The following is a 53,882-nucleotide window of genomic DNA, read 5'->3' as shown; positions in this document are numbered from 1 at the left end:
GTCGTCACCATCCGGGTGACGACCTCACGTGATATCGATGACTGATTCCGGCAAATAACGATGCTTTGCCGGAACCCATTTGTTTGCGTTTGCATCAATCGATATTCTGCCGCCGACGCCTGAGCGAAAGTTGCTATTGTCGCGGCGTTTGAGCCCGCGGTATCATCCTGCCCGTCGGATCGACGTGCGGCCCAGACGTCCATTCCCTTGGCAGCACAGACCCGAAACGCCGCGCAGGTCACGCACCCTTGCGCGACCCATCGGCTGGCGACTGCTGGCTTTCGTATGGATCGAACAGGAGGCCGGCCCGCTTGCCACCCCAATCCTCCGGAGAGTTGGCTGCCGGCTGGGCCCGCATCCGCGGCCGCCTGCGCGAAGAAGTCGGCGAGGTCGAATACCGCACCTGGCTGCGGCAGATGACGCTCGCTGGCGTGGAAGGCGAGGATGCCGTCATCCTCCTCCCCACCCGCTTCCTGCGCGACTGGGTGAACAGCCATTACGGCGACCGGCTGCGCGTGCTCTGGCAGGCCGAATACCCGGAGGTGCGGCGCGTCGAGATTCGCGTCTCCGCCACTCCGCCGCCCGAGGCGGTGCTGGCCGGTGCGGAGGAGCGCGCAGGCGTCGATGGGCGGGGCCTCGCCGAGCCGCTGGCGCCGCGGGCGGCGGAGCCGCGCATGGCGCCGGAGCCGCGCTCCGACTGGGTCGTGCCGCTTGAGGCGCGCTTCACCTTCGACACCTTCGTGGTCGGCAAGCCGAACGAGTTCGCCCATGCCTGCGCGCGGCGGGTCTCGGAGAAGCCAGCGAGCCCGGGCTTCAACCCGCTCTTCCTCTATGGCGGCGTGGGCCTGGGCAAGACGCATCTGATGCATGCGACGGCCTGGGCGATCCGTGCCCATGATCCGCAGCGGACCGTCGCCTACATGTCCGCGGAAAAATTCATGTACCGCTTCATCGCGGCGCTGCGCTCCCAGAATACCATGGAGTTCAAGGAGACGCTCCGCGCCGTCGACGTGCTGATGATCGACGACCTGCAATTCCTGATCGGCAAGGACAATACGCAGGAGGAATTCTTCCATACCTTCAACGCCCTGGTCGATCAGGGCAAGCAGATCATCGTCTCCTCCGACAAGTCGCCCTCCGACCTTGCGGGGATCGAGGACCGGCTGCGGACGCGGCTCGGCTGCGGCATGGTCGCCGACATCCATGCCACGACCTATGAGCTGCGCCTCTCCATCCTGCAGGCCAAGGCGGCCACGGCGCAGGTAGTGGTGCCGCCCAAGGTGCTGGAATTGCTGGCGAACAAGATCACCACCAATGTCCGCGAGCTGGAAGGCGCGCTGAACCGGTTGGTGGCGCATGCTAATCTCTTCGGCCGGCCGATCACCATCGACAGCGCCCATGAGGTGCTGCACGACGTCCTCCGCGCGCATGAGAAGCGGGTCTCCATCGAGGAGATCCAGAAGAAGGTCGCCGAGCACTACAACATCCGCCTGACCGACATGAGCAGCGCGCGGCGGGCCCGGAACGTCGCCCGGCCGCGGCAGGTGGCGATGTACCTGGCGAAGCAGCTCACCCAGCGAAGCCTGCCGGAGATTGGCCGCCGCTTCGGCAACCGGGACCACACCACGGTGATGCACGCCGTCTCCCGCATCGCCGAGCTGATGGAGGCCGATGCCGGCTTTGCCGAGGACGTGGCGCTGCTGAGGAAGATGCTCGAGACCTGAGCGAAACCCCTGCTTACCCTTGCGAATCAAGGCTGTTAGAATGATAGCCTGAGTTCGTTTCGGGTGTCGGGGGAGCCTGGGTCAAATGAAGTTCACGGTCGAACGGGCGATCCTGATCAAGGCGCTCGCCCATGTGCAGAGCGTGGTCGAACGCCGCAACACCATCCCCATCCTTGCCAATGTCCTGCTGTCCGCCCAGGACGGCCTGCTGAAGCTGACGGCGACCGATATGGAGATCGCCGTGGTCGAGGAGGTGCCGGGGGTGCAGGTCGCCCGGCCTGGGCGGACCACGGCGCCGGCGGCGACCCTCTACGAGATCGTCCGTAAGCTGCCCGAGGGCGCCAAGGTGGAGCTCGACCATGCCGGGGGCGATGCGGCACTGAAGCTCCGCGCCGGGCGCTTCAACACCGACCTGGCGGTGCTGCCGGTGGAGGACTTCCCCTCCATGACCGAGGGCAAGCTGCCGCACCAGTTCTCGCTCTCCGCCGGGCAGCTGCGGGAGCTGGTGGACCGCACCCGCTTTGCCATCAGCACGGAGGAGACGCGCTACTACCTCAACGGCATCTACCTGCATGCGACGGAGAGCGAGGGCTCACCGGTGCTGCGGGCGGTGGCGACCGACGGGCACCGGCTGGCCCGCGTCGAGGAGCCGCTGCCCGATGGCGCGGCGGGCATCCCGGGCGTCATCATCCCGCGGAAGACGGTGAACGAGCTGCGCAAGCTCGCCGAGGAAGTGCAGGACGAGATCACCATCCGCCTGTCGGATACCAAGATCCGCTTCGACATCGGCGCGGTGCAGCTCACCAGCAAGCTGATCGACGGCACCTTCCCGGAGTACGACCGCGTGATCCCGCGCGGGAACGACAAGATCCTGCGGGTGCAGAAGAAGGAGTTCGCCGAGGCCGTGGGGCGCGTCGCCGCCATCAGCTCGGAGCGCTCGCGGCCGGTGAAGCTTTCGCTCGACCGCAACCGCCTGCTGCTCTCGGCTACATCCGCCGAGCAGGGTCAGGCGCAGGAGGAGCTGGACGACGAGGTGGTGAAGTATGACAGCTCGCCGCTCGAGATCGGCTTCCAGGCGCGCTACCTCAACGACATCACCGACCAGATCGGCGACCTCGTCGAGTTCCGCTTCGCCGATGGCAGCGCGCCGACGGTGGTGACGGATGCGGCGAAGCCGGAAGCGCTCTATGTGCTGATGCCCATGCGCGTCTGAGGGGCGCCGAGGGACCTGCTCCCTGCCTTGATGCCCATGGTCTGCCCAGGCCCGGCGGCGCTGCCGGCCCCATGAGCCCGCTGGCCGCCGCCCGGCGCGGCCTTGCCTGCACCGGGATCGCCGCGCTGCTCGGCGGGCTATCGGGCCAGGTGCATGGGCTGGCGGCCGCGATCTTGGCGGCGTGCTCGGGCCTTCCGCCGACGAGGCTTCCTCGGTGACGACGGGGGCGCGGCCGCCGAGAGTGCCGCGGTCCTGGTCGCCGCGCCTCTCTTCGGCGCGCGGTGGGTGCCGCCGGCGGGTTCGCGGGACTGCTCGGCTGGCTAGGCCTGCCGCCCGAGGCGGCGCTGCTGGCGCGGCTGCTCGGCGGCTTCGCCATCGGCCTGCTACAGGTAACCATGATGGTCGGGGCCATGCGCAGCTTCCCGCCGCCGCAACGGCCGCTGCCGCTGGTGCTCTTCGCCCTCGCCCGGGCCAGGTCCCTGGCGCTCCTCGCCCTGTGGCGACGCAACAGCATCGACCTTTCCCGCCTGCGGGAGCTGCGGACGACCGGTGCCGGCACCCAGGCGCGGCTCGACGATCTGACCGCGGCCGACCAGCCGACGCGTGCCACGGTGCTGGAGGCCAAGGCCAATCTCGACCTGCAACGCCAGACATTGCAGCAGGTGGATGCGGACGCCCTGGTGGCAGGCGACGCTGGCCGCGGCGGGGCCTCGCTCGCCTCGGCCCGCATCGCGCTTGAGGATACCGAGGTCTGGGCGCCGATCGCCGGCGTCGTCGCCAACCGCTGCATGCGCGTCGGCGAGCATGTCGCGGTGAGGACGCGGATGCCCTCCATCGTCCCGCTCGAGGGGCTCTGGATCGAGGCGAACTTCTGCGAGACGCAGATGGAGCGGATGGCGGCCGTCGAGCTGCCGCTGCGTCCCGGGCTCGACCCGACGCGGGGCTCCGGCCGGTAGGGGCCGCGATTACTGCGGCGGCTCGGCGCCCACTTGGTCGACGATACGGCGGTAATGTTCCGGCCGGCGATGGGCGGCGAAGTTGAACATCTTCTCCTTGCCCTGGCGGCAGAGATCGAGGTCGCAATCGGCCACCAGCACCTCGTCGCCGAGCGTCTTCGCCTGCGCCACGACCACCCCGTTCGGATCGACGATGACGGAGCCGCCGATGAGGCCCGAGCCGTCCTCGTTCCCCGCCTTCGCCACGGCGACCGCCCAGGTGGCATTCATGTAGGCATTGGCCTGCGCGGCCAGGATCGAGTGGAAGGTGCGCAGTTCCTCGTTTTCGGTCTTGCCGCCATTCGGGTCGTAGGCTGCTGAGTTGTAGCCGAGCACCATCAGCTCCATCCCCTGCAGGGCATAGACGCGCCAGGCCTCCGGCCAGCGGCGGTCGTTGCAGATCAGCATGCCCATGACCGGCGCGCCCCAGGCGGCCGGGCCGCGGAAGGCGGGGAAGCCCATGTCGCCATACTCGAAGTAGCGCTTCTCCAACTGCTGGAAGCGGTCGCCCGGCCGCGGCTCGACCGAGCCGGGCAGGTGGACCTTGCGGTACTTGGCGAGGATCGCGCCGTCCGGCCCGGTGGTGATGGCGGCGTTGAAGCGTTGCCCGTCCGGCGTCCGCTCCGCATAGCCGACATAGAAGCCGATGCCGAGCGCGCGTGCCCGGTCGAAGAGCGGCTGCACCTGCGGGTTCGGCATCGCACTCTCGTAATGCTGGTCGAGCTCCGCGCCCTCCAGCAGCCAGCGCGGGAAGAAGGTGGTGAAGGCAAGCTCGGGGAAGACCACCAGCTTCGCCCCCTGCCCCGCTGCCTGCTCCAGCAGCGCAATCATGCGGGCGAGGATGTCCTCGCGGCTGTCGGTGCGCTGGTTGGGACCCATCTGCGCAGCAGCAAGGCGAAGGATGCGGGACATGGCGGGCCTACCTCTCAGCCGGGCGGTGCGACGCACCGCGGAACGGCCGCAGAAGGCGCCGGATCGGCGGGCATTTCAATGGCCCTGCCCACGGAAAATCGCCCCGCCGATCGCGCCGCGGCTGGAAAATGCATCCATGGCCAGCACCTCCCATCCTGGGGACCTGGCCGTAGCGCAGGCCCCGGGATGGACGTCGCGGATGGAAGGAGTTTCATCCGCCGCCAACGGGGGTCAGTTCGCGGCGGTGATCAGCCCGGCGGCGGCGGCCTCGGCCCAGCGGCGGTTGTCGCGTTCCAGGAAGGCCGCGAAGTCGGTAGGGCCCAGCGTCGCCAGGTCGGCGCCGAGTTCGGCCAGGCGCTGGCCGATGGCGGGCTTCGCCAGCGCCGCCTGCACCGCCGCGAAGACACGCGCGGCGAGCGCCGGCGGCAGGCCGGACGGGCCGTACAGGCCGTACCAGCCGTTGAATTCGTAGCCCGCGAGCCCGGCCTCCTGCATCGTCGGCACCTGCGGCAGCAGGGCGGAGCGGCGGGCCGAGGTGACGGCGAGCACCTTCACCGCGCCGCTCGCCACATGCTGAAGCACGGCGACGGTGCTGGTGACGGCGAGTGGCACGTGGCCGGCGACGAGGTCGTTCAGCTGCGGGCCGCTGCCGCGGTAGGGCACCTCGATCAGCCGGATGCCGGCCTGGCGGGCGAAGGAGTTGCCGGCATAGCTGGTCGCCGCCTCGGTGGAGCCGAAGGCGATGCTGCCGGGCCGCGCCCTGGCTGCAGCGATGAGGCCGGCGATGTCGCCGTAGGGCTGGCCACCATGCGCGGCGAGCACCAGCGGATAGCCGGACAGCATCGAGACCGGGGCGAAATCCTTCACGGGGTCGAAGGGGATGGCCGGCATGGCATAGCGGTTGATGACATGCGCGCCGGTCGCCACCATCAGCATGTGCCCGTCGGGCGGTGCGCGCTGCACGAACTCGGCGCCGACCACGCCGTTGGCGCCGGCGCGGTTCTCCACGACGACGGGCTGGCCGAGCGCCTCACGCATGCCTTCCGCCACGGCGCGAGCGAAGATGTCGGTGCCGCCCCCTGGCGAGTAAGGGACGATGATGGTGACGGGACGGCTCGGCCAGGCGGGTTGCGCATGGGCGCGGCCAGCGAACAGGGCGGCGGCGAGGGCAGCACGGCGGGTGACGGGCATCGGCCGGGCCTCAGTACGGGGTGTCGCGCATGCCGAGCGCAGCGGCGGCGCGGGCTTGCCAGGCGGCGAGGCCGGGCGGCAGGTTCTGCCCCTTGAAGCCGCCGCGGACGCTGCCGGGGGCGGTGCTCTTGTAGACCTCGCGCATGGCGTCGCAGAGCGGGCGTCCATCCGGTACCGCAAGCCAGAGACGGAGCAGATGGCGCTTGCGCTCCGGCTCCTCGAAATCCTCGTAATGGGTGCGGCTGTGGATCAGGACGTGGTTGTTGACGAGTTGCAGGTCGCCCGGCTCCAGCCACATCGAGAAGCAGAAGGCGTCGCTGCTCGCCATCTCCTGGATGGCGTCGAGCGCCTCGTGCTGCCGCTCGGAGAGGCGTGGCTCGCCTTCGATCTGCTGCGTCGCGCGGATATGGTTGCGGATGTAGCGGGCGGCGAAGTGGCCGTCCTTCAGGCTGTAGACGGGCGCCAGGTAGGTCGGCGTCTCGTCGGCGGCCTCCTCCTTCTGCCGGCTGTGGGGCAGGAGGCCGTAGAGGGTTTCGGCCAGCTCCGGGCGTTCCGCCAGCAGTGCGTCATGGATGGCGACCGAGCTGGCGAGGCGGCTGAGGCCGCCGCTCCTCGCCGTCTTGAGACAGAGTAGCGCGACGACGTCGCTGCCATCGGTGTGGAAGTCGAGCTCGGCATTGGTGTTGTAGCCACGGCCGCCATGGCCGCGATAGGTGCCGCCGGCATCGCGCACGTCGGAGATGAGTTGGCTCGCCTTGCCCTGCGGCCGCGCCACGCCAAGATGCGTGCCGATCGCCCAGAACAGCAGCCGCGCATCCTCGACCGAGTAGCGCTCCACCGGGATACCGCGGAGGGTGCGGAAGCCGATGCCGCTCTCCATCTCCCGCGCCGCCTCGGCGAGCACGGCGGCGAAGGGGCCGAGCGGGAAATCCTCCCGCGTCATCTCCAGCATGCCCTTGCCGCCCGCCTTCAGCCGGGCGAAGCCGGCGTCGAGGTCGGCGATCTCGGCCGTGGTCAGCCGGCGCAGCCAGCCGCCCGAGGCTTCGAGCTGCGTCGGACGCCAGGCGGCAGCGCCGCCGATGGGCTGGATCATCCTTGGTTCCTCCGTTGGGCGGAGGATGGCAAGGCGGAAGGAGACTGTCGAGCTATCCGCCTCGCAGCCGGTGCCAGAGCGCCAGCGCGGCGTCGTAGGGGATGGCCGGCACCTCGCGCAGGCGCCAGTACCAGCGGCGGGTGAAGCCCTCCGCGCCGGCGGAGCCGCCGATCGGCACCGGGCGGGCCGGCAGGCCCAGGATACGCAGCAGCAGGACGCAGCGCGTCAGGTGGAAGCGGCTGGTCGCGGCATAGACCGGGCCGTCGTGGCCGAGGCGCCGCAGCAGGGCGGCACAGGCGCGGGCGGAGGAGAGCGAGTCGGTCCCTGTCGGCTCCTCGGCGATGCGCCCGGCGGGCACGCCGAAGGATTGCAGCAGCTCCGACATGACATGGCTCTCGGCGGGGCCGAAGCGGCCCTGCGCACCGGTCGGGATGTAGAACGGGTCCGCGAGCCGGGCACCGAAGCGGGCGGCGGCCTCGACGCGACGGCGAAGCGTCGGGCTGGCGCTGCCGTCGGGGCGGACGGCGGCGCCGAAGATGATGATGGCCGCCCTCACGCCGGGGCGGCGATCAGCAAGCGGTTCATCGCTTCCATACTGCGGCGGAGAGCGGCGAGGTCGCGCCAGAAGGCCTCGCGGGAGACGCCGTTCGCCGCCAGCTCGTCGGCGATTGCGCCGAAGGGACGGCGGCCGTCCACGCGCTGGAGGATGGCGCCGGCGAGACGCGGCAGCGGCAGGTTCACCCGCAGCCCGTCGAAGGTGACGGGCAGCGTGCCGTCGCGGGGCAGGCCCTTCGCCAGCGCGGCGCCGTCCATCTCGCGGAGGGTGGGGACGGAATCCGGGTCCTCCCAGGGGCGCTCAGGCTCCGGCTCCTCCGCGCGGCGGCAGTAGAGGATGTGGATGCCCATGTTGCCCGTGACGGCCTCGGCCAGCGCCGCGCGCTCGACAGGCGTCATCGTGGCGGTCCGGGCGCGGAGACGGGGATCGGGGAGATAGGCATCCGGGTCGTAGCGCACCGGCTCGACCCAGCAAGCGATGCGGAGGCCGGCCTCGGCGACCAGCGCTGCAAGGTCGGAGACGGTGTAGGCGCGGTCGCGCGGGTTCAGCAGCAGGTCGTAGAGCCCGGCATCGCCACCGGAGATGTGGTCGGTCAGCCAGGGATTGCGCTTCAGCCAGGCGGTCTCCGGCACCTGGCGCCAGAGGCGGCGGGCGGTGTCGATCCGGGCGGGTGGGGCCTCGCTCTCGGGCGCGAGCAGGCGGAGGGCGTCCTGGAGCATGTAGACGCCGGTGCGACCATGCGGGGCATAGACCATCAGCCCGATGCCGCCGCCCGGCGCCAGCACGGACGTCAGGGAGCGGAGCCCGGCGAGCGGGTCCGGCAGGTGGTGCAGCACGCCGCAGCAATCGATGTAGTCGAAGGGGCCGAGGCCGTTCCCCGGCAGGTCGAGCAGCGAGCCGTTCTCGAAGCGGATGTTGCCGAGCTTGCGGGCGGCGGCGCGGCCCTCGGCGATGCGGCGGGCGGCGGCGCTGCGGTCGAGCCAGGTGACTTCGCCGGGGCGGCCGGCCCAGGCCATCTGCTGCGCCAGCATGATCGTTCCGTCGCCGGTGCCGCCGCCCGCGACGAGGGCGCGGAGGGGGGTGGAGGCGGGGCGCCGGCTGCCGAAGACCCAGTGGTCGATCTCGCGGAGGTGGCTCGGGCTGCCGACGATCAGGCGACGCGCCTCCTCCCGCGGGTCGCGGGCGGGGTAGGGAAAGGCCTCGTACTGGGCGGCCAGATGCCTGTCGGGAGCGTCGGTCATGGCCGGGTTGCATAAGGCTGAGCGCGCCGGGGCACCAGCCCGGTTGCTGCGGCGCCGCAGGGGCCTTATCTACCGGCTAAGACCGCCTCCCCCGCGGCCCCACCTTCATCCGACCTCCGCCGACCCGGCGCCGCCTCCCCCGCGGCCGTGCCGGTCCGGCCCTGACAGGTGCTCCCAGCGGCATGCGTGCGCTTCTCCGCCTTCTCCTCGCCCTCGCCATCGCCCCGGCGGTCCCACTGGCGGCCCATGCGCAGCAGGCCCGGCCGCAGAAGCTCGGCGACTACCAGTCCTGGATCGCTGCGGCCTATTCGGAGGGCGGGCAGAAGGTTTGCTACGCCTTCACCCGCACCACCCGGCAGGGGGTGCTGCTGACAGTGACCCATCGGCCGGGGCGGCGGGATACGGTGACGGTCTCGGCCGGCTACGCCTATCCGCGCAATGCCGAAGCGACGGCGGTGATCGGCGGCACGGACCTGCCCTTCTACACCGCCGGCTCCACCGCCGCGGCGCGGGACGGCAGCGCCGTGGTCCGGGCGATGCGCAACGGGCGGGAGCTGCTGCTGCGCGGCCCGGGGGCGAATGGGCGGGGCACCACCTCCGACACCTTCCCCCTCGCCGGCTTCACCGCCGCCTATGAGGCGATCTCCAAGGAATGTCCGTCGGGAGGCCGTGGATGAGCGATCTCACCAGCACCGAGCGCGAGCGCATCCTCGCCAAGTCCGCGCTCTTCAACCCGCCGGAAGCGACGCTGCCGGACGGACGGCGGGAACTGGTCGGCCTCTCGCGCGAGGAGCTGGTGGCGGAGCTGGCGGCGCTCGGCGAGAAGCCGTTCCGGGCGAAGCAGCTTTGGCACTGGATCTACCACCAGGGCGTCACCGATTTCGCCGCGATGACCAGCATCGCCGGGCCGATGCGGGCGAAGCTCGCCGAGCGCTTCACCGTCGGCCGGCCCGAGGCGGCGACGGTGCAGACCAGTTCAGACGAGACGCGCAAGTGGCTGTTCCGCTGGCGCGACGGGCAGGAGGTGGAGACGGTCTACATTCCCGACCGCCATGCCGACCGCGGCGCCGTCTGCATCAGCACGCAGGTGGGATGCACCCTCTCCTGCCGCTTCTGCCATACGGGGACGCAGAAGCTGGTCCGCAATCTCGGCGCCGCCGAGATCGTCGGCCAGTTCATGGCGGCGCGGGACAGCTACGGCGAATGGCCGAGTCCGAAGGACGATCAGCCACGCTTGCTGTCCACCATCGTCGTCATGGGCATGGGGGAGCCGCTCTACAATTACGAGAACACGGCGAAGGCGTTGCGCATCATCATGGATGGCGAGGGCATCGGCCTGTCGCGCCGGCGCATCACGCTGAGCACCAGCGGCGTCGTGCCGATGATGGACCGCTGCGGGCAGGAGCTCGGCGTCAACCTCGCCGTTTCGCTGCATGCGGTGACGGATGAGCTGCGCGACGAGATCGTGCCGCTGAACCGGAAGTATCCGATCAAGGAATTGCTCGATGCCTGCCGGCGCTACCCGGGCGCGAGCAATGCACGACGCATCACCTTCGAATACGTCATGCTGCGCGGGGTGAACGACAGCGAGGCCGAGGCGCGGGAACTGGTGCGGCTGCTCCAGGGCATCCCGGCCAAGATCAACCTGATCCCGTTCAATCCCTGGCCGGGCAGCCCCTACCAGACCAGCACCTACGAGCAGACGGCGAGTTTCGCCGCCATCCTCAACGATGCCGGCTATTCCAGCCCGATCCGCCGGCCGCGCGGGCGGGACATCCTGGCGGCCTGCGGACAGTTGAAGACGGAGAGCGAGCGGGTACGGCGCGCCGTCGCCTAGACCTGTTTGCGGAACAGCACCGCGCCGCCGACGCGCGCATAGCCCCGCGCCGCGTAGAAGGCGTGCGCCGCCTCGCGCTGCGCGCCGGAATGCAGCGAGACGGAGTTCTGGCCCTGCGCCCGCGCCCAGGCCTCGGCGGCGCGCAGGAGTCGTCCGCCGAGGCCGGAGCCGCGCAGACCCGCCTCCACCACCAGCGCCTGCACCACCACCTCGGGCGGCTTCTCGAGCGCCGGGCGCAGGAAGAGGTGCATCAGGCCGAGCACCGCCCCCTCCCGCACCGCGACCAGCACCGCATGGCCGGGCGCAGCGAGGACGGCGGTGAGGCGGCGGGCTGTCTCCTCCGCCGCCATCGGGTAGCCGAGCTGGGCCAGCAGGCCGGGGAGCGCCGGCAGGTCGGCCTCCTCCACCGGCCGGATGGCGATGCCGCCGCTCACTCCGCCGTCGCGCCGCTATCCGCCACCACCTTGGTCCAGAGGCCGATCTCCGACTGGATGTAGGCGGCATAGTCGGCCGCGCTGCCGCCGGTCGGCTTGGCGCCCTGGGCGGCGAGCCGGGCGCGGACATCCGCATCGGCGAGCGTCACGGCCATCGCCGCGTTCAGCCGGGCGACGGCGGCCGGTGGCGTCCGCGCCGGGGCGAGGATGCCCTGCCAGGCGCCGAGGTCGAAGCCGGGCGGCGTCAGCCCCGCCTCGGTCATCGTCGGCACCTCGGGCAGCAGGGGCGAGCGCTCGGCGGAGGAGACGGCGATGGCGCGCACCCGCCCCTCCTGGATCATCGGCAGCGCCGTCACCACCGTGTCGGAGGTGAATTGCACGTTGCCCGCCGCCGTGTCGGTCAGCGCTGCGGCGGTGCCGCGATAGGGGACGTGGACCGCCTCGCCGCCGATATGGTTCAGCACCAGGAAGGTGACGAGGTGCGAGATGTTGCCGACGCCGCCCGAGGAATAGCTGAGTTTCCCCGGATTGGCGCGCAGCCAGGAGACGAACTCGGCAGGCGTGCGCGGCGGCGCGGCCGGATTCACCACCAGTGCCAGCGGCGAGGCGGCGGTCAGCGAAACCGGCGCGAGATCCTTTAGCAGGTCGTAGCTGAGGCGCCGGTAGAGCGCCCGGCTGATGACGATGGAGGAGGTGTTGTAGAGCAGCGTGTAGCCATCCGGCTCCGCCTTCGCCACGACCTCCGCGGCGATGTTGCCGTTGGCGCCGCCGCGGTTCTCGACGATGATCGCCTGGCCCAGCTCGCGCGCCATGCGCTCGGCGAGGATTCGGGCGACGACATCGGTCGGGCCGCCGGGCGGGAAGGCGACGACGAGCCGCACCGGCCGGTCGGGGAAGCCAGGCTGGGCCAGGGCTGGGGTGGCGAGGCCGGCGGCGCCGAGTGCCAGCAGGTGGCGGCGGTGGATCATGCGGTCTCGTCTCCCCGGATCAGTCGCGTCGCATCGTAGTCCATCACCGGCTCGTCGCGCTGGTTCAGCACGCGGATGGCGCTGCGGACCACGGCGCGGCCGCCCTGGCTGGTGGGGCGGATCTCGGTGACCTCAATCTCGGCATGGATCGTGTCACCGACGCGCACCGGCGCCAGCGGCCGGATATGGGTCTCAAGCAGGGCGAGGCCGGTGCCATGGGCCATGCCGGTCAGCACCAGCCCCTCGATCAGCGCATGGGTCAGCGCGCCCGGCACCGGGCGGGCCCCCAGCGCCCCGGCATGGGTCGCATCGACGAAGAGCGGCTCCTGCATGCCGGTGAGCGCCACGAAGCCCATCAGGTCGTGCTCGGTGACGGTGCGGCCGAAGGTGCGGAAGCGCTGCCCCAGCCGCAATTGCTGCCAGGTGAAGCCCATGCCGAGCGGTGCCGTGCGATCCGTCATGGTCCCTCCCCTGCCGCAAGGCTCGGCGCCCGTTGCGCCGCTGTCAACGGAGGCGCCGCCGCTTGACGCGGCGCGGCAAGCGGCTCCCTATCGCCGCGCATGCCGCCCGCCATCCCCATCGCCCTGCTGGCGCTTGCCGGCTTCACCACCGGCTCCGGCATGCGGATGCTGGACCCGCTGCTGCCCGCCATCGCCCGCGCCTTCGAGGTCAATGTCTCGCAGGCAAGTGCGGTGGTGGCGGGCTTCGTCCTGCCCTACGGGCTGGTGCAGCTCGTGGCCGGGCCGCTCGGCGACCGGCTGGGCAAGGTGCGGATCGCCTGCCTGGCGGTGCTGCTCTTCGGCCTCGGCCTGGTGGCGAGCGGCTTCGCCACAGCCCTGCCCGGTCTGATCGCGCTCCGCGCCTGGAGCGGGTTCTTCGCCGGCGCCGTCATCCCGTTGCTGATGGCGCATATCGCCGACGCGGTGCCCTATGCGGAGCGGCAGGTGGCGATCAGCCGCTTCCTCACCGGCATGGTGATGGCGCAGCTCATCGCCGGCCCGGCCTGCGGCATGGTGGCGGAGGCGGCGGGCTGGCGGCTGCCTTTCCTGCTGCTGGGCGGGATGGCGCTGGCGGTGGGCGGGCTGCTCGCCTGGCGGCTCGGGCCCGCGCTCTGGCGGCGGCCGGAGGAGAACGGCGGCGGGCGCGGCATGCGGGCCTATCTGGAGCTGCTCGGCAAGCCCTCCGGTCGGTGGCTGGCCGGCCTCGCCTTCTTCGATGGGTTCCTGCTGTTCGGCGGGGCCTTTCCCTTCATCGGCTCCTTCCTGATCGAGCAATTCGGACGCAATGCGGCGGAGGCGGGGCTGATCGTCGCCGGCTTCGGCCTCGGCGCCTTCGCCTATACGCGTATGGCACGGCCCCTGCTGGCGCGCTTCGGCGAGCGGGGGCTGCTGACGCTGGGCGGGGTGGCGGTAGCCATCGCGCTCGGCCTGCTGGCGCTCACCGATCGCTGGGAGGCGGTGGCGGGGCTGCAGGTGGTGCTCGGCCTCGCCTTCTACATGTTCCATGGCGTGCTGCAGACGCGGGCGACGGAGGCGCTGCCGGAGGCGCGCGGCACGGCGGTCGGCGCCTTCGCCCTGGCGCTCTTCCTCGGGCAGAGCGCCGGCTCGCTGGCCTTCGGGCTGGGGATGGCGGTGATCGGCTACCGCGGCGCCTTCGCCGTGGCCGGCGGCGGGGCGCTGGCGCTGGCCTTCGCCGCGAGGGCAAACTCCGTCCGCAGGTGAAGGGGGCCAGGGCGATGGAGGAACGGTATCTCGAGGATTTTGCGCCGGGGCAGATCTTCCGCTCCGACCGCCTGACGGTGACGCCGGAGGCGATCATCGCCTATGCGCGCGAGTATGACCCGCAGCCCTTCCACCTCGACGACGCGGCGGCCCGCGGCACGCTGTTCGGCGGGCTGGCGGCGAGCGGCTGGCATACTGCCTCGCTCACCATGAAGCTGCTGGTCGGCAGCGAATTCCGCCCCGTGGGCGGCATCATCGGCGGCGGGATGGAGGAGCTGGCCTGGCCGCGGCCGGTACGGCCGGGGGATGAGCTGCGTCTGGAGATCGAGGTGCTGGAGGTGCGGCTGAGCCAGTCGAAGCCGCGCCAGGGCGTGCTTCGCGCGCGCTGCACCACGCTCAACCAGCGGGACGAGGTGGTACAGGTGATCGTGCCAAAGCTGGTTGTGCCGCGCCGCGGCTGACAACGAGCCATTTGTGTTGATTTGGCGGCAGGTCCCATGGTTCCATCACGAACATGGGATATCACATAGTTTTGTGGCTAGCCCTGATGCTGGCCCTTGCTGCCCCCGCCGCCGCCGAGCCGATCTCCGTGTTGGACGTGGAGGCGGTGCCGCATCTTGGCGCCGAGGGCCATGCCGACTACGCGCGCTTCCTCCGGCAATCGACGCCGCGCGCCTTTGCCCTCAGCCCAAGCGGGGCCTGGGGCTGGGCGGCGGCGCAGCCCGACCTCGCCACCACCGAGGCGAGGGCCCTCGCCCTCTGCGCCCAGTGGGTCGGCGAGGGCGGGCGGGACGAGGGCTGCCGCATCTATGCGCGCGACCTCGCCGTGGTCTGGCCGGGGCGCGAAGGGGCACCGCCGCCGGCCCCGGCCCGGCCGATGCAGGGCGGACCGGGCTGGGCGATGGTGCCGGACGGGCGCTTCCTCTGGCAGGGGCCGCGGGTGGCGCGCGGGGCCTATGTCTGGGCGCATGGAAGGGCCGCCGGCGGGCAGGACAGCCGCGGCAGCCAGCCGCAGCCGCATGTCCGGCTGTTCAACAATGCCGGCTGGGACGTGCTGCGCTTCGACCGCGACCCGCTGCTGGACGAGACCGAGAGCGCCGCTGGCTGGCTGCGCGGCGCGCTGCGGGCGCTGCGGGCACAGGGCTACCAGCGGATCATCGTCGGCGGGCAGTCGCGCGGGGCCTGGAATGCCTTGCAGGCGCTGGACGAGCCGGGGCTGGTCGATGGCGTGGTGGCCATCGCCCCGGCAGCGCATGGGCCGCGCGGCAGCCCGGCATGGGGCTGGGCGGTGGCGGAGCTGCGCGAGGTGCTGGAGCGCGCCCGCAACCGCGACGCCCGCGTCGCCGTCGCCACCTTCGAGGGCGACGAATTCGACCCGGATCCGGCGGCGCGGGCCCGGCTGTTCCACGCGCTGACGCGGCGGGTGAAGGCGCTGCTCTTCCTCGACCGGCCGGCGGGCCTGGCCGGGCATGGCGGCGGGTCGGAACCGGCCTTCACCCAGCGCTACGCGCCCTGCCTGCTCGACTTCATCGAAGGCCGCCCGGGCCAATGCGGGTAGGGAATTGCGGGTAACGCCTATTCGGCATCCGCCTGCCGGTCCGGCGCGGCCTCGGCGAAGGCCGGAAGCGCCTGGCAGGCCGCCTCGACCGCGAGCAGCCGGCCGAGCGAGGCGAGGTTGACGCCGAAGCGGCGGGCGTTGAAGAGCTGCGGCACCAGGCAAAGCTCGGCGAGGCCGGGCGCCGGGCCGAAGAGGAAGGGCCCCTCCCCCGCCGGCGCCAGCGCCTGGCAGGCGGCGAGGCCCTCGGCGATGACCTCGCGCGCCCAGCCGGTCACCGCCTCCTCCGGTAGGCCGAGGCCGCGCAGGCGGTCGAGCACCTTCAGGTTCTGCACTGGATGGATGTCGCAGGCGATGGCCTGGGCGAAGGCGCGGATGCGGGCGCGCTGCGCCGCGTCGCCCGGTAGCAGCGGCGGGGCGGGTTTCCTCCAGCCATTCGCAGATGGCGAGCGACTGGGTGAGCACCGTCGCGCCATCGCCCAGCTCCAGCGCGGGCAGCAGGCTCTGCGGGTTCAGCCGCAGAAAGGCCGGCGCGCGTTGCTCGCCGCGCCGCAGGTGGTGGAAGGCATGCCCGACGGCGAGGCCCTTCAGGTTCAGCGCGATGCGCACGCGCCAGGCGGCGGTGGAGCGGTAGTAGCCGTGCAGGCGGCTGGGCGTCGGGGGCTGGTCCATGCGTCCTCCTCAGGCGGCGTCCGGCCCGGGGCCGCCATAGAGCCAGGCCATCACCTCGTACCACTCCTCCGAGCTCCTGGCCGACATGATGGCGTTGCGCAGCAGCGCATGCGGCCCGGCGGGATGGTAGACATGCTCGCCGATCGCGCGCGACTGCAACTGGACGCGGGCGGTGCGCAGCAGGCGGCGCTGGCGATAGGCCTCGAGCGCCGCCTCGATGCGGCCGGGATGCGCCTCCACCATCCGCGCCAGGCAGACGGCATCCTCCATCGCCATGCAGGCGCCCTGGGCCATGTACTGCATCATCGGATGCGCGGCGTCGCCGAGCAGGGCAACGCGGCCATCGACCCAGCGCTCCACCGGCTCGCGGTCGCAGAGCACCCAGAGTTTCCAGTCGGTGCCGTGGCGGATGATGCTCTGCGCCAGCGGGTGGATGTGCTCGAAGCCGTGCATCACCTCCTCGAAGGCGGCGGGCTTGCCGGCGACGGGCTCCGGCGCGTCGTTGTGGTAGGTGACGACGAGGTTGAAGAGCTTCCAGCCCTGCAAGGGGTAGTGGACGATGTGGCATCTCGGCCCGGCCCAGAGCGTCGCCGCGTTCCAGCGCAGCTCTTCCGGCATCCGTTCGGTCGGGATGACGGAGCGGTAGGTGGTGTGGCCGGAGACGCGGGGCGGGCCGTCGCCGACCAGCTGGCGCCGGATGCTGGACCACAGCCCGTCCGCGCCGATCAACGCCGCGCCGGCGACGCGGCTGCCATCGGCCAGCAGCGCGGTGACGCTGCCGCCCTCCTGCTCGTAGCCCCGCACGGCGCTCGCGGTGCGCAGCGCGACATGCGGGCTCCCGCGGCAGGCCTCGAGAAAGACGCCATGCAGGTCGCCGCGATGGATCACCGCATAGGGGTTGCCGAAGCGGCGGCGGAAGCCCTCGCCGAGATCGATATGGGTGATCTCCCGGCCATCCACCGCATCCATCAGCCTGAGCCGGTCGATATGGACGGCCATGGCGCGCGCGGTGTCGCCGATGCCGAGCTCGTCGAAGGCATGGAAGGCGTTGGGGCCGAGCTGGATGCCGGCGCCGATCTCGCCGAGCTCCGGCGCCTTCTCCAGCACCAGGCTGGCGATGCCGCGGCGGGCGAGGCCGAGCGCGGTGGCGAGGCCGCCGATTCCGCCGCCGGCGATCAGGATGGGCAGGGTGCCGGGCACGGCGCGTCAGGCCCCGACACGCGGGCGTGGCATGATGGCGGAGTTCCTCCTGGCCGCGGAGCTTATGGACCGCCGGCATGCCGCGCAACGGCGGAGGCCGCGCCGTGACCGGGGCTTGTTCGGACGGCTCCGTGCGGCTTCCATGCCCCCATCGGGTGGACGGGGGAGGATGTGATGCGCCATGGATGGTGGAACCGGGTGGGCCGCCGCTGCCTCGGCTTGCTGGCCCCGCTGCTGGCGCTCGGCGCCGGCGCCATGGCCGAGGAAGCTTATCCCGCACGCCCCATCCAGCTCATCGTGCCCTACCCGCCGGGCGGCAACACGGACCTGATGGCCCGCGCCCTGCAGCAATCGCTGTCGCGCGCGCTCGGCCAGAGCATCGTGGTGGTCAACCGCGGCGGCGCCTCCGGCACGATCGGCGATGCCGAGATTGCCCGGGCCCGGCCGGACGGCTACACGATCGGCCTCTCGCCCAACACCCCGCTGACGGCGCAGACGCATCTCGTCCCGCTCAGCTACTCGCTCGACAGCTTCCGCTTCCTCTGCCTCGTCTACGACAACCCGCAGGTCCTCGTCCTGGGCCGCGACGCGCCGTTCCACGACATCGCCGGCATGGTCGCCTTCGGCCGCACCAGGCCCGAGGCCCTGGTCTACGGCTCGCCCGGCCAGGGCAGCACCCAGCACATCCTCATCGCGCGCCTCCTGCGCCTTGCCGGGGTGGACGCCCTGCACGCGCCCTTCACCGGCGCCGGGCCTATGGCCCAGGCGGCGCTCGGCGGCCAGATCATGGCCTTCGTCGAAAGCCCGTCGATCCCCGTTTCCACCGGCCTGCCGGTCGGCGGGACCTTCAGCCGGGAGCGCCTCCCCGCCCTGCCGGAGGTCCCCACCGTGACCGAGACCGGCTACCCGATCATCGGCAGCTCCGCCGGCGGGCTCGTCGCCCCGGCCGGCCTGCCGGACGCCATCGCCGCCGTCCTCCAACGCGGCTGCGCCGAGGCGGTGGCGAGCGAGGGCTTCCGCACCGCCGCAGGCCGCCTCAACGCCGTGCCCAGCTATGCCGAGGGGGCCGAGTTCCGGGCGCGCTTCGCCGCGGAAAGCGACAGCAACCGCCAGGTCCTGCGGGACCTCGGGATGGCGCGCGACTGACCGGCGGCTTTCGCTCCCGCGACAGCAAGGGGCCAAGGGCTAGGCAGCGGGCATCCGGATGGCCGTATCGAGGAAGCGGTTGGTGAAGGCCGCCTCCGGCTGCATCGCCGGGACATTCTCGAAGTAGGTCCGCAGCAGCTCGTAATCTGCGGCCACCCGCTCCGGCTTGAACGCGCCGAGGGCGACGGTTTCCGTCGTCGGGTCGCGCATCAGCTCGAGGATACGGCGCCATTGGTCGCGCTGGTTGGCCTCGTCGAGCCCCGAGACGGCGGCCAGCAGGGCGCGCAGCGCTGGGCCGACATCCTGCACGGCGGCGGCGAAGGCGCGCTGCGAGACGCGGACGAAATCCTCCACCAGCTTCGGCTTCGCCCGCAGCACCTCCTCGTTCGCAAGGATGGAATTGCCGTAGGTGTTCAGGCCGATCTCGCGCCAGGCGAGGAAGCCGAGGTCATCGCCGAACAGGCGCAGCTTGAGGTCGTGCTCGTTGTAAAAGTCGCTGGTGATGTCGATGCTGCGGCTGCGCAGCGCCTGCATCTTGGCCTGCGGGCTGACATTGACGAAGCGGACGCTGGCCGGGTCGATGCCGACGGTCTTGGCGAAGGCCGGCCACATGACGCGGGAGGCATCGCCCGGAGGGTTGCCGATGGAGCGGCCGGCGAAGTCGCGCGGCCCGCCGATGCCGCTGCTCTTCAGCCAGTAGAAGCCCTGCGGCGAGTTGGCATAGACCACCATGACGGCGACGAGCTTCGAGCCCCGGCTGCGCGCCAGCATCGCGGTCGCCATGTCGGCGATGCCGAGTTGCGCGCCGCCGGCGGCCACCCGCTGCGCGGCGGCGCCGGAGCCACGGCCGGTCTCGATCGTCAGGTCGATGCCGGCCTGCTCGTACCAGCCCTGGGCCTTGGCGTAGTAATAGGGCGCGTGGTCGGCGGTCGGCGTCCAGTTCAGCACGAGGTTCACCGGCTCGGCGGCCCGGGCGCGGCCGAGGATCGCGGCGGCGGCGAGGCCACCCAGGACGGCGCGGCGGCTTGCCGCGGCTTCGGCTTTTGCCATTGGCTCAAACCCCTTTCTTGCGTCAGCTCCGGGCGGCGATGCTATCCAACCAATCGGTTGGTTGATAGAGTGAATCATGTCCCGAGCGAGCCTGCCCGCTGCCCCCGAGCGCCCCCGCGGCCAGCGCGACCCGGAAGCGACACAGCGCGCCCTGCTCGCCGCCGCCACGGCGGAGTTCGCCGAGAAGGGCCTGGCCGGCGCCCGCGTCGACGAGATCGCCCGCCGCGCCGGGGTGAACAAGCAGCTCGTCTACCACCATTTCGGCAACAAGGAGGCGCTGTACCGGGCCTCGCTGGAGCAGGTCTATGCCGGCATCCGGGCAGCCGAGCGTGCGCTGCACCTGGCCAACCTGCCGCCCGAGGCGGCGCTGGAGCGGCTGGTCGGCTTCTCCTTCGACTACCTGCTGGAGCACCCCGAATTCGTCGCCCTGCTGAACGACGAGAACCGCCTGGGCGCGCCGCATCTCCGCGAAGCCGACGGGCTGCAGGCCATGCACTCGCCCCTGGTCGACCTGCTGCGGGAGACGCTGCGGCGGGGCGGGGAGGCCGGCATCTTCCGTGCCGATCTCGACCCGGTGCAGGTCTATATCTCCATCGCCGCCCTCTCCTACTTCTACTTCTCGAACAACAGCAGCCTCTCCGCCATCTTCGGGCGGGAGCTGGGCGCGGCGCGGGCGGTGTCGGCACGCCGGCGGCACGTCATCGACTTCACCCTGCGCGCCCTTCGCCCGTGAACTCAATTCAGTCAACTGGTTGGTTGACAAAACATGGCCGGGCCGCCTAGCCTTCCCGCCTCGCCAGGGGATGAGGTCGGGCATGGAGGCCGCAGCGCAGCAGCAGGACCCGGCGCCGAGCGACCCCGCCCTGCGCGCCACGCTGCTGCACGCGCTGGCGACCGTCGCCGTGCATGCGGCGCTGGTCCTCGCCTGGCAGTTCGGCGTCCGCGCCTCGGGGCTCCCGCCGGTGATCCTGCCAGCGCCGAGCGACATCCTCGCCACGCTCGGCGGCGCGAACTATGCGTGGATCGCGAATACCTGGGTCACGGCGCTCGAGATTCTCGGCGGCTATGCGCTCTCGGTCGTCGTCGGCGTCGCGCTGGCGCTCGCCTTCTCCTGGTCGCGGCTGCTGACGCTCGCCGTCTTCCCGCTGCTGGTCACGCTGAACATGATCCCGAAGGTGGCGCTCGGGCCGCTGGTCATCACCTGGTTCAGCTACGGCCTCGGCACCAACATGCTGATCGTCTTCTCGCTCTGCGTCTTCCCCGTGCTGCTGACCACGCTGCGCGGGCTGCGCGAGGTGGAGCCGGACCTGCTCGACCTTGTCCGCTCGCTGCGCGGCTCGCGCTGGGCGATGTTCCGCACCATCCAGCTGCCGGGCTCGCTGCCCTACATCTTCTCCGGCATGAAGGTTGCCGCCATCCTCGCCGTCGCCGGCGCGGTGGTGGGCGAGTTCATCGCCTCCGACCGGGGCCTCGCCTACCTGATGATCCAGGTGCAGGCCTCGCTCGACACCCCGGCCATGTTCATGGCCGTGCTGCTGATCACCCTGCTCGGCATCGTTCTCTACGGCGCGGTGCTGCTGCTGGAGCGGATCGCCCTCCCCCGCGATGCGAGGACAAGCGGATGACCGACTGGCTCGACGCCGCCACCCTGCCCACCGGCTTCGCCGATGCCGAGGCGCTCGATGACTTCCTCGCCCGGCCCAGCCGCGCCCTCGCCGCCGACCTCGCCGCGGTCGAGGGCGACATCATGGTGCTCGGCGTCGGCGGCAAGATGGGGCCGAGCCTCGCGCGCCTCGCCCGCAACGCCGCGCCCGGCAAGCGAGTCATCGGCGTCGCCCGCTTCAGCGAGCCCGGCCTGCGCGAGGCGCTCGGCCGCCACGGCGTCGAGACCATCGCCTGCGACCTGATGGACCGCGAGGCGGTGGGGCGGCTGCCGCGCGTGGCCAACATCGTCTTCATGGCCGGGCGGAAATTCGGCGCCGAGGGCGACCAGCCGCTGACCTGGGCGATGAACGTCCATGCGCCGAGCCTGGTGGCGGAAGCCTTCCGCGAGTCCCGGATCGTCACCTTCTCGACCGGCTGCGTCTATCCCTTCGTCCCGGTGGCGAGCGGCGGCTCCACCGAGGACAGCCCGCTGACCCCGCCGGGCGAATACGCCAATTCCTGCATCGGGCGGGAGCGGCTGGTGAGCCACTTCTCCGCCCGCCACCGCACGCCGGGCCGGATCTTCCGGCTGAACTACGCGATCGACCTGCGCTACGGCGTGCTCTTCGACATCGCCCGCGCGGTGCGGGACGGCGCGACGATCGACGTCACCATGGGACATGTGAACGTCATCTGGCAGGGCGATGCCAACAGCCAGGCGCTGCGCTGCCTCCGCCATGCCACCGTCCCCGTCTCCCCGCTGAACGTGACGGGGCCGGAGACCATCTCCGTGCGCTGGCTGGCCAAGGCCTTCGGGGAACGCCTCGGCAAGCCGCCCGTGCTGCAGGGCGAGGAGGCGCCAACCGCCTGGCTGAACAACGCCGGCCAGGCCGCGGCGCTGTTCGGCTACCCGGTGGTGCCGCTCGGGCGGATGATGGACTGGGTGGCGGATTGGGTGGCGCGGGACCAGCCGAGCTTCGGCAAGCCGACGCATTTCGAGGTGCGGGACGGTGCCTACTAGCGCCGCCTTTCACCGGCTGGAGGAGGCGGACCTGCCGGGCGCGCTCGCGCTCTCGGCGGAAGCGGGCTGGAACCAGGTGGCGGAGGATTGGCGCCTCTTCCTCCGCCATGGCGCGGTGCATGGGCTGCGCGGCGCGGATGGCGGCTGGCAGGCGACGGGGGCGGTGCTGCCCTACGGGTCCTTCGGCTGGATCAGCATGGTGCTGGTGACGGAGGCGGCGCGCGGCCGCGGCCTCGGCACCGCCGTGCTGCGGGAGGCGATGGCGGCGTTGGAGGCGGCGGGGCAGGTGGCCTTCCTCGATGCGACGCCGGCGGGCGAGCGCATCTACCGCCCGCTTGGCTTCCGCCCGGTCTTTCCGCTGATGCGCTGGCGCGGCGAGGGGCAGGGCGGCACGGACCTGCCCGGTGGGCTGCGCCTGGTGGAGCCGGCCGACCTGCCGGCCCTCGTGGCCCTGGATGCGGCGGCCTTCGGCGTGGCGCGGCCCGACATCCTCGCCGACCTCTGGCGCCGGACGCCGGAGGCGGCACTGATGCTGGCGGATGGCTCCGGCTTCATCCTCGCCCGGCCCGGCCGCCAGGCGCTGCAGCTTGGCCCGATGGTGGCGGCGAACGAGGCCGCGGCGGCCGGGCTGCTGGGGGCCGCGCTCGGCCGGGCGCGGGGTCCGGTGCTGCTCGACCTGCCGCGGCGCTGGTTCTGCCTCGCCACGCTGCTGGCGAAGGCGGGCTTCCGCGAGGAGCGGCCCTATCTGCGGATGGCGCTGGGGCGGGAGACCGGCTTCGGCGACGACGCCCGGCTCTTCCTCATTGCCGGGCCGGAATTGGGATAACGACAGGGAGTTGGGCTCGATGCACCGTTCCGCCATTCCAGGGGCCGTCCGCGACCTGCTCGCCCAGGGCACGGTCATCCCCGCCCATCCGCTGGCGCTCGATGCCGACCGGCGCTTCGACCGCCGCCGGCAACGGGCGCTGACCCGCTACTACGTCGATGCCGGCTCGGGCGGCCTCGCGGTCGGCGTCCACACCACGCAGTTCGAGATCCGCGAGGCCGGGCTCTACGAGCCGGTGCTGGCGGCGGCGATGGAGGATGCGCGCGGCTGGACCGACCGGCCGCTGGTGATGATCGCCGGGCTCTGCGGCGGCACGGACCAGGCGGTGCGGGAGGCGCGGCTGGCCGTCTCGCTCGGCTACCATGCAGGGCTGCTCAGCCTCGCCGCCCTGCGCGGTGCGACGCCGGAGGCGGTGCTCGCCCATTGCCGCCGCGTCGCCGAGGAGATCCCGCTGGTCGGCTTCTACCTCCAGCCCGCGGTCGGCGGCCTGCCGCTGGACGCGGAATTCTGGACCGGCTTCTGCGGCATCGACAATGTCGTCGCCATCAAGGCCGCGCCCTTCAACCGCTACCGCACGCTGGACGTGGTGCGCGGCCTGGTCGCCGCCGGGGCCGAGGAGCGCATCACCCTCTACACGGGCAATGACGACCATATCGTGCTCGACCTGCTGACGCCCTTCGTGGCGATGCGGGAGGGCCAGCCGGTGACGGTGCGCTTCCGCGGCGGGCTGCTCGGCCACTGGTCGGTCTGGACGCAGAAAGCGGTGCAGCTGTTGGCGCGGCTGCAGGCGGCGGGGGGCGCGGCGGTTCCGGCCGAGTTGCTCGCCCTCGATGCCCGCGTCACCGACTGCAATGCCGCCTTCTTCGACGTGGCGCACGACTTCCACGGCTGCATCGCCGGCTGCCACGAGGTGCTGCGCCGCCAGGGCCTGCTGGAAGGCATCTGGTGCCTCAACCCTGCGGAGGGGCTGAGCCCCGGCCAGGCGGCGCTGATCGACCGCGTCTGCCGCGAGCATGCCGACCTCGCTGACGACGCCTTCGTCGCCGCCAACCGGGAACGCTGGCTCGCATGAGCGCCGAGCCGCTGATCCGTCTGCGCGATGTCAGCAAGACCTATCGCCGCGGCGGCCGGGCCTTCACCGCCGTCTCCAACGTCACCATGGAGGTGGCCGAGGGCGACATGGTGGCGCTGGTCGGGCCCTCCGGCTGCGGCAAGACCACCGTGCTGAAGATCCTGGCCGGGCTGCACGACGCGGATGGCGGCGAGGTGCGGATCGGCGGCGCGGCCGGAGCCTTCACCCCCGGCCGCGATGTCGGCATGGTGTTCCAGCAGGCGCTGCTGCTGAAATGGCGCACCGTCCTGCGCAACGTCATGCTGCCGGCCGAGATCCTTGGCCTGCCACGCCGGGCGGCGGAGGTGCGGGCGCGCGAGCTGCTCGCCCTGGTCGGCCTCCGGGGTTTCGAGGACCGCTACCCCTACGAGCTTTCGGGCGGCATGCAGCAGCGGGCCGCCATCGCCCGCGCCCTGGTCCATGATCCGAAGCTGATCCTGATGGACGAGCCCTTCGGGGCGCTGGACGCGCTGACGCGGGAGAAGATGAATCTCGAGATGCGCCGCATCTGGCAGGAGAGCGGCAAGACCATCCTCTTCGTCACCCATTCCATCCAGGAGGCGGTGTTCCTCGGCGAGCGCTGCGCCGTGCTCACGGCCGGGCCGGCGCGGATGTCGGACTATTTTGCCATCGACCTGCCGCCGGAGCGCGGCCTCGACATCAAGACGAGCGAGGCCTTCGGCCAGTATGTCCGGCGCATCTACGGCCTTCTCGGCCTCCACTAGGCTTGGGCGCATGGATGGACCAACGGGACAGGCACGCGTGCCGGGCGCCGCTGTCGCGCCCGGCTGTCAGGCGCCGCTGCAGCGATGCGATGCATCCGGCCGTGTCCAGGACTGGAGGGTGCGGAGGTTTGTCACGGTGTAGACCCGGCCGCGGCTGTCGCCAGGAGGGCAGTTCGATGGCAGGGCGACGAGGCACATCAGGACGCGATCGCCGCGCCGGCTGTCCTCGATGCCGGGCACGGTATCGTAGCCGACCTGGTAGCCGCCATTGGCAAAGCGCACAGCCGAACCGCTGCCGGGAACCGGCCGGTTGTCTCCACCGACCAGCCGGGTGTCGACCGCTTCCACCCTCGTCTCGACGCATGCCCCGACGCGCTGCGGCAGTCTGGGAGGTGCGCCCGGCGAGCCCGGCTGGGCGAAGGCCGGAGAGGCCAGGAAGAGGATGCACAGGCAGATCGGCACAGCATGCATGGCGAGGAGGCTAGCAGCCCCGGCTGCCAGGTCCACCGGACGGCGCCCTCTTGAGCGGCGGCCCTCGAATACGGCACCGCGCACGACCGCGCGCTCCGCCATCGTCTGCAACCAGCCGCCGCAACTCGTGCTTTTGCACCGAGCGTTTGAGGGGGGCTAATCCACCCTGAAGCCGCTTTTCTCCACCACCGGGCGCCAGCGCTCGATATCCTCCGCCAGCACCTTTCCCAGTTCGTTGGGCGTGGAGACCTCAGGCTCCAGCCCGATCGCCAGCAGCTGGGACTTCACCTCCGGCTCCATCGTCGCTCCCGACAACTCGGCATTCAGCGCTGCGATGAGGGGCGCCGGCGTGCCGGCTGGCGCGTAGAAGGCATAGAAGCCGAAGCTCGCCTGATCCGGGTGCCCGAGATCGGCGATGGTCGGGACCTCTGGCGTGGTGATGCCGCGCCGGGGCCCCGAGGTGATGACGATCCGAAGCTTTCCGTCCTTGTGATGCGTCAGGAAGTCGGACACGCCGCCGCAACCCGCTGCGATATGCCCGGCCGCGAGATCCGAGATCAGCGGTGCCGCGCCCCGGTATCCCACGGGTTCCAGCTCGATGCCGAAGGCACCGCCGAGTTGCAGGCCGAAGAAGTGGGTGGAGGAGCCGAGCGCGGTGCTGCCGAAGCTGCCGCGGCGCCTATCGGCCTTCAGCCAGGCGACGTAGTCGGGAAAATTCTTCACCGGAAGTCCCGGCGCCAGGACGAAGCAGGTCTGAACCGTGCCGGTCATGGTCACCGGCGCGAAATCCGTGCGGGGATCCCAGGGCAGCTTTCGGAAGGTCAGGACGGGCTGGACGGTGGAGGCGCTGGGCGCGAAGAGCAACGTGGTGCCGTCCGGCGTCGCGTGCTTCAACGCCTCGCAGGCCAGCGTCCCGCTTGCGCCCGCTCGGTTCTCGATGACGACATTCTTCAGGTTGCCGCGCTTGCGCAGCGTCTCTGCAATGATGCGGCCCATCACATCGGTCCCGCCGCCGGGCGGGAACCCCACAAGGATGCGGACCAAGCCTTGCGGCAAGGCTGCCTTCGCGTCTGGCGAAAGGATGAGTGTCGCGGCGCCCGCGGCACGCAACAAGGCCCGGCGTGGCAGATGCATGTGGTCCTCCCCGATCGTTATCTTGCCTGGCCTGTCCTTGCCGGACGGCTCGCTTCCTGGACGGGGAGAGGCTGCTGCGCCGCGCGCGGCGCTGTCAACGCGGATCGTCAGGGCGGCGGGAAGCTGGCGACAGGAGGCCATCCGGAGGTATCGGGCCCGTCCGCCGGCGCCGCATAGCTGACCGGTCGGCACCTGGCGCGGCTGCCCGTCAAGGTCCCGCGCGTTCGGATACGCGGGCCCCATGCTGCCGTGGCGTCGCCCGACGCCGGCTTTCGTTCCATACCGCCAGTTGGCGTGGCTGCCTGCAGGCCGATCGTCGCGCTACCGCAGCCTTCCAGGCCGGTGCTAGCCTGACGCCAAGGAATAACGGGAGGAACATCCATTGCTGCATCGCCGCGCGCTGCTTGGGGCGCCCATGCTCGCCGCCTTGCCCGTCATGGGCCAGGCCCAGGAAAGTTGGCCGAACCGGCCGGTGCGCGTCATCGTTGGCTTCCCGCCAGGCGGCTCGCTCGACGTCATGACGCGGCTGGCCGCCGAGCAGATGACGCAGCGCCTTGGCCAGCCCTTCGTGGTGGAAACGCGCACAGGCGCCTCCGGCAACATCGGCGCGGAAGCGCTCGCCCGCGCTGCGCCGGACGGTTACACCATCGGCACCGTCAGCATGCACAACCTGCTGATCAATCCGCATCTTTTCAGAACCCTGCCCTATGATCCGGAGCGGGACTTCGCCTGGATCAGCGCGATGTGGGACCTGCCCAATGTCGCGGTCGTTGCGGCGCAGCACGTCCCGGCACAGACGCTGCAGGAATTCGCCGCCTGGGCGAAGGCACGGCCCGGCAAGATCAGCTTCGGCTCCTCCGGCGTCGGCACCACCATCCATCTGTCCGGCGCCTACCTGGCTGGCCGGGCCGGATTCGAGGCTCAACATGTAAGCTTCCGCGGCGGCGCCCAGACCATCCCCGCGCTCCTCTCGGGTGACATCCAGTACGCGGTGGACAACCTTGCCTCCTATGTGGGCGTGATCCAGGAAGGCCGGATGCGGGCCCTCGCCGTGGCGCTGCCGCAGCGCTGGCCAACACTGCCGCAAGTGCCGACCATGACGGAGGCCGGCATCCCTGGTTTCGAGGTGTCGCCCTGGCATTTGTGGGCAGCGCCGCGCGGTACTCCGCGGGCGGTCGTCGACCGCATTTCGGTCGAAGTGCGTGCCGCCTGGACTGACCCGGCACTGCAACAGCGCGCACTGACGATGGGCGCGCGGCTGACCGGCTCCACGCCCGAGGGGCTGGCGGAGCGGCTGGCACGCGAGAAGCCGATCTGGGCGGAGATGGTGAAGGTCAGCGGCGCGCAACCGGAGTAGGCCCGGCAGCGGCTCCCGCGCATCTCAGCGTGGGTAGTGCCTTTTGGTCACGACGCGGTGGGAACCTGCCCAGCCGGCCCTGTCCGCGACACCAACGGACTGCCAATGCTCGGCATCCGCAGCCATGCAGGCCAGCATCGACCTTTCAAGTTTGCTGGTGCCGGGTGAGGGATTTGAACCCCCGACCTTCTGATTACAAATCAGCTGCACTACCCCTGTGCTAACCCGGCCACCGCCGCTGTTTACCAGACGGCGGCGCGGTGGTCAGCCCACCCCGAGCAGTTCCACGTCGAAGACCAGGGTCGCGTTCGGCGGGATGACGCCGCCGGCACCGCGGGCGCCGTAGCCCAGTTCCGGCGGGATGGTGAGGGTCCGCTGGCCGCCGACCTTCATGCCCTCGACGCCCTGGTCCCAGCCGGCGATGACGTGGCCAGCGCCGAGCTCAAAGCGGAAGGGCTCGCCCCGGTCGCGCGAGCTGTCGAATTTCCGGCCCTTGTTCTCCGGCTGGGAGGCGTCGAAGAGCCAGCCGGTGTAGTGCACCTCGACGGTGTGGCCGGCCGTGGCGGTGGCGCCGGTGCCGAGCTTCTGGTCGGTCATGCGATGATCCTTGCTGTCGGGGGCGGATCATGCACCGCCCGCCCTGGCTAATCCACCCTGGCCCCGGAGGCGCGGACCAAGGGCGCCAGCCGCTCCTTCTGCGCCGTGCGATAGGTGGCGATCTCCTCGATGCCGGTCCACCAGGGGCTGGCGCCCAGCTCCTGATAGGCGCGGATCACGGCCGGGCTCTCCAGCGCCTGCTTGGTGAGCGTCGACATGCGCTGCACCACGGCGGGCGGCAGGCCGGCCGGGCCGCAGACGCAGGTCCAGGAGACGACGTCGAAGCCAGGGAGGTATTCGCTGATCGCAGGGATCTCCGGCGCCACCGCGCTGCGGTTCAGCGAGGTGACGGCAAGCGGCCGCACCTGGCCCTGGCGGGAGAGGGAGAGCGTGCCCGGGATGTTGTCGAACATCATCGAGATGCGGCCGGCGACGAGGTCGAGCTGCGCCGGCGCGCTGCCGCGGTAGGGAACGTGCACCATCTCGACGCCGGCAAGCTGCTTGAACATCTCGCCCGCCAGGTGGAGCGTGGTCCCCGAGCCCGCCGAGCCGAAGCTGTACTCGCCAGGCGCCGCCTTCAACAGGGCGATCAGCTCCGGCACGCTCCGCGCCGCGACGCCGAGATGCACCGCCAGCAGGTTCGGCAGCTGCCAAAGGCCGGCGACCAGGGTGAAGTCCCGCTCAGGGTCGAAGGGCAGGCTGCGGTAGAGCGTCGGCGCGATGGCGTGCGAGGCGACGCCGCCGAGGCCGATCGTGTAGCCGTCCGGCGCCGACTTGGCGATCGCATCGGCGCCGACATTGCCGCCGGAGCCGCTGCGGTTCTCGACGACGAATTGCTGACCGGTGAGCTCCGACATCCGGGCGCAGTAGAGGCGCGAGAGCGTGTCGGTCGGCCCGCCCGGCGGGTAGGGATTGATGTAGCGAACGGTGCGGTTCGGCCAGTCGCCGGACTGGGCGAGGGCCGGCGCCGCGAGGGCGGGGAGCAGGCCGAGGATGGCACGGCGGGACAGGGTCATGGCGCTCAATCCACCCGGGCGCCGGCGGCGCGGATGACGGGGGCGAAGGCAGCCTCGTTGGCGGCGCGGAAGGCGGCCAGCTCCTCGGGCCCGGCGATCCAGGGCATCGCGCCGTTCTCCTCGAAGCGGGCGGCGAGGTCGCGGCTCTCCAGCGCCTGGCGGGTCAGCGCGGCCATGCGCAGCACCATCGACGTGGGCAGCCCGGCGGGGGCGACGGCGGAGCCCCAGGAAGTGATCTCGAAGCCGGGGAGGAATTCCGCCATGGCGGGGATGTCGGGCGCCTGCGGGCTGCGCTTCGCGCCGGTGACGGCAAGCGCCCTCACCTTCCCCTCCTTCGCCTCCTGCAGGGCCTGGGGGATGTTGTCGAAGATCATGTGGACGCGCCCGGCGATCAGGTCGATATGCGCCGGCGCTCCGCCGCGATAGGGGACGTGGATCAGCTCCAGCCCGGCCTGCGCCGCAAACATCGCGCCCGAGAGATGCACCGTCGTGCCGGAGCCGGAGGAAGCGTAGGTGTATCTGCCCGGGTTGGCCTTCACCAGGGCGATCAGCTCCGGCACCGTGCGCGCCGGCACCTCCGGGTTGACGACGAGCAGGTTCGGCAACTGCCAGAGCCCGCCGATATAGGTGAAGTCCCTGGTCGGGTCGAAGGGCAGTCGCCGGTAGAGGGTCGGGCCGATCGCCAGCGGCGCGACGCTGCCGAGGCCGATGGTACGACCATCCGGCGCACTGCGGGCGATGGCCTCGGTGCCTATATTGCCGGCCGAGCCGCTGCGGTTCTCGACGATGAACTGCTCGCCGGTGATCTCCGACATCTTCTGGCACCAGAGGCGGGAGAGGATGTCGGTACCCCCGCCTGGCGGGAAGATGCCGATGAAGCGGATCGGCCCTGGCGGCCATTGCTGTTGCCCGAGAGCGGGCGCGGCGAGTGCCGCCGCTGCCAACCCCAACCCCGCACGCCGCGTGATCCGCGCCATACCCGGCCCTCCCCAACCTTATCGTTGCAGGGAGTGTAGGGGCAGCGCGGCGCGGGCCGCCAGCCTCAGCTGTCGAGGGTCAGGACCCGGCCATCCGCGGTGCCGACCAGGAGCTGCGGCGCGAGGCCGAGGAAGAGGCCGGTCTCGACCACGCCGGGGATGGCGTGCAGGGCGCGGTCGAGGGCGGCGGCGTCGGCGATGGGGCCGGTCGCGCAATCGGCGATCAGGTGGCCGCCATCGCTGCGGAAGGGCCGGCCGTCCTTCCCCTGGCGCAGGGTCGGGGTCAGGCCAAGCGCCGCGAGCCGGGCGAGGGTGGCGCGCTGGCCGAAATCGACCAGCTCCACCGGCAGGACGCCGCGGCCGAGGCGAGGGACCAGCTTCCCCTCGTCGATGACGATCAGCAGGCGGCGGGCGGCGGTGGCAACCATCTTCTCGCGCAGGAGGGCGCCCCCGCGGCCTTTCAGCAGGGCGAAGCTGCCCTCTTCCACCTCGTCCGCCCCGTCGATGGCGAGGTCGAGCGGCCGCTCGTCCAGCTCGGCCAGCGGCAGGCCGAGGCGGCGGGCGAGCGTGGCGGTGCCCTCGGAGGTCGGGACGCCGCCGGCGATGCGGAGGCCGGCCGCCTGGCGCGCGGCCAGCGCCTCCACCACCAGCGCGGCGGTGGAGCCGGAGCCGAGGCCGATCAGCATGCCGGGCTCGACCAGCGCCGCGGCGGCTTCGGCGGCCTGGCGCTTCTGCCGGTCCTGGCCGCTCACGCGCCGGCCGCGTCCCGGTCTGCGAAGATGGTGACCGGGCCGGCAGGGCCGAGCCCGGCCGCGGGCAGCGCCCGGTCGCCGGCGCGGAGGCGGGCGAGGATCTCGCGCTTCTCCGCGCCGGCGACGAGGAAGGCGGAGGCGCGGCTGCTGTTCAGCGCCGGATAGGTCAGGGTGATCCGCGGCTCCGGCTTGGCGCCGATGACGGCGAGTACCCAGGCCCCGCGCTCCAACAGAGCCGGGTTGCCGGGGAAGAGCGAGGCGGTATGCCCGTCCGGCCCGAGGCCGAGGAGCTGGATGTCGAAGAGCGGCTCGCCCGGCCGGGTCTCGGCGAAGCGGCGCAGCTCCGCCTCGTAGCGGGCGGCGGCGGATTCCGGAGTGCCGTCGGTGGGGATGGGGTGGATGTTGCGGGGCGGGATCGGCACCTGGCCGAGCATTGCCTGCCGCACCATGCCCTGGTTGCTGTCCGGGTGTTCAGGCGCCACGAAGCGCTCATCGCCCCAGAAGAGATGGATGCGCGCCCAGGGCACCCGGTCGCGCCATTCCGGCGAGGCCAGCCGCTCATAGAGCCGCTTCGGGGTGGAGCCGCCGGAGAGGCCGATGGAGACGGCGCCCTCCCGCGCCATGACATGCTCCAGCACCCAGGCGGCTGCCTGCTCGGCCAGCGCCTCGGCATCCGCCGCCACCTCCATGCGATGCATCATGCCGGCCTCCTGTCGCCTCCCGCCCGGGGGAGGATGATGTCGCGCACCGCGGCGGCGAAGCCATCCGCGTCATTGGCCAGCGTGACCGCCGCGGCGCGGGCCTGCACCGCGGGCGGGGCATTGCCCATGGCGATGGCAAACCCGGCAACGCCGAACATGGGCAGGTCGTTCGTCATGTCGCCGATGCAGGCCGTCTCGGCAGGCGTGACGCCGCAGAGCCGGGCGAGCGCCAGGAGCGCATGGCCCTTGTCGGCCTCCGGGTGCGTCACGTCGAGGTAATAGGCCTGGGAGCGGTGGATGCTGGCCTGCGCGCCGAGCTGGGCCTGGAGGCTTGCCTCGCATTCGGCGAGCAGCGCGGCATCGGCCGAGGCGCCGACCAGCTTGCCGGCGCGGGCGATGACGGGATCGAAGCTGTCCACCCGGCGCGGGGCGAAGCCGATGGTGCGCTGCTCGAGCGGGACGTAGTGGCCGTCCGGGTTCTGCAGCAGCCATTCGCCATCGGCGAAGACCCATGCGTCGATGCCGCGCGCGGCGAAGGCGGCGAGCGCGGCGCGGGCCGCCACCTCCGGCACCGGGCGCTCGGCGAGGCTACGGCCCTCGCGGTCGAGGATGACGCCGCCGTTGAAGCCGGCGACCGGTGTCTCCAGCCCGAGCTGCGCGGCGAGCGGGGCGATGCCGCGCGGCGGGCGGCTGCTGACCAGGGCGAGCATCACCCCGGCCTCGCGCAGCCGGGCGGCGGCCTCGGTCGTCGCCGGCGTGAGGCGCTTGTCGGTCGTCACCAGCGTGCCGTCGACATCGGAGACGAGCAGCCGCACGGGCGCCGTCATGCGAGCTTCAGCCAGTGGCGGCCATCGCGCGCGAGCAGCGCATCGGCCGCGTCCGGGCCCTCGCTGCCGGCGGCGTAGGGCTCGATCGCCACCGGAGCATCCAGGATGGGCTGCACCGCGCACCAGCCGGCCTCCACATTGTCGGCACGCTGAAACAGCGTCGCGTCGCCGACGAGCACGTCGTAGAGCAGCGTCTCGTAGCCCGTGCTCGGCCCGGCCTTGAACCAGTCGGCATAGCGGAAGTCCATCTGCACGCCGGAGAGCTTGAGCGTCGGCCCCGGCTCCTTGGCGCTGAGATGCAGCGAGATGCCCTCGCTCGGCTGGATGTGGATCACCATGAAATTGGGCGTCAGCCGCTCGACCGGCGTGTCGCGGAACATGGCGAAGGGTGCCTGCTTGAACTGGATGGCGATCTCCGTGCGGCGCAGCGTCATCCGCTTGCCGGTGCGGATGTAGAAGGGCACGCCGGCCCAGCGCCAGTTGTCGATCGCCAGCTTCATCGCGATGTAGGTCTCGGTGCCGCTGTCGGGGGCGACGTTCGGCTCATTGCGATAGCCGGTCACCGGCTGGCCCTTCGACGTGCCGGCCGTGTACTGGCCGCGCACCACGTCGCGGGCCAGCTCCGCCGCCCCGAGCGGGCGGATGGCCTGCACTACCTTGGCCTTCTCGGCGCGCACCGCATCGGCGTCGAAGCTGTTGGGCGGCTCCATCGCCGTCATCGCCAGGAGCTGCATCATGTGGTTCGGCACCATGTCCCGCAGCGCGCCGGTCGCCTCGTAGAAGCGGCCGCGCTGCTCGACGCCGACAGTCTCGGCGGCGGTGATCTGCACATGGTCGATATGGTCGCGGCGCCAGAGCGGCTCGAAGATGCCGTTGGCGAAGCGCAGCGCCAGGATGTTCTGCACCGTCTCCTTGCCGAGGAAGTGGTCGATGCGGAAGACCTGGCTCTCCTCCACCAGGCCGAGGATCCTGGCGTTCAGCGCCTGGGCGGAGGCGAGGTCGGTGCCGAAGGGCTTCTCCACCACGACGCGGCGGAAATCGTCGCCCTCCTGGCGCATCAGCCCGGCTGCGGCCAGGCGTTCGACGATGGTGCCGAAGAAGCGCGGCGCGGTGGCGAGGTAGAACACGCAATTGCCGTGGCCGGCGCTCCGGCGGATGTCCTCCAGCCGGGCTGCAAGGCGCTCATAGGTCGCGGCCTCCTCGAACTCGCCGGTGAGGTAGGAGAGGCGCTCGCGCACCCAGCCCCAGGCGCGCTGGTCGATCCCGTCGGCCGAGAACTCGCCGCCCTTGTCCGCGACGAAGGACTGCATCGCCTCGGTGAGCTGGTCGCGGTAGGCCTCGTCGCTGCGCTCGTTGTGGTCGAGGCCGATGACGTGGAAACCATCCGCCAGCAGGCCGGCGCCGGTGAGGTTGTAGAGCGAGGGCGTCAACAGGCGCTTGGTGAGATCGCCATTGGCCCCGAAGATCACCAGGGTGGAGGCCGGGGCCGGCGCGGCGCGGGCCAGCACGGCCGGGTCGGGGCAAAGGCGGGGGTCCATGTCCATGCGTCGAGAGCCCTCTGTCACGCGCGCCAGGTAGAGAAGCGGCAGCGGATTGGGAAGCGGCCGGTGCCGCGCGGCAAGGATGCGTCGAGAAGCGTAACGGTCACTCCTCGGCAGGCACGATGCGGATCTCGCACTCCGGCTCGCCTTCGATGGCGAAGGTGAAGCGCTCGCCCGGCGCCAGCGTATCGGTCGGCAGGTCGGCGCGGTGCAGGCCGAGCGCGCCCTCGGCTGTCCGCGTCTCGCCGCCCTGCCAGCGGACCAGCGCAGGGGCGTCCAGCAGCAGGCGGAAGCCCTGGCCGGCGCGAATCCAGCCGACCGGCATGCGCCGGCTCCAATGCGCCCGCGGCGCGCTCGGCCGCCGGCCGCCATAGCGGAGCCAGACCGGCTCCGGCCGGTCGATCGGGCGGCCGAGGCGGAGGCTGGCCGCCAGCTTCATGAATTCGGCATGCGCCCAGACCAGCGGCATGGCGGAGCCGGAGGGGCGGCCGGGGAAGAGGAAATGCTCGGGGATCGCCTCCGCCTCCCAGACCTGCTCGGGCAGCAGGCCGAGGCGGCTGCCCATCCGCGTCATCGCCCGCAGCAGCGCGCGGGCTTCGGCCTCCCGCCCCGCGGCCAGCTCGTAATGGCCACGCTCGCCGGTCAGCAGTGGCCAGGGGCGGCCGCGGCCGGTGCCGTCGAACGGGCGGCCGTCATCATGCTCGCCATAGCCGTCGCCATTGTAGCGGTACCAGCCCGGGCCGGAGGGTGTCTCGACGCGGAGCAGGGCGTCGATCAGGCGGATGGTGCCGGCGATTGGCGGGTCATCCGCGCGGCGCAGGCCGAAGCGGACGAGTTGCAGCGGATCGGTGCTGATGAGCGTGTCGGCTGGCACCAGGCATTCGCCGTCATGGTTGCGCACCGGCACGCGGTCGCGGATGCCGGCGCGGTCGGCGAAGACGGCGGGCGAGGCGGCGCGGACGTAATAGGCGGGGATGCCGTGCTCCGCGACGAGCGCAGGATCGGCACCGAGGCACCAATCCTCGATGCGGCTGTTCCAGTCATCGGCCAGCAGCAGCAGGTCGCGCCGTTCACTGGTGTCGAGCATCTCCGCGCCGCAGACCAGGGCGGCGATGGAGGCGGCGAGGGTGAAGGTGTTGACGCCCGGCGTCTCCTCCCAGCGGTCCTGGTCGGTGGCGGGGCCGAGCAGGGCGATGAAGCGCAGCGCCTTCCGCACCATCCCGCCGGGCTGGATGCCGCCCAACGCATCCGCCTCGGCCAGGGCCGAGGCGAGCAGGACGGGGAAGGCCGCCTCGTCGAGCTGGATGCCGGTCCAGTGCGCCTTGCCGCCCAGCCACTGGTTCTGCGACCAGCGGCCATCGCCGCGCTGGGTGGCGATGAGGTAGCGGAGGATGTTTCGCGCTTCTTCCCACCCGCCGAGGGCAAGCAGCGCGCCGGCGCTCTCGACCAGGTCGCGCGGCCAGACGAGGTGGTAGCCGCCGGGATCGTCCGTGCTGCTGCCCCAGGGAATGCTGAGGCTCGCCACCATGGCGCCGAGGAAGGTCTTGTCCTGGTGCACCCGCAGCACCATCGCCGAGACATGCGCCGCCTCGCGGAATTCGTCCTGGCAGGTGCCGGGATCGACATTGGCGGCCTGCCAGGCCTCCCAGGCCTCGACATGGCGGTGCCAGGCGGCGTCGAAGGGTTGCAGCAGCGCGGAGAGGGCGAGAGTCGAGGCTGCCTCCCGCTCGCTGGCGAAGCCGAGGGCGAGCACGGCGGAAGTGCCGCGCAGCTCGCCGAGCAGGGCAACATTGCCGGGGCCGGCCTCGGCATATTCCCAGCGCATGGTGTCATGCGCGGCGAAATCCTGCCAGCCGTCGCTGGTGCCGACGAAGCCGGCACTGGCGCGCGCCCAGGCCTCGCCCTGCGTCGCCGGCTCCGCAGCGGCAAGGGCGAGGGCATGGCCGCCCTGCTCGGCGCAGAGCAGCAGGCGATCGCGGTCGCGGCAGACGGAGGCGTGGTTCCCCTCGCCCGTACCGCCCAGATGCGGGGCGAGCAGGACATAGAGACGGAGGCCAGGATCGCCGGTCAGCACCGCTTCGATCAGCAGCACGTCGCGGTCGCGCTCGGGCGCGATGCGCAGCGCCAGTTCGAAGCGCGGATGCCGGTGGACCACCTGCACGGCCGGGATGCCGGGGCCGGCGGTGGCGAGGGTATAGTCGGCGTTGCGCTTCACCTCGGTCCAGAAGCCCTCGCCATCGGCGACGATGAAGCCGAGGTCGCGGATCTGCGGCAGGTCGACGCGCGGGTGGTAGACCTCGTTCACGATGCCATAGCCGAGGGTGAACCAGAGGCGCGAGGCGCCGATGGCGGTGCCTGCGATGTCCTTCGCGCTGCTGGTCCAGCTCGGGCGAATGCCGGGGGCGCCGGGCGCGGTCATGGGCGGTGGTGATCAATCATAAGGGAGACGCCTCGCGGACGGGCTGCATCCGCAAGGCTTAGCCCAGAGCTGCAAGCGCTGGAACACCCCGCCGGCACCCCGGGACATTGCCCGCCCCGGCGCCGAACCGGTCAAGAAACGGGTGGCCTGGCAGGCGGGGCCCGTGCCGATGAGGGAGGAGGCCGGGCTTCCAGCACAGCAGCGGCCCTAGAGCCATGAAATTGCCGCCGTTAGGCGTGATCGTTGCGCATTGGCATGACGCTCAGGCTGGGTCGGCGGCATTCGTGCCGGGGGCGCCCCGGGCAGCATCCCCAGAGGATGACCGCCGCCATCCACCACAGGTTATTTTCGATCGTTGCAAGGGCACAAGTGCGGCATCGCCGGTGCTCCACGGGCAAATCATTATGAAGTCTCAGGTTGAAGTCTGGCGGCCTTGTTACATGAGCGGCGCATAACTCTCTGATTATCTGCTCGCGCCGGCCCCTGGCCGCCCGTCACTGATGCGAGCGAAAGCATGAAGGTCCTCATCACCGGTAATATGGGCTATGTCGGCCCCGTGCTGGTCCGCCACCTGCGCCGGCGCTTCCCGGATGCGGAGCTGATCGGCTTCGACAACGCCTATTTCGCCCATTGTCTCACCGGCGCCCCGACGCTGCCCGAAGCGTTGCTCGCACGGCAGGTCTTCGGCGACGTGCGCAGCATCGATCCCGGCCTGTTCCACGGCGTCGATGCCGTGGTGCATATGGCGGCGATCTCCAACGATCCGATGGGCGACCGCTTCGCCCGCGTCACCGCCGAGATCAACCAGGAAGCCTCGGTGCGGATCGCGCAGCAGGCGCAGGCCGCCGGCGTCCGCAACTTCGTCTTCCTCTCCAGTTGCAGCGTCTATGGCGTCGCCGCTGGCCCGCCGCGGCACGAGGACGACGAGCTGAACCCCGTCACCGCCTATGCCGCTTCGAAGATCGGCACGGAGCGGGCCCTGGCCGGCCTCAACGGCGACATGACCGTCACCTGCCTCCGCTTCGCCACCGCCTGCGGCATGTCCGACCGGCTGCGGCTGGACCTGGTGCTGAACGACTTCGTCGCCGGCGCGCTCAGCCGCGGCGAGATCACCGTGCTTAGCGACGGCACGCCCTGGCGGCCGCTGATCGATGTCGCCGACATGGCGCTGGCCATCGAATGGGCAGCGACGCGTCCGGCGGAGCGCGGCGGGCGCTTCCTCACCGTCAATGCCGGCTCGGACGAGCGCAACCACCAGGTCCGCGACCTCGCCCATGCCGTCGCCGCGGCGCTGCCGGGGACGAAGGTCTCGATCAACACCTCGGCGCCGGTCGACAGCCGCTCCTACCGCGTCGATTTCAGCCGCTATGCCGAGCTGGCGCCGGAGCACCAGCCGCGGGTGACGCTGGAAGGCTCCATCGGCCGGCTGGTCGAGGGCATGCGGGGGATGCGCTTCGCCGATGCGGAGTTCCGCCACTCTCCCTTCATCCGCCTGCAGGTGCTGCAGCAGCACCGCGAGGCGGGTCGCCTCACCGATGACCTTGTGTGGCGCCAGGGCGCCGAGGAGACCGTGGCATGAAGGTCGTGTTGCTGGCCGGCGGGTTGGGTACCCGCCTTGGGGAGGAGACCGCCGTCCGCCCGAAGCCCATGGTCGAGATCGGCGGGCGGCCGATCATGTGGCACATCATGAAGATCTACGCGCATTACGGCCTGCGGGACTTCGTCGTCCTCGGCGGCTACAAGGTGCGCTACATCCGCGACTACTTCCTCCGCTACCGCGACGAGAACTGCGACTTCTCCATCGAGCTCGGCAGCGGCAAGGTGCAGTGGCTGGAGGCGGTGAGCGAGAACTGGCGCGTCACCGTGCTGGATACCGGCGCCGAGACGATGACCGGCGGCCGAATCCTTCGTGCGCGGAAGCATATCGGGGACGAGCGCTTCTGCCTCACCTATGGCGACGGCGTCAGCGACGTGAACATCCGCCGCGTCATCGCGGCGCATGAGGCGACCGGGGCCTGGTGCACCCTCACTGCCGTCTCCCAGCCCGGCCGCTACGGCGCGCTGCGGCTTTCGGAAGACGGGCATGTCACCGGCTTCCGCGAGAAAGATGCGCGGGACGGCGGCCTCATCAATGGCGGCTTCTTCGTCTGCGAGCCGCAGATGCTCGACCTCATCGAGGGCGACAGCACCGTCTTCGAGGAAGGCCCGATGCGGCGCCTGACCGAGCTCGGCAAGCTCGGCAGCTACCAGCATGACGGCTACTGGCAGAGCATGGATTCGCTCCGCGACAAGCAGACGCTGGAGGCCCGCTGGGCGACGGACGCGCCCTGGAAGGTTTGGGGCTGAGGGAAGCACCGGCCGGGTGGCCTCACCCGGCCAGGACTGTCGGCTCGTCTCGACGGTCAGCCAGGGCGGGTTCCGTGGGCCAAGGCCATCGGAACCCGCCCTTAATTTGGGCGCCTCAGGTCGCCGCCAGGACCCTGGCGGCGACCTAGCTTTCTACCGGACCATCGCCAGGTCGGGGGTGAAGACCAGGGTGCGGCCTTCGACGGCCGTGCCGTCGTCATAGAGCGTCACCACCTCCTCCGGCAGGTGGGAGAGGTCGGAGGCGCGCAGGTAATCGCGCATCGTCGTGCCGGTGCAGCGGGAATCGACATTGGCCGCGCCACGCCGCGCCGCCGCGTCGCTGCGGCTCACGGTGCGGAAATCGATGCTGTAGCGCGCGAGGCCGCTGGTGTTCGGCACCGTCTCATGCAACTGCGCGGCGGAGAAGAGGATGACGCCGCCAGCGGGCACCAGCAGGCGCAGGTCCCGCTCCGAGATCCGTTCGGTCAGCTTCGGCTGCTCGCGCGTGTCCTGCTTGACATGCTGCGCGGCGCTGGCCCGGTTCTTCGTGTTCCATTCGTAGTAGTTGTAGATCTCGGAGGTGTTGCCGACCGGCCTGTCGAAATACTCCGGATAGAAGGCAAGGCAGTTGCGCGCCTCGATCTCGAAGACCGGCAGCCACCAATTGATCTGGCAGGGCGGCGCGGAATACCAGGTGTCGCGATGCGCATGGAAGGCATAGGCAATGCCGGAGGTGAGGTAATGCGCCGGATAAGCCGAGCGCATCCGCGGCACGTCGAAATAGGTGTCGTCGAGGTCGGCACCCACGCCCTTGATGATATCGGGCAGCAGGCGCTTGCATTCGGGGTGGTGGATGAAGGCCGGCTTCAGCCTGGCCAGCACCGCGGCGCATTCCTCCATCGACAGCACCTGATCGACGCGGCGCGGGTCGTGCGGCGCGAAGGCCTCGGCGATCATGCCGCGCGCCAGCTCGGCCAGCGCCCGCGTCGCCGGCATCGGCGAGTAGATGAAGATATCACCGTGATACAGCGCCTCGCGGCGTGCCTCGTCGCTGCAATGGGCGTCGTAGTGAACGGTGCTCATGGCCGTGCCTTCCTTGGTTTTGGTGCACTATCCTGAACCGTGACGCCATCGGCAATTGGACTTGCCGTGACGAGCAGCCCCGCCGCCTCCGCGGCCGCGGCGGCGTTGCGAATCTCGGCGAAGGACAGATCGGCGCGCTCCGCCATGTCGAGCAGGCTGTGTCGTCCGTCGGCGAGGTTCAGCACCCAGAGCAATGCCATCTGCCCGTAGCCGCGCCCCGCCGCCGCGGGCCCGGTGCCGCCGATCGGTGCGTAGAGGCCGCGCCGGCCGAGCTGCGGCTCGCCATAAGGCGATGTCGAGGCCAGCAGGCGGTCCTCCTCGATCACATCGGCAATGGAGGCCAGCGCGGCGAAGGAGCGCGCCAGGTGCTCGGGCCGGACGAAATCGAGGTTGTCGGCCGAGCTGTGGTATTCGGGGAAGGTGCCGTTCGGCGAGCGCATCAGGCAGCCGACCGGCAGGTCGAAGCCGGGCGAGCAGTACTGCCGCTCGTCATAGCCATAGGGCGAGAAGGGCAGCAGCCGGTTCTCCGGCGATTCGTGCCGCAGCACATGCGCGGCGATGCGGTCGATCGGCGCATCGCCGCGACGCGATGCCTTGTAGGTGATCGGTCCCCCGTCGCCGAGGCAGGTCAGCACCAGCCCATACGCGACTCGGCCAACGCCGTCACGGTTCCGCGCCAGCCAGGCGAGCGAGCCGATGGTCCCAGGAAGGAAGAGGAAGCGCCAGCTCAGTCGCCGCCGGCGGGCCGACAGGGCGCGCGCGAGCTCCAGCCCGAGTGCGATGCCGGAGAGGTTGTCGTTGGCAAGCGAGGGATGGCAGCTGTGGATGGAGACCAGGACCTCGGCCTCGCTCTCGCCCGGCAGCAGGCATTCTCCATAGGACAGCGAGCCCTCCTTCAGCTCCGCATCGATGTGCACGCGGTAAGCCTCATCGCCCAGGCTCTCGCGCAACCTGTGTGGCAGGCAGAAGCCCCAGCCGTCGCTGTAATAGGCGGTACGGTAGGGGACCAGCTCTGGCTGCTCCGGAATGCTATGGAGATGGCGTTGCAGCTCGGCGAGCGGCACCACGGCATCCATGGCGTGGCTGTATTGCAGGAGGTGCAGATTGTGCTCGGCGAAGTCGACCACGGTCGTGCCATCGAGGCGGCGGATCCAGGCGCTGCGTGGCACCCATTCGCGGGGCACGGTCCAATCGAGCACCGGCGTACCGCTCGGCACCTCATGGATCTCAAGCGGGATGCGTGCCCCGACATAGCGAAGCGTCTCGCGCAGGCCGGGGCCGGTGATGCTGCGGCAGATAGGAAAAAGTACCGCACAATGCGCATGCAGCGCCTCGCCCATGGCCGCCATGGCCTCGGCTGCATCCACCCTCATCGCCATGGCGCCTTCCACCCGTTTTGTTGCGGCCACACATCTTTGCCATCAGGGCGGCACTGCCGGGGGTGAATTTCTTGTAAAGTACGTTCGCAAGAGCAACTTTTTTCAAGGTGAAGTGAGCGCACGGCGTTGGGAGACCATGTTCCTGCCCGTGTCTGTAATGTTAAATGCAGATCAGGTTGGCCGTTGCGGGATCATCGGCCGGTCAGGGAGGCAGAGGCTCGTGAGCGCACCGAGAACAGGCGCCCGGCAGTTTGGCCGGATGGAGGCTTGATAGATATGGATGGCACCATCACAGCGCCGATGGACATCGCGCTCCAGGCCGGCTCCTCTGCCGCCCCTGCCTGCCGCTGCTGCGGCGCGCCGCTGCGCGAGACCTTCGCAGAACTCGGCCTGACGCCGCTAGCGAATTCCTACGTCGCACCGGCCGATGCGGCCCGGATGGAGCCCTTCTATCCGCTGCACGCCCTGGTCTGCTCCGATTGCCGGCTGGTGCAGCTTGCAGAATTCGAGAGCCCGCAGGCGATCTTCTCGGAGTACCGCTACTTTTCCTCGGTTTCCGAGGCCTGGCTGCGCCATGCCGAGACCTATTCGGATCGCATGGTGGCGCGCTTCGGCCTCAATGCCGGGACGCCGGTGGTCGAGGTCGCCAGCAATGACGGTTACCTGCTGCAGTATTTTGCCCAGCGCGGCATCCCTGTGCTCGGAATCGACCCGGCGGCGAATGTGGCCCGCTTCGCCATCGCCCGCGGCATCCCGACCGAGGTCGCCTTCTTCAGCGCGGCGACGGCGATGCGCCTGCGCGCGGCGCATCCGCAGCCGATGCTGATGGTCGCCAACAACGTGCTTGCCCACGTGCCGGACCTGCACGACTTCGTCGAGGGCTTCCGCATCCTGCTCGCCCCGGGGGGCGTCGCCACCTTCGAGTTCCCGCATCTGCTGCGGCTGATGCAGCACGCGGAATTCGACACGATCTACCATGAGCACTTCTCCTACATCTCGTTGTTCGTGGCGGAACGGATCTTCGCGCAGCATGGGCTCACCGTCTTCGACCTGGAGGAGCTGCCGACGCATGGCGGCTCGCTTCGCCTCTTCGTCCGCCATGCCGAGGATGCGGCGAAGGCGGTGACGCCGGCGGTCGAGGCAATGCGGGTGCTGGAGCGGCAATCCGGGCTGGAGGGGCCGGAGGCCTATCGCGGCTTCGCCGAACAGGTGGTCGAGACCAAGGCCGCGCTGCTGGAATTCCTGTTGCAGGCTCGCCGGGCCGGCAGGCGCGTCGTCGGCTATGGCGCACCGGCCAAGGGCACCACGCTGCTGAACTACTGCGGCGTCGGGCCGGAATTGCTGCCCTTCACCGTCGATCGCAGCCCGCATAAGCAGGGCCTGCTGCTGCCCGGCACGCGCATCCCGATCCGCGCGCCGGAGGCAATTGTTGAGGCACGACCGGATTACGTGCTGATCCTCGCCTGGAACCTCCGCGAAGAGGTTGCCGCGCAAATGTCCATCATCCGCGAATGGGGCGGCCGTTTCGTCGTTCCCATCCCGCGGGTCGTCATCTTTTGAAAAGCAGGCGGAGGCAGCTCCCAATGTCCAAGGTTTGTGCCGTCGTCATCACCTATAACCGCCGAGAATTGCTGGATGAGTGCCTCCAGGCCATAACGGCGCAGACCTATCCCTGCGACCACATCGTTGTCGTCGACAATGCCAGCACCGACGGCACGGCGGAGATGGTGAAGGAGCGCTGGGCCGGCCGCATCGACCTGCATGTGCTGACCAAGAATATCGGCGCGGCTGGCGGCTACAATCTCGGCATGCGCCTCGCCTACCAGACCGGCGCCGATCATGTCTGGGTGATGGACGATGACGTCATGCCGGAGCCGGATGCGCTGGCCGCACTGCTCGCCGCGGCGGAGACGCTGGACGGGCGCGGCATCAGCCCCGCCTTCCTCACCTCCGTGGCTCGCGCACCGGGCGGCGCAGTGACCAACGTGCCGGAGATGGACCGCCGCCTCAACGCCCTCGCTTATGAAAACTGGCCGGAGCTGCTGAACCACGGGCTGGTGCCGGTGACGCGGGCGGCGCTCGTCTCCAACCTCATTCCGCGCGCGACGCTGACGCAGCACGGCCTGCCCATCGCCGGGATGTTCATCTGGGGCGAGGATTCGGAATTCACCCTGCGTGTCACGCGGGAACGGCCAGGTTACCTAGTCGGCGCCAGCCGGGCGTTGCATGTGCGCCAGCTTGCCGGCGTGCTCGACATCCGGACGGAGCGCAACCCGGCGCGCATCGGCTACCACTTCCATCGCATCCGCAACGACGTCTACATGAAGCGGCGTTTCGAGGGGCCCCGCTCGGTGGCACGGCTGATGCGCCGCCAGGTGATGCTGGCGCTGCGGCTCTGCCAGGAGCAGGAATTCGCCAAGGCGCGCATCGTGTTGCGCGGGCTGCTGGCCGGCTTGTCCTTCGACCCACCGATTGAGGCGGCGGATGCGCCCTGCACCATCGCCGGCATCCGGCACGTCGCCGGCGAGCCGCAGGTGGCGGCCGCGGCACTGGCGCCGGCGGCGGAGCAGGCCTTCCCGAACGACCTTCGGCCTGCGGTTTAACCCCCGTAGGAGCCGTTTCACGGCCTTGCTGATGCACTGAGTAGCGGCTCGACACCTAAAACCTTGCCCATCTTCTGCGGCAAAGCCGCAGAGGGGTACGGGGCAAGGCCGGTTTCGACGGGCTTTCCTTCCCAGGGCACCACGGTATGGCCGGTGACAGGCCGGGGCGGCGTTATCCGCCCAAGGGCGACAGGGCCACTTCGATATCGGCCGGCGGCGCCGCATAAGGTGCGGAGGTCACCAGCAGGTCGGCACCGGCCGCGGCATAGTGTCCGGCATTCGCCTCGGTGATGCCGCCAGTCGCGGCAATCAGCGGGCGGCGCGGCATGTCGGCCAGTGCCCGCATGACAGCGGCCACATCCTCCGGCGGCAGCTTGTCGAGTTGCAGCGTGTCAACGCCGGCATGGGCGAATTGCAGCGCGGCATCGACGCTGTCCGCCTCCACGACGATCTTCCGCTCCAGTTGCGCCGCGCGGAGGCGCGCCACCCAGAGGTGCGGCGGCTGCCGCCCGAGGAAGACCCGGTGCTGCGGGAAGACCAGCAAGCTGTCCGAGAGCCCGAGCCGGTGCGGCAGGCAGCCCCCGGCAGTGATCGCCCGCAGCATCACCTCCTTCGCGCCAGGCAGGTGCTTGCGGGTGCAGGCGACGGCGACGCCGGGCCGGCCGCTGCGCGCGGCGCAAAGCACCGCCCGCGCCCCGGTAGCGATGCCGGAGGCGATCTCCATCAGGCTCTGTGCCAGCTTGAAGCCGCGATGCAGCGCCGCCGCCTCGCCCTCGGCCCGCAACAGCTCCGCCCCCGCCTCCACTTGAGCGCCGGAGAAGGCGAGGCGATGCGTCGCCGGGCAGCCGGCGAGCTGCATCAGCCGTTCCGCCTCCTCGATGCAAGCGATGGTCATGGTGGTGCGGGCACGGAAGGTGGCGCGGCCACGCGCCTCGCCGATGCCGAGGCCGGCGGTGGTGATGTCGCCATAGGGCACGTCCTCCTCAAGCATGACGAGGAGGCGGGCATCGGAAAGGACGAAGCTCATCGACCGCGGACGCTAGTGCGGCCGGGGCATAGCGGCAATCGCTCCTCAGCGGCCGCCGCTGACCGGCAGCAATGCGCCCGTGACATAGCCGGAGGCAGGGGAGAGCAGCCAGAGCACCGCCTCCGCCACCTCCTCCGCGCTGCCGCCGCGGCCCATCGGCACGCCCCCGGCCATGCGGGTGACCCGGTCCGGCATACCGGCAGTGGCATGGATCTCGGTGTCGATCAGGCCGGGATTGACGGCATTCACCCGGATGCCCTCCCCTGCCAGCTCCTTGGCGAGGCCGAGGGTCAACGTATCCACCGCGCCCTTGCTGGCAGCGTAATGCACCCACTCCCCGCCGCCGCCGAGGCCGGAGGCGCGGGAAGAAATGTTGACCATCGCCCCTCCCCTGCCCCCATGGCGCGTCGACATGCGCCGGATCGCTTCGCGGCTGCAGGCGACGAGGCCGAGGACATTGGTGCGCAGGACTTCCTCCCAGACCGCGTCGGGGGTCTCGTCGAGCCGCCCGGTCGGGCCGGTGATGCCGGCATTGTTCACCAGCGCATCCAACCGGCCGAAGCGGGCATCCAGTTCCGCGAAGCACCGCGCCCGGCCCTCGGCCTCGGCCACATCGGCCTGAAGCGCCAGCACGGTGGCGCCCGCCGCCCGCGCCGCCGCGGCCGTAGCCTCGGCCCGGGCGGCGTCGCTGCGGTAGGTGAGGAGGATGTCGTAGCCCTGTGCGGCGCCGAGCCGCGCCACGGCGGCGCCGATGCCGCGCCCGCCGCCGGTGACCAGAAGGACGGGACGGGTGGAAGGGGGGGATGTGCTCATCCTCCCAGCCTGCCGCCCGGAGGCCTTCCGCTCAAGTCATCAGCCGGCCCAGGGCGGGGCAAATGCGACCGGCAGGACGACGGCGCGCAGGAAATGCGGGATCCTGGATGATGAACGGGGGCAGCTTCCGCGACCTCTTCGCCTATGGTGGTGTGGAATGGGCCGCGGCGCGGAAGCGCCGCGCCGCCCGCAATGCGGCCGACAAGGCCCAAAGGGGATGACCGAGATGAGCCTGCATGCCTGGCCTGCCCAGCAGCGCGTCCGCCTGGGCGAGCCCGTCGCCCGGGCCCTGCCGCCGGAGATCGAGGATTGTGGGCGCGTGGTGCTCGTCACCACCCGCTCGCTCGCCCGCAGCCGCATCGCCGAGGCGACGCGCGCCGCCATCGGGGCGCGGCTTGCCGGCGAGTTCTCGGCGATGCGCGCGCATTCGCCGGTCGAGGATGTCCTAGCGCTGGCCGCCCTGCTGCGCGAGGCGCGGGCGGATCGCGTGGTCGCTCTCGGCGGCGGCAGCGTGATCGACGGGTCCAAGGCCGCCTGCCATGCGGTCTGGCGTGGCTACACGGATGCCGCGGCGCTGCTCGGCAGCGCCGTCTCGCGCGGGACCGATGCGGCCTATTGGGTGGAGCCGACGCTCACGCCGCGCATCGTCGCCGTGCCAACCACCCTCTCGGCCGCGGAATTCGCCCCGAATGCCGGCTTCACCGACCTCGCCGCCGGGCGCAAGCACCGCGCCCAGCACGCGATGCAGGTGCCGATCGCCGTGGTGCTGGACCCGGAGGCGACGATCGAGACGCCGGCGGAGCTGCTGCTCTCCTCCGGTATCCGCGCCGTGGACCATGCGGCGGAGCGGCTCTGCGCCCTGGAGCGCGCGGCCTTCTCCGATGCCGTCTCGCGTCAGGCGCTGGAGATGCTGGCGGTCGCGCTGCCTGCCATCCACCGCAAGGGCGACGACCTCGGAGCCCGCGCGGCGGCGCAGCAGGCGATGTGGCTTTCCGTCATGGGCGGATGGGCCGGCGTGCCGGTCGGGGCGAGCCACGGCATCGGCTACATCCTCGGCGGCGCCAAGGGCGTGCCGCATGGCATCACCTCCTGCCTCGGCCTGCCGGCAGTGATGCAGTGGAACGCGCCGGCGAATGCCGTGCAGCAGAAGGTCGTGGCCGACATCCTCGACGGCGGCACCGGCGCCGAGGCGCTGCGCCGCTTCATCCGCGGCCTCGGCCTGCCGACGACGCTCGCCGAGGTCGGCATTGGGCTCGATGAGATCCCGGCGCTGGCGGCGAAATGGGATGGCGGCCCGCCCATCGCCACCAACCCACGCAAGGTCGGCGGCGCGGCGGATGTGGTGGCGATCCTGCGGCTGATGGTGTAGCCGCTCACGTTTCGTTGTGCGCTATGGGCTTGCGCCGCGGCCGAGTGCGGCGCCAGCATCCTCCACAACCGGCGCCAAGCCGGAGAGGAGGACGCCATGGAATTCGGCTATTTCATGATGCCGTCTCACCCGCCGGAGCGCGGGTTGAAGGAAGGGCATGACTTCGATCTTCAGGTGATGCGCTGGCTCGACGAACTCGGCTTCTCCGAGGCCTGGGTCGGCGAGCACCACACCGCGCCTTGGGAGCCGCATCCGGCCCCCGACCTGCTGATCGCCCAGGCGCTGCGGGAGACGACGCGGCTGCGGATGGGCCCGGGCGGCTTCCTGCTGCCCTACCATCACCCGGCGGAGCTGGCGAACCGCGTCGCCATGCTCGACCACCTCTCGGAGGGGCGGCTGAATTTCGGCATCGCGGCGAGCGGCCTGCCGAGCGACTGGGCGATGTTCAACGTCGACGGCATGTCCGGCACCAACCGCGAGATGACGCGCGAGGCGCTCGACATCATCCTGAAGCTCTGGAGCTCGGACGGGCCCTTCCACCACCAGGGCAAGTACTGGAGCGTCGACAAGCCCGACACGATGTTCGGCTTCCTCAAGCCGCACATCAAGCCGCTGCAGGCGCCGCACCCGCCGATCGGCGTCGCCGGCCTGTCGAAGAACTCCGACACGCTGAAGATGGCCGGCGAGCATGGCTTCCTGCCGATGAGCCTCAACCTCAACCCGGGCTACGTGACGAGCCACTGGGACAGCGTCGAGGCCGGCGCCCGCAAGTCGGGCCGCACCGCCAACCGCCGCGACTGGCGCCTGGTGCGCGAGGTCTTCGTCGCCGACACCGACGAGGAGGCCTGGCGGCTCTCGGTCGGCTCCATGATGGGGCGGATGATGGGCGAGTACTTCCTGCCGCTGCTCTCGAACTTCGGCTTCAAGGAGTACCTGAAGCACAGTCCCGAGGTGCCGGACAGCGACGTCACCGTGGACTACTGCGCGCGGCGCAACTGGCTGGTCGGCTCGCCGCGGACGGTCGCCGAGCGGCTGGAGCAGATCTACGAGGAGGTCGGCGGCTTCGGCCAGCTCCTGGTCTTCGGCTTCGATTACCAGGAAAACCCGGCCGCCTGGCGCAACTCGCTGCGCCTGCTGCAGGAGGAGGTGCTGCCGCGCGTCTCCCACCTGACGCCCGCCGCACCCGCGCCGGCGCTGGCGGCGGCGCAGTAGCGCTTGCGGCGGCGCGGGCGGCGGGCCATCTGGGGCGGATGAAGCTCCTCCCGGCCGCCGCCCTGCTCCTCTCCCTCGCAGCCTGCGGCCCGGGCGGGCTGCAGGCGGGCGGCGAGTATTCTGGCCAGCCCGACACGGTGATCGGCAATACCGAGCGCAACATGGCGACCGGCGCCGTCACCAGCGAAGGCAGCGTCTATGTCCGGCGCCAGGGCTACATGACGACGCCCGCGGAGAGGCTTCGGTACTAGCTCGGTTAGGCGCCCCCCTTGGGGCTGCCCCTCGATCGTCGAGAGGGAGCAGCGACCGTGACGGAGCAGTACGACATCTTCGTCCTCGGGGGCGGCAAGGCCGGGAAGACGCCGGCCATGGACCAGGCCCGGGCCGGCCGGCCCGTCGCCGGCGAGTGATCCATCCCGCCCCCGGCACCACGGCGGATGGGCTGACCCTGCTCTTCGGCAATCTCCGCACCCCCCGGCCTGACCTCAGCCGAAGCGTTCCACCGCGAAGGGCGCGAGGTCGAGATTGGGCGTGGGCCCCAGCATCGCCTGCGCCAGCACCGCGCCGGTCGGCGCCGAACCGGTCAGGCCGAGATGCCCGTGGCCGAAGGCGCACCAGAGGCCCGGCCAGCGCCGCACCGGGCCGAGCACCGGCAGGCTGTCAGGCAGGCAGGGGCGGTGGCCCATCCAGAACCCCTCCGCTCCTTCCACCCGCGCCTGGGGGAAGGCCATCCGCAGGTCGCGCAGCAGCAGCTCCGCCCGCCATGACGCCGGCGGGTGGTCGAGGCCGCCGAATTCCACCGTGCCGGCGATGCGCAGCCCCTCCTCCATCGGCGAGATGAAGGCCTTGCGGTCGGCCGGCACCACAGGCCGCCGAAGGCTGATCCCCGCATCCGGCAGCATCACGTGGTAGCCGCGCTGGCTCTCAAGGGGGATGCGGATGCCGAGCGGCGCCAGCAACCGGGCCGACCAGGCGCCGGCCGCCAGCACCACCGCCTCGGCCTCGATGGGGCCGGAGGCGGTGGCGACGCCGGTCACCCGCCCCTCAGCCGTGGTGATGGCCTGCACCGCCTCCTGCCGGATGGTGCCGCCGAGCCGCTGGATGCCGCGCGCCACCACCTCCGTCTGACGGCGTGGGTTAACGCTGCTGCCCTGCTCCGGGATGAAGACGCCGAGTTGGTAGTCGCCCTGCATGTCGGGCTCCAGCACGCGGATCGCCTCGGCGCCGTCGAGGAATTCCAGCCGCATTCCGTGCTGCTGCCGCAGCGTCCAGCCGGCTTCGTCCTTCGCGTAGTGGTCACGGTCCCGGTAGAGGTAGAGCTGCCCGGTCTCCTGGATCAGGTCGAGCGCGCCCTCCTCGGCGAGGATGCGGCGGTGCTGCTCCATCGCGTTGAAGAGCAGGCCGGACAGCGCCTCGGCGATGGCGGCGACGCGGGCCGGCCGGGCGCTGGCAACGAAGCGCGCGAGCCAGGGCGCCGCCCGCAGCGCGTAGCGGGCGGGGATGTGCAGCGCGCCCTCGGGGTCGAGCAGCATCCCCGGCACTTGCCGCAGGATGCCGGGCATGGCGAGCGGGGCGACGGAGCCGGCGCTGATCGCACCCGCATTGCCGGAGGAGGCGCCGCCGCCCGGTGGGCCGCCATCCAGCACCGTCACGGCGGCGCCGCCGCGCGCCAGGTGCCAGGCGGTGCAGAGGCCGACGATGCCGGCGCCGATGACGAGGATTCGCATGGGGCGAGCCTCCGCTGCCCGCCGTCGGTGCGCAAGCCGCTGGAACTCGCCTCTGCTATACCCGCAGACGAATGATCAGAAGGTGGATGGGGGACGATGCTGCGCCGAGGACTGATTGGACTGGCCCTGCTGCTGCCCCTCTGCCTCGCCCGGGCGCAGGAGGTGCCGAACCGGCTGAAAGTTCTCGGTTTCTACACCCATGCCGGCCTCTTCGCCGATTTCGAGGAGCCCTTCTGGACCCGCGAGGTGCCGGCATTGACCGGAGGCCGCCTGCTGCCGAGCGCCACGCCACTGGACCGCGCCGGCATCCGCGAGTCGGAGTTGCTCTCCTTCCTGCGGCTCGGCGTGGTGCAGGGGGCGACGGTGCCGCTGGCCCTTGCCGCGGGCGACGATCCGGAACTCAGCGTCGTCGACCTACCCGGCCTGAACGCCGACCTGCCGGCGCTGCGGCGGAGCCTGGCGCAGTGGCGCCCCCACCTGATCGCTGTGCTGGAAGAGCGCTACGACATCCACCTGCTCGGCCTGCTGGTGCCGACTACGCAGGTGGTCTTCTGCCGCGAGGCTTTCGCCCGGCTCGGCGACGTGACCGGGCGGCGGGTGCGGGTGGGCTCGGTCAGCCAGGGCGAGTTGATCGAGGCGTTGGGCGGCATCGCCCTGGTTATGCCGCTCAACGCCGTGCCCGCGGCAATGCGCAACCGGACGCTCGACTGTGCCGTCACCGGGCCGATGCCGGGCCACCGCATCGGCCTCGGCGAGATCGCAACCCATGTCTCGCGCTTGCCGCTGAGCTGGTTCGTCTCCGCCCTGGTGGTGAACGGCGCGGCCTGGCGCGGCCTGCCTGAGGCGGACCGGCAGGCCCTGCAAGCCGGCGGCGCCCGGCTCGAACAGCGGGTGATCGACGGTGCCGAGGCGGCCATCGAGGACGGCTTCGCCTGCAACGCCGGCCTGCCGCGCTGCGCCGGCGGCCAGCGGGCGCGGATGACCGTCCTCGACGAGCGCTGGGACGAGGCCGAGCGCCACCGTCTCCTGCGTGAGGTGCTGCTGCCGCGCTGGGTCGCCCGCTGCGGCGCCGATTGCGTCCAGGTATGGAACCAGGTCGCCGCGGCGTCGCTCGGCTTGTGGCTGGAGCCTTAGGTCATGCTCCAGCTTGCCGTCCTGTCGCTTAGGTCACGCTTCTTGGTGCTTCCACCTCAAGCGATCAGGGCTTAGCCCTCCCGCGTCTCGAAGCGGTAGACCTTGCTGACGATGCGCCAGCCCTCGCTCGTGCGGTTGAGGACGAGGTAGTCGGTGAAGTAGCGCGGCGGAAGCTGGCAGGCGACCTTCACGAAGGCGGTCTCCGGGCCGCTGATGTCCAGCATCAGGATCCGGTCGTCCCGCGCCAGGCCGCGGCTTGCGGCCGATGGGCGGTTGCGCACCATCTCGAACCAGGCCTCGCGCGGCATGTCCTCCACGCCGCCATCCTTCGCCCAGTAGAGATGCGACACGGGGTGGAAGGCGGCGCCGAGCTTCTCCACGCTGCCCTCGTAGAGGCCGTCGAAATAGGTCTGGATCACCGCCTCGATCTCGGCGACGGCGCTGGCCGCCATGGGTTTCCCGCCTGCGTCCGGCATGGGATGCTCCTCCCTGATACGGCGCCAGCCTAAAGCGGATTCAGCCCTGCCGTACACGGGTGAAACCGCTCCGGCCTTTGTTTTTGGCGAGCGAGTTCCTCATCATGGGCGCGCGCCCATGATGAGTTTGCTTCAACCGAGGAGGAGCATCCAACGTCATGGCCCATCCGAGCCTGAAAGCCGCCTTCGAGGCGGGGCGCTTCGTCGTCGCGCCCGGCATCTTCGACATGATCTCGGCCAGGGTCGCGGACGGCATGGGCTTCACCAGCCTCTACGCCACCGGCTTCGGCACCGTCGCCAGCCATCTCGGCGTCGCCGATGCGGGGATCGCCACCTATACCGACATGGTCGGGCGCGTCGGCGCCTTCGCCCGCGGCTGCCGCACGCCGGTCGTGGCCGATGCGGATACCGGCTACGGCGGCCTGCTCAATGTCCGCCATACCGTGATGGGCTATGAGGCGGCGGGCGTCACCGGCATCCAGCTGGAAGACCAGGAGATGCCGAAGAAATGCGGCCACACGCCAGGCCGCCGCGTCATCCCCGCCGAGGAGATGGCGCTCAAGATCAAGGTCGCGGCCGAGGCGCGGCGGGACCCGAACATGCTGATCGTCGCGCGGACGGATGCGCGGACGACCCTTGGCCTCGATGAAGCGATCCGCCGCGGGCAGATCTATGCCGAGGCCGGAGCCGACGTGATCTTCATCGAAAGCCCGGAGAGCGAGGCGGAGATGCAGGCGATCGGCCGCACGATCAAGCGGCCGCTGCTCGCCAACATGGTCGAGGGCGGGCGGACGCCAATCCTGCCGGCGAAGCGCCTCGCCGAGATCGGCTATGCGATGGCGATCTATCCGGCGGTCGGCTTCCTCGCCGTCGCCGCGGCGCTGGAGCGGGTCTATGGCCACCTCAAGGAGCAGGGCGACAGCAATGCCCTGCCGCCCGCCGAAAGCTATGGCTTCGGCCGCATCTGCGAGCTGATGGGCTTCCCCGAGGTGTGGGAATTCGACCGTAAGTGGGCTCAACCGGAGGCGAAGTGATGTTCGAGCAGGTCAAGGCGCTGGTCTTCGATGTCTTCGGCACGGTGGTCGACTGGCGCGAGGGCATCGCGCGGGAGGCGGGGCCGTTCCTGGCGCAGCTCGGGCGCGGCGACATCGACGCGCATGGCTTCGCCGATGCCTGGCGGGCGCGTTACCAGCCGGCGATGGAGGAGATCCGCAGCGGCCGGCGCGGCTTCACCCGGCTCGACCTGCTGCACCGGGAGAACCTGGAGCAGGTGCTGCGGGCGCATGACATCGACCCGACAACGGTCGGCGAGGCGGCGCTCGACGACCTCAACCGCGCCTGGCACAGGCTCGATCCCTGGCCGGAGGCGGTGGCGGGGCTCACTCGGCTGAAGCGGCGCTTCATCATCGCGCCACTGTCCAACGGCAATATCGCGCTGATGACCAACATGGCGAAGCGGGCGGGCATCCCCTGGGATGCGATCCTCGGCGCCGAGGTGGCGCAGGCCTACAAGCCGGACCCGCAGGCCTATCTGCGGACGGCCGAGGTGCTCAGCATCCGGCCAGCGGAGCTGTGCCTGGTCGCGGCGCATAACGGCGACCTCAAGGCGGCGCGGGCGGCGGGGCTCGCCACCGCCTTCGTGCCGCGGCCGACCGAGCATGGGCCGGGGCAGACGGGCGACTTGACCCCGAGCGAGGCCTGGGACGTGGTGGCGCGGGATTTCCAGGATCTGGCGCACCGGCTGGGCGTCTGACCGGATCGGCAGGTTTCGGACAAACTCCCCTGCGGCGCTCCCGGGCGGGGTTCGGGGGTGGCGCGGAGGGGAGTGGGTGATGGGCATGGCTCCGGAGTTGATAGGATTCACATCCTATGTCGTTCCGGGGTCGATGCGCAAGGTTCCAGGCGGAAGTCGCTGAGTGGGTTAGCGGTCTCCCCTGCCCATATGCTCCGCGGGTAACGCCCTTCGCAGCAATTCGGACAGCGGCGGCCCAGGGTGGTGGGCGTTGCGGTGGGCGTTGCGGGCGGTCGCCGCCGCGCTCCGGGAGGAGGCGCCGGCGTCCTTCGTGGATGTGGTGCAGAGCCCATC

Annotated in this window: 54 protein-coding genes, 1 tRNA gene and 1 pseudogene; 27 read left to right on the top strand and 29 right to left on the bottom strand. The window is 70.9% G+C overall.

Annotated elements, in window-relative coordinates:
- Nucleotides 1-311: 311 nt before the first annotated feature.
- From dnaA to JMJ56_RS12975, 4 genes are all read left to right on the top strand, one after another.
- Nucleotides 312-1,724, top strand: coding sequence for a chromosomal replication initiator protein DnaA (gene dnaA, locus JMJ56_RS12990; protein WP_202832188.1), 1,413 nt, complete (start codon nucleotides 312-314; stop codon nucleotides 1,722-1,724).
- Between the two features lie 85 nt (nucleotides 1,725-1,809).
- Nucleotides 1,810-2,937: a DNA polymerase III subunit beta gene (gene dnaN, locus JMJ56_RS12985; RefSeq protein ID WP_202832187.1), complete on the top strand. Its 1,128-nt coding sequence runs from the start codon at nucleotides 1,810-1,812 to the stop codon at nucleotides 2,935-2,937.
- A gap of 71 nt (nucleotides 2,938-3,008) precedes the next feature.
- Nucleotides 3,009-3,155, top strand: coding sequence for a hypothetical protein (locus JMJ56_RS12980; protein WP_202832186.1), 147 nt, complete (start codon nucleotides 3,009-3,011; stop codon nucleotides 3,153-3,155).
- Between the two features lie 63 nt (nucleotides 3,156-3,218).
- On the top strand, nucleotides 3,219-3,893 hold the full coding sequence (locus tag JMJ56_RS12975) for an HlyD family secretion protein (protein WP_202832185.1): 675 nt from the start codon (nucleotides 3,219-3,221) through the stop codon (nucleotides 3,891-3,893).
- Between the two features lie 9 nt (nucleotides 3,894-3,902).
- Here the strand turns inward: JMJ56_RS12975 and JMJ56_RS12970 are convergent, their stop codons facing one another.
- The 5 genes from JMJ56_RS12970 to JMJ56_RS12950 form a co-directional block, all read right to left on the bottom strand.
- Nucleotides 3,903-4,844: an N-carbamoyl-D-amino-acid hydrolase gene (locus JMJ56_RS12970; RefSeq protein WP_202832184.1), complete on the bottom strand. Its 942-nt coding sequence runs from the start codon at nucleotides 4,842-4,844 to the stop codon at nucleotides 3,903-3,905.
- 231 nt (nucleotides 4,845-5,075) lie between these two features.
- A complete protein-coding gene (locus JMJ56_RS12965) occupies nucleotides 5,076-6,035 on the bottom strand; it encodes a tripartite tricarboxylate transporter substrate binding protein (protein WP_202832183.1) in 960 nt (319 codons plus the stop codon).
- A 10-nt stretch (nucleotides 6,036-6,045) separates the two neighbouring features.
- Nucleotides 6,046-7,128, bottom strand: coding sequence for a TauD/TfdA family dioxygenase (locus tag JMJ56_RS12960; RefSeq protein WP_202832182.1), 1,083 nt, complete (start codon nucleotides 7,126-7,128; stop codon nucleotides 6,046-6,048).
- A 52-nt stretch (nucleotides 7,129-7,180) separates the two neighbouring features.
- A complete protein-coding gene (locus tag JMJ56_RS12955) occupies nucleotides 7,181-7,684 on the bottom strand; it encodes a YdcF family protein (RefSeq protein WP_202832181.1) in 504 nt (167 codons plus the stop codon).
- Nucleotides 7,681-8,925 (bottom strand): class I SAM-dependent methyltransferase, encoded by a 1,245-nt coding sequence (locus JMJ56_RS12950; protein WP_202832180.1) that lies wholly within the window; start codon nucleotides 8,923-8,925, stop codon nucleotides 7,681-7,683. The genes JMJ56_RS12955 and JMJ56_RS12950 overlap by 4 nt, the downstream gene beginning before the upstream one ends.
- A 182-nt stretch (nucleotides 8,926-9,107) precedes the next feature.
- On the opposite strand from JMJ56_RS12950, the gene JMJ56_RS12945 reads away from it, so the two are divergent.
- Both JMJ56_RS12945 and rlmN read left to right on the top strand, forming a co-directional pair.
- Complete coding sequence (locus JMJ56_RS12945; RefSeq protein ID WP_202832179.1) at nucleotides 9,108-9,602, top strand: invasion associated locus B family protein; 495 nt, start codon at nucleotides 9,108-9,110, stop codon at nucleotides 9,600-9,602.
- The gene (gene rlmN, locus JMJ56_RS12940; RefSeq protein WP_202832178.1) at nucleotides 9,599-10,762 is read left to right on the top strand and encodes a 23S rRNA (adenine(2503)-C(2))-methyltransferase RlmN; all 1,164 of its coding nucleotides are present in this window, start codon (nucleotides 9,599-9,601) and stop codon (nucleotides 10,760-10,762) included. The genes JMJ56_RS12945 and rlmN overlap by 4 nt, the downstream gene beginning before the upstream one ends.
- Here rlmN and JMJ56_RS12935 read toward each other — a convergent pair.
- From JMJ56_RS12935 to JMJ56_RS12925, 3 genes are read right to left on the bottom strand one after another with little or no spacing between them, the layout of a single operon-like run.
- The gene (locus JMJ56_RS12935) at nucleotides 10,759-11,196 is read right to left on the bottom strand and encodes a GNAT family N-acetyltransferase (protein ID WP_202832177.1); all 438 of its coding nucleotides are present in this window, start codon (nucleotides 11,194-11,196) and stop codon (nucleotides 10,759-10,761) included. The genes rlmN and JMJ56_RS12935 overlap by 4 nt on opposite strands.
- Nucleotides 11,193-12,164: a Bug family tripartite tricarboxylate transporter substrate binding protein gene (locus JMJ56_RS12930; RefSeq protein ID WP_202832176.1), complete on the bottom strand. Its 972-nt coding sequence runs from the start codon at nucleotides 12,162-12,164 to the stop codon at nucleotides 11,193-11,195. The genes JMJ56_RS12935 and JMJ56_RS12930 overlap by 4 nt, the downstream gene beginning before the upstream one ends.
- A complete protein-coding gene (locus tag JMJ56_RS12925; RefSeq protein WP_202832175.1) occupies nucleotides 12,161-12,625 on the bottom strand; it encodes a MaoC family dehydratase in 465 nt (154 codons plus the stop codon). Before JMJ56_RS12925 ends, JMJ56_RS12930 begins: the two co-directional genes overlap by 4 nt.
- 99 nt (nucleotides 12,626-12,724) lie before the next feature.
- Here JMJ56_RS12925 and JMJ56_RS12920 point away from each other — a divergent pair, with 99 nt between their 5' ends.
- From JMJ56_RS12920 to JMJ56_RS12910, 3 genes are all read left to right on the top strand, one after another.
- The gene (locus JMJ56_RS12920; protein WP_202832174.1) at nucleotides 12,725-13,885 is read left to right on the top strand and encodes an MFS transporter; all 1,161 of its coding nucleotides are present in this window, start codon (nucleotides 12,725-12,727) and stop codon (nucleotides 13,883-13,885) included.
- A 14-nt stretch (nucleotides 13,886-13,899) separates the two neighbouring features.
- Complete coding sequence (locus tag JMJ56_RS12915; RefSeq protein ID WP_202832173.1) at nucleotides 13,900-14,346, top strand: MaoC family dehydratase; 447 nt, start codon at nucleotides 13,900-13,902, stop codon at nucleotides 14,344-14,346.
- An 86-nt stretch (nucleotides 14,347-14,432) separates the two neighbouring features.
- Nucleotides 14,433-15,443 carry an alpha/beta hydrolase gene (locus JMJ56_RS12910; protein ID WP_202832172.1) on the top strand — a complete coding sequence of 337 codons (1,011 nt, stop codon included), beginning with the start codon at nucleotides 14,433-14,435 and terminating at the stop codon, nucleotides 15,441-15,443.
- 17 nt (nucleotides 15,444-15,460) lie between these two features.
- Here JMJ56_RS12910 and JMJ56_RS12905 read toward each other — a convergent pair whose 3' ends face one another.
- The 3 genes and pseudogenes from JMJ56_RS12905 to JMJ56_RS12900 form a co-directional block, all read right to left on the bottom strand.
- Nucleotides 15,461-15,916 (bottom strand): hypothetical protein, encoded by a 456-nt coding sequence (locus JMJ56_RS12905; protein ID WP_328702370.1) that lies wholly within the window; start codon nucleotides 15,914-15,916, stop codon nucleotides 15,461-15,463.
- A pseudogene (locus tag JMJ56_RS36200) lies at nucleotides 15,915-16,112 on the bottom strand (glutathione S-transferase N-terminal domain-containing protein); the annotation flags it as partial. The gene JMJ56_RS12905 and the pseudogene JMJ56_RS36200, both read right to left, overlap by 2 nt.
- A gap of 9 nt (nucleotides 16,113-16,121) precedes the next feature.
- Nucleotides 16,122-17,312, bottom strand: coding sequence for a 3-hydroxybenzoate 6-monooxygenase (locus JMJ56_RS12900; RefSeq protein ID WP_202832171.1), 1,191 nt, complete (start codon nucleotides 17,310-17,312; stop codon nucleotides 16,122-16,124).
- A 174-nt stretch (nucleotides 17,313-17,486) separates the two neighbouring features.
- Between JMJ56_RS12900 and JMJ56_RS12895 the strand changes: the two genes are divergently transcribed.
- Nucleotides 17,487-18,458 (top strand): tripartite tricarboxylate transporter substrate binding protein, encoded by a 972-nt coding sequence (locus JMJ56_RS12895; RefSeq protein ID WP_202832170.1) that lies wholly within the window; start codon nucleotides 17,487-17,489, stop codon nucleotides 18,456-18,458.
- A gap of 39 nt (nucleotides 18,459-18,497) precedes the next feature.
- Here the strand turns inward: JMJ56_RS12895 and JMJ56_RS12890 are convergent, their stop codons facing one another.
- Nucleotides 18,498-19,508 carry an ABC transporter substrate-binding protein gene (locus tag JMJ56_RS12890; RefSeq protein WP_202832169.1) on the bottom strand — a complete coding sequence of 337 codons (1,011 nt, stop codon included), beginning with the start codon at nucleotides 19,506-19,508 and terminating at the stop codon, nucleotides 18,498-18,500.
- Nucleotides 19,509-19,584: 76 nt separating this feature from the next.
- On the opposite strand from JMJ56_RS12890, the gene JMJ56_RS12885 reads away from it, so the two are divergent.
- The 6 genes from JMJ56_RS12885 (at nucleotide 19,585) to JMJ56_RS12860 (ending at nucleotide 24,835) form a co-directional block, all read left to right on the top strand.
- On the top strand, nucleotides 19,585-20,241 hold the full coding sequence (locus JMJ56_RS12885; protein ID WP_202832168.1) for a TetR/AcrR family transcriptional regulator: 657 nt from the start codon (nucleotides 19,585-19,587) through the stop codon (nucleotides 20,239-20,241).
- An 82-nt stretch (nucleotides 20,242-20,323) separates the two neighbouring features.
- Nucleotides 20,324-21,133, top strand: a complete 810-nt coding sequence (locus tag JMJ56_RS12880) for an ABC transporter permease (RefSeq protein ID WP_236037706.1) — start codon at nucleotides 20,324-20,326, stop codon at nucleotides 21,131-21,133.
- Nucleotides 21,130-22,173: an NAD-dependent epimerase/dehydratase family protein gene (locus JMJ56_RS12875; RefSeq protein ID WP_202832166.1), complete on the top strand. Its 1,044-nt coding sequence runs from the start codon at nucleotides 21,130-21,132 to the stop codon at nucleotides 22,171-22,173. The genes JMJ56_RS12880 and JMJ56_RS12875 overlap by 4 nt, the downstream gene beginning before the upstream one ends.
- The gene (locus JMJ56_RS12870; protein WP_202832165.1) at nucleotides 22,163-22,999 is read left to right on the top strand and encodes a GNAT family N-acetyltransferase; all 837 of its coding nucleotides are present in this window, start codon (nucleotides 22,163-22,165) and stop codon (nucleotides 22,997-22,999) included. Before JMJ56_RS12875 ends, JMJ56_RS12870 begins: the two co-directional genes overlap by 11 nt.
- A gap of 19 nt (nucleotides 23,000-23,018) precedes the next feature.
- Nucleotides 23,019-24,071 carry a dihydrodipicolinate synthase family protein gene (locus JMJ56_RS12865; RefSeq protein ID WP_202832164.1) on the top strand — a complete coding sequence of 351 codons (1,053 nt, stop codon included), beginning with the start codon at nucleotides 23,019-23,021 and terminating at the stop codon, nucleotides 24,069-24,071.
- Nucleotides 24,068-24,835 (top strand): ABC transporter ATP-binding protein, encoded by a 768-nt coding sequence (locus JMJ56_RS12860; RefSeq protein ID WP_202832163.1) that lies wholly within the window; start codon nucleotides 24,068-24,070, stop codon nucleotides 24,833-24,835. The genes JMJ56_RS12865 and JMJ56_RS12860 overlap by 4 nt, the downstream gene beginning before the upstream one ends.
- Before the next feature lie 66 nt (nucleotides 24,836-24,901).
- Here JMJ56_RS12860 and JMJ56_RS12855 read toward each other — a convergent pair whose 3' ends face one another.
- Entirely contained in the window at nucleotides 24,902-25,342 is a 441-nt protein-coding gene (locus JMJ56_RS12855) for a hypothetical protein (protein WP_202832162.1), read from the bottom strand.
- 120 nt (nucleotides 25,343-25,462) lie between these two features.
- Nucleotides 25,463-26,440, bottom strand: coding sequence for a tripartite tricarboxylate transporter substrate-binding protein (locus JMJ56_RS12850; protein WP_202832161.1), 978 nt, complete (start codon nucleotides 26,438-26,440; stop codon nucleotides 25,463-25,465).
- Between the two features lie 382 nt (nucleotides 26,441-26,822).
- On the opposite strand from JMJ56_RS12850, the gene JMJ56_RS12845 reads away from it, so the two are divergent.
- On the top strand, nucleotides 26,823-27,797 hold the full coding sequence (locus JMJ56_RS12845; protein ID WP_202832160.1) for a Bug family tripartite tricarboxylate transporter substrate binding protein: 975 nt from the start codon (nucleotides 26,823-26,825) through the stop codon (nucleotides 27,795-27,797).
- Nucleotides 27,798-27,952: 155 nt separating this feature from the next.
- Here JMJ56_RS12845 and JMJ56_RS12840 read toward each other — a convergent pair.
- The 9 genes from JMJ56_RS12840 to JMJ56_RS12800 all read right to left on the bottom strand — a co-directional run bounded on the left by JMJ56_RS12840 (nucleotide 27,953) and on the right by JMJ56_RS12800 (nucleotide 36,627).
- Nucleotides 27,953-28,027, bottom strand: a tRNA-Thr gene (locus JMJ56_RS12840).
- A 34-nt stretch (nucleotides 28,028-28,061) separates the two neighbouring features.
- Complete coding sequence (locus JMJ56_RS12835) at nucleotides 28,062-28,394, bottom strand: FKBP-type peptidyl-prolyl cis-trans isomerase (RefSeq protein ID WP_202832159.1); 333 nt, start codon at nucleotides 28,392-28,394, stop codon at nucleotides 28,062-28,064.
- A 47-nt stretch (nucleotides 28,395-28,441) separates the two neighbouring features.
- On the bottom strand, nucleotides 28,442-29,410 hold the full coding sequence (locus JMJ56_RS12830) for a Bug family tripartite tricarboxylate transporter substrate binding protein (RefSeq protein ID WP_202832158.1): 969 nt from the start codon (nucleotides 29,408-29,410) through the stop codon (nucleotides 28,442-28,444).
- Between the two features lie 5 nt (nucleotides 29,411-29,415).
- Entirely contained in the window at nucleotides 29,416-30,387 is a 972-nt protein-coding gene (locus JMJ56_RS12825) for a Bug family tripartite tricarboxylate transporter substrate binding protein (RefSeq protein WP_202832157.1), read from the bottom strand.
- 65 nt (nucleotides 30,388-30,452) lie between these two features.
- Nucleotides 30,453-31,139, bottom strand: coding sequence for a ribose-5-phosphate isomerase RpiA (gene rpiA / locus JMJ56_RS12820; RefSeq protein WP_202832156.1), 687 nt, complete (start codon nucleotides 31,137-31,139; stop codon nucleotides 30,453-30,455).
- On the bottom strand, nucleotides 31,136-31,840 hold the full coding sequence (pgl, locus tag JMJ56_RS12815; RefSeq protein WP_202832155.1) for a 6-phosphogluconolactonase: 705 nt from the start codon (nucleotides 31,838-31,840) through the stop codon (nucleotides 31,136-31,138). Before pgl ends, rpiA begins: the two co-directional genes overlap by 4 nt.
- Complete coding sequence (locus JMJ56_RS12810; RefSeq protein ID WP_202832154.1) at nucleotides 31,837-32,667, bottom strand: Cof-type HAD-IIB family hydrolase; 831 nt, start codon at nucleotides 32,665-32,667, stop codon at nucleotides 31,837-31,839. The genes pgl and JMJ56_RS12810 overlap by 4 nt, the downstream gene beginning before the upstream one ends.
- Nucleotides 32,664-34,211, bottom strand: coding sequence for a glucose-6-phosphate dehydrogenase (zwf, locus tag JMJ56_RS12805; RefSeq protein WP_236037705.1), 1,548 nt, complete (start codon nucleotides 34,209-34,211; stop codon nucleotides 32,664-32,666). The genes JMJ56_RS12810 and zwf overlap by 4 nt, the downstream gene beginning before the upstream one ends.
- 100 nt (nucleotides 34,212-34,311) lie before the next feature.
- Nucleotides 34,312-36,627 (bottom strand): glycoside hydrolase family 15 protein, encoded by a 2,316-nt coding sequence (locus JMJ56_RS12800; protein WP_202832153.1) that lies wholly within the window; start codon nucleotides 36,625-36,627, stop codon nucleotides 34,312-34,314.
- 514 nt (nucleotides 36,628-37,141) lie between these two features.
- Here JMJ56_RS12800 and JMJ56_RS12795 point away from each other — a divergent pair.
- The gene (locus JMJ56_RS12795) at nucleotides 37,142-38,206 is read left to right on the top strand and encodes an NAD-dependent epimerase/dehydratase family protein (RefSeq protein WP_202832152.1); all 1,065 of its coding nucleotides are present in this window, start codon (nucleotides 37,142-37,144) and stop codon (nucleotides 38,204-38,206) included.
- Nucleotides 38,203-38,973 carry a glucose-1-phosphate cytidylyltransferase gene (rfbF, locus tag JMJ56_RS12790; protein WP_202832151.1) on the top strand — a complete coding sequence of 257 codons (771 nt, stop codon included), beginning with the start codon at nucleotides 38,203-38,205 and terminating at the stop codon, nucleotides 38,971-38,973. Before JMJ56_RS12795 ends, rfbF begins: the two co-directional genes overlap by 4 nt.
- Nucleotides 38,974-39,126: 153 nt before the next feature.
- Here rfbF and JMJ56_RS12785 read toward each other — a convergent pair whose 3' ends face one another.
- Both JMJ56_RS12785 and JMJ56_RS12780 read right to left on the bottom strand, forming a co-directional pair.
- The gene (locus JMJ56_RS12785; RefSeq protein WP_202832150.1) at nucleotides 39,127-40,056 is read right to left on the bottom strand and encodes a hypothetical protein; all 930 of its coding nucleotides are present in this window, start codon (nucleotides 40,054-40,056) and stop codon (nucleotides 39,127-39,129) included.
- Nucleotides 40,053-41,435, bottom strand: coding sequence for a DUF4910 domain-containing protein (locus tag JMJ56_RS12780; RefSeq protein ID WP_236037704.1), 1,383 nt, complete (start codon nucleotides 41,433-41,435; stop codon nucleotides 40,053-40,055). The genes JMJ56_RS12785 and JMJ56_RS12780 overlap by 4 nt, the downstream gene beginning before the upstream one ends.
- Before the next feature lie 276 nt (nucleotides 41,436-41,711).
- Here JMJ56_RS12780 and JMJ56_RS12775 point away from each other — a divergent pair, with 276 nt between their 5' ends.
- On the top strand, nucleotides 41,712-42,995 hold the full coding sequence (locus JMJ56_RS12775; RefSeq protein WP_236037703.1) for a class I SAM-dependent methyltransferase: 1,284 nt from the start codon (nucleotides 41,712-41,714) through the stop codon (nucleotides 42,993-42,995).
- 23 nt (nucleotides 42,996-43,018) lie between these two features.
- Complete coding sequence (locus tag JMJ56_RS12770) at nucleotides 43,019-44,038, top strand: glycosyltransferase family 2 protein (protein ID WP_202832149.1); 1,020 nt, start codon at nucleotides 43,019-43,021, stop codon at nucleotides 44,036-44,038.
- A gap of 172 nt (nucleotides 44,039-44,210) precedes the next feature.
- Here the strand turns inward: JMJ56_RS12770 and modD are convergent, their stop codons facing one another.
- Both modD and JMJ56_RS12760 read right to left on the bottom strand, forming a co-directional pair.
- Nucleotides 44,211-45,065, bottom strand: a complete 855-nt coding sequence (modD, locus tag JMJ56_RS12765; protein WP_202832148.1) for a ModD protein — start codon at nucleotides 45,063-45,065, stop codon at nucleotides 44,211-44,213.
- A 45-nt stretch (nucleotides 45,066-45,110) separates the two neighbouring features.
- Nucleotides 45,111-45,878, bottom strand: coding sequence for an SDR family oxidoreductase (locus tag JMJ56_RS12760; protein WP_202832147.1), 768 nt, complete (start codon nucleotides 45,876-45,878; stop codon nucleotides 45,111-45,113).
- A 226-nt stretch (nucleotides 45,879-46,104) separates the two neighbouring features.
- On the opposite strand from JMJ56_RS12760, the gene JMJ56_RS12755 reads away from it, so the two are divergent.
- The 3 genes from JMJ56_RS12755 (at nucleotide 46,105) to JMJ56_RS12745 (ending at nucleotide 48,710) form a co-directional block, all read left to right on the top strand.
- Nucleotides 46,105-47,247, top strand: a complete 1,143-nt coding sequence (locus tag JMJ56_RS12755; protein ID WP_202832146.1) for an iron-containing alcohol dehydrogenase — start codon at nucleotides 46,105-46,107, stop codon at nucleotides 47,245-47,247.
- A gap of 96 nt (nucleotides 47,248-47,343) precedes the next feature.
- Nucleotides 47,344-48,459, top strand: coding sequence for an LLM class flavin-dependent oxidoreductase (locus JMJ56_RS12750; protein ID WP_202832145.1), 1,116 nt, complete (start codon nucleotides 47,344-47,346; stop codon nucleotides 48,457-48,459).
- Between the two features lie 38 nt (nucleotides 48,460-48,497).
- Nucleotides 48,498-48,710, top strand: coding sequence for a hypothetical protein (locus JMJ56_RS12745; protein WP_202832144.1), 213 nt, complete (start codon nucleotides 48,498-48,500; stop codon nucleotides 48,708-48,710).
- Between the two features lie 234 nt (nucleotides 48,711-48,944).
- Here the strand turns inward: JMJ56_RS12745 and JMJ56_RS12740 are convergent, their stop codons facing one another.
- On the bottom strand, nucleotides 48,945-50,186 hold the full coding sequence (locus JMJ56_RS12740; RefSeq protein WP_202832143.1) for an NAD(P)/FAD-dependent oxidoreductase: 1,242 nt from the start codon (nucleotides 50,184-50,186) through the stop codon (nucleotides 48,945-48,947).
- A 96-nt stretch (nucleotides 50,187-50,282) separates the two neighbouring features.
- Here JMJ56_RS12740 and dctP point away from each other — a divergent pair, with 96 nt between their 5' ends.
- Nucleotides 50,283-51,320 carry a TRAP transporter substrate-binding protein DctP gene (gene dctP, locus JMJ56_RS12735; protein ID WP_202832142.1) on the top strand — a complete coding sequence of 346 codons (1,038 nt, stop codon included), beginning with the start codon at nucleotides 50,283-50,285 and terminating at the stop codon, nucleotides 51,318-51,320.
- A gap of 71 nt (nucleotides 51,321-51,391) precedes the next feature.
- Here the strand turns inward: dctP and JMJ56_RS12730 are convergent, their stop codons facing one another.
- Entirely contained in the window at nucleotides 51,392-51,796 is a 405-nt protein-coding gene (locus JMJ56_RS12730; protein WP_202832141.1) for a nuclear transport factor 2 family protein, read from the bottom strand.
- Nucleotides 51,797-51,954: 158 nt separating this feature from the next.
- On the opposite strand from JMJ56_RS12730, the gene JMJ56_RS12725 reads away from it, so the two are divergent.
- Both JMJ56_RS12725 and JMJ56_RS12720 read left to right on the top strand, forming a co-directional pair.
- Complete coding sequence (locus JMJ56_RS12725) at nucleotides 51,955-52,830, top strand: isocitrate lyase/PEP mutase family protein (RefSeq protein ID WP_202832140.1); 876 nt, start codon at nucleotides 51,955-51,957, stop codon at nucleotides 52,828-52,830.
- Complete coding sequence (locus JMJ56_RS12720; RefSeq protein WP_202832139.1) at nucleotides 52,830-53,549, top strand: haloacid dehalogenase type II; 720 nt, start codon at nucleotides 52,830-52,832, stop codon at nucleotides 53,547-53,549. Before JMJ56_RS12725 ends, JMJ56_RS12720 begins: the two co-directional genes overlap by 1 nt.
- Nucleotides 53,550-53,882 lie beyond the last annotated feature (333 nt).

The sequence above is a fragment of the Belnapia arida genome (assembly GCF_016773205.1).
Lineage (GTDB): Bacteria > Pseudomonadota > Alphaproteobacteria > Acetobacterales > Acetobacteraceae > Belnapia > Belnapia arida.
Note: the sequence above shows the minus strand (reverse complement) of the source record. Positions and strands in the feature narration are given on the sequence as shown.

Bases quoted from the DNA above. Each gene is read 5' to 3' on its own strand.
- dnaN (WP_202832187.1), top strand. From the start codon at position 1,810: ATGAAGTTCACGGTCGAACGGGCGATCCTGATCAAGGCGCTCGCCCAT.
- JMJ56_RS12980 (WP_202832186.1), top strand. From the start codon at position 3,009: ATGAGCCCGCTGGCCGCCGCCCGGCGCGGCCTTGCCTGCACCGGGATC.
- JMJ56_RS12970 (WP_202832184.1), bottom strand. From the start codon at position 4,844: ATGTCCCGCATCCTTCGCCTTGCTGCTGCGCAGATGGGTCCCAACCAG.
- JMJ56_RS12965 (WP_202832183.1), bottom strand. From the start codon at position 6,035: ATGCCCGTCACCCGCCGTGCTGCCCTCGCCGCCGCCCTGTTCGCTGGC.
- JMJ56_RS12960 (WP_202832182.1), bottom strand. From the start codon at position 7,128: ATGATCCAGCCCATCGGCGGCGCTGCCGCCTGGCGTCCGACGCAGCTC.
- JMJ56_RS12950 (WP_202832180.1), bottom strand. From the start codon at position 8,925: ATGACCGACGCTCCCGACAGGCATCTGGCCGCCCAGTACGAGGCCTTT.
- JMJ56_RS12945 (WP_202832179.1), top strand. From the start codon at position 9,108: ATGCGTGCGCTTCTCCGCCTTCTCCTCGCCCTCGCCATCGCCCCGGCG.
- rlmN (WP_202832178.1), top strand. From the start codon at position 9,599: ATGAGCGATCTCACCAGCACCGAGCGCGAGCGCATCCTCGCCAAGTCC.
- JMJ56_RS12930 (WP_202832176.1), bottom strand. From the start codon at position 12,164: ATGATCCACCGCCGCCACCTGCTGGCACTCGGCGCCGCCGGCCTCGCC.
- JMJ56_RS12925 (WP_202832175.1), bottom strand. From the start codon at position 12,625: ATGACGGATCGCACGGCACCGCTCGGCATGGGCTTCACCTGGCAGCAA.
- JMJ56_RS12920 (WP_202832174.1), top strand. From the start codon at position 12,725: ATGCCGCCCGCCATCCCCATCGCCCTGCTGGCGCTTGCCGGCTTCACC.
- JMJ56_RS12915 (WP_202832173.1), top strand. From the start codon at position 13,900: ATGGAGGAACGGTATCTCGAGGATTTTGCGCCGGGGCAGATCTTCCGC.
- JMJ56_RS12910 (WP_202832172.1), top strand. From the start codon at position 14,433: ATGCTGGCCCTTGCTGCCCCCGCCGCCGCCGAGCCGATCTCCGTGTTG.
- JMJ56_RS12905 (WP_328702370.1), bottom strand. From the start codon at position 15,916: ATGGCGCGACGGTGCTCACCCAGTCGCTCGCCATCTGCGAATGGCTGG.
- JMJ56_RS12895 (WP_202832170.1), top strand. From the start codon at position 17,487: ATGCGCCATGGATGGTGGAACCGGGTGGGCCGCCGCTGCCTCGGCTTG.
- JMJ56_RS12890 (WP_202832169.1), bottom strand. From the start codon at position 19,508: ATGGCAAAAGCCGAAGCCGCGGCAAGCCGCCGCGCCGTCCTGGGTGGC.
- JMJ56_RS12885 (WP_202832168.1), top strand. From the start codon at position 19,585: ATGTCCCGAGCGAGCCTGCCCGCTGCCCCCGAGCGCCCCCGCGGCCAG.
- JMJ56_RS12880 (WP_236037706.1), top strand. From the start codon at position 20,324: ATGGAGGCCGCAGCGCAGCAGCAGGACCCGGCGCCGAGCGACCCCGCC.
- JMJ56_RS12875 (WP_202832166.1), top strand. From the start codon at position 21,130: ATGACCGACTGGCTCGACGCCGCCACCCTGCCCACCGGCTTCGCCGAT.
- JMJ56_RS12865 (WP_202832164.1), top strand. From the start codon at position 23,019: ATGCACCGTTCCGCCATTCCAGGGGCCGTCCGCGACCTGCTCGCCCAG.
- JMJ56_RS12860 (WP_202832163.1), top strand. From the start codon at position 24,068: ATGAGCGCCGAGCCGCTGATCCGTCTGCGCGATGTCAGCAAGACCTAT.
- JMJ56_RS12850 (WP_202832161.1), bottom strand. From the start codon at position 26,440: ATGCATCTGCCACGCCGGGCCTTGTTGCGTGCCGCGGGCGCCGCGACA.
- JMJ56_RS12835 (WP_202832159.1), bottom strand. From the start codon at position 28,394: ATGACCGACCAGAAGCTCGGCACCGGCGCCACCGCCACGGCCGGCCAC.
- JMJ56_RS12830 (WP_202832158.1), bottom strand. From the start codon at position 29,410: ATGACCCTGTCCCGCCGTGCCATCCTCGGCCTGCTCCCCGCCCTCGCG.
- JMJ56_RS12825 (WP_202832157.1), bottom strand. From the start codon at position 30,387: ATGGCGCGGATCACGCGGCGTGCGGGGTTGGGGTTGGCAGCGGCGGCA.
- pgl (WP_202832155.1), bottom strand. From the start codon at position 31,840: ATGATGCATCGCATGGAGGTGGCGGCGGATGCCGAGGCGCTGGCCGAG.
- JMJ56_RS12810 (WP_202832154.1), bottom strand. From the start codon at position 32,667: ATGACGGCGCCCGTGCGGCTGCTCGTCTCCGATGTCGACGGCACGCTG.
- zwf (WP_236037705.1), bottom strand. From the start codon at position 34,211: ATGGACATGGACCCCCGCCTTTGCCCCGACCCGGCCGTGCTGGCCCGC.
- JMJ56_RS12800 (WP_202832153.1), bottom strand. From the start codon at position 36,627: ATGACCGCGCCCGGCGCCCCCGGCATTCGCCCGAGCTGGACCAGCAGC.
- JMJ56_RS12795 (WP_202832152.1), top strand. From the start codon at position 37,142: ATGAAGGTCCTCATCACCGGTAATATGGGCTATGTCGGCCCCGTGCTG.
- rfbF (WP_202832151.1), top strand. From the start codon at position 38,203: ATGAAGGTCGTGTTGCTGGCCGGCGGGTTGGGTACCCGCCTTGGGGAG.
- JMJ56_RS12785 (WP_202832150.1), bottom strand. From the start codon at position 40,056: ATGAGCACCGTTCACTACGACGCCCATTGCAGCGACGAGGCACGCCGC.
- JMJ56_RS12780 (WP_236037704.1), bottom strand. From the start codon at position 41,435: ATGGCGATGAGGGTGGATGCAGCCGAGGCCATGGCGGCCATGGGCGAG.
- JMJ56_RS12775 (WP_236037703.1), top strand. From the start codon at position 41,712: ATGGATGGCACCATCACAGCGCCGATGGACATCGCGCTCCAGGCCGGC.
- JMJ56_RS12770 (WP_202832149.1), top strand. From the start codon at position 43,019: ATGTCCAAGGTTTGTGCCGTCGTCATCACCTATAACCGCCGAGAATTG.
- modD (WP_202832148.1), bottom strand. From the start codon at position 45,065: ATGAGCTTCGTCCTTTCCGATGCCCGCCTCCTCGTCATGCTTGAGGAG.
- JMJ56_RS12760 (WP_202832147.1), bottom strand. From the start codon at position 45,878: ATGAGCACATCCCCCCCTTCCACCCGTCCCGTCCTTCTGGTCACCGGC.
- JMJ56_RS12755 (WP_202832146.1), top strand. From the start codon at position 46,105: ATGAGCCTGCATGCCTGGCCTGCCCAGCAGCGCGTCCGCCTGGGCGAG.
- JMJ56_RS12750 (WP_202832145.1), top strand. From the start codon at position 47,344: ATGGAATTCGGCTATTTCATGATGCCGTCTCACCCGCCGGAGCGCGGG.
- JMJ56_RS12745 (WP_202832144.1), top strand. From the start codon at position 48,498: ATGAAGCTCCTCCCGGCCGCCGCCCTGCTCCTCTCCCTCGCAGCCTGC.
- JMJ56_RS12740 (WP_202832143.1), bottom strand. From the start codon at position 50,186: ATGCGAATCCTCGTCATCGGCGCCGGCATCGTCGGCCTCTGCACCGCC.
- dctP (WP_202832142.1), top strand. From the start codon at position 50,283: ATGCTGCGCCGAGGACTGATTGGACTGGCCCTGCTGCTGCCCCTCTGC.
- JMJ56_RS12730 (WP_202832141.1), bottom strand. From the start codon at position 51,796: ATGCCGGACGCAGGCGGGAAACCCATGGCGGCCAGCGCCGTCGCCGAG.
- JMJ56_RS12725 (WP_202832140.1), top strand. From the start codon at position 51,955: ATGGCCCATCCGAGCCTGAAAGCCGCCTTCGAGGCGGGGCGCTTCGTC.
- JMJ56_RS12720 (WP_202832139.1), top strand. From the start codon at position 52,830: ATGTTCGAGCAGGTCAAGGCGCTGGTCTTCGATGTCTTCGGCACGGTG.